50 protein-coding genes, 1 tRNA gene, 1 pseudogene and 1 CRISPR repeat array are annotated in these 57671 nt (G+C 29.4%); of the genes and pseudogenes, 38 read left to right on the top strand and 14 right to left on the bottom strand.

Annotated features, from left to right (window positions below; genetic code table 11):
• The first annotated feature begins 133 nt into the window (after window positions 1-133).
• The 9 genes from HMPREF9131_RS01090 (at window position 134) to HMPREF9131_RS01120 (ending at window position 13438) form a co-directional block, all read left to right on the top strand.
• Window positions 134-1879 (top strand): ABC transporter ATP-binding protein, encoded by a 1746-nt coding sequence (locus HMPREF9131_RS01090; protein WP_006701969.1) that lies wholly within the window; start codon window positions 134-136, stop codon window positions 1877-1879.
• Between the two features lie 21 nt (window positions 1880-1900).
• Window positions 1901-3253 (top strand): MATE family efflux transporter, encoded by a 1353-nt coding sequence (locus tag HMPREF9131_RS01095; protein WP_009344929.1) that lies wholly within the window; start codon window positions 1901-1903, stop codon window positions 3251-3253.
• A gap of 303 nt (window positions 3254-3556) precedes the next feature.
• Window positions 3557-3694, top strand: coding sequence for a hypothetical protein (locus tag HMPREF9131_RS08445; protein ID WP_009344898.1), 138 nt, complete (start codon window positions 3557-3559; stop codon window positions 3692-3694).
• Window positions 3695-3749: 55 nt separating this feature from the next.
• The gene (locus tag HMPREF9131_RS01100) at window positions 3750-5534 is read left to right on the top strand and encodes a recombinase family protein (RefSeq protein WP_009344908.1); all 1785 of its coding nucleotides are present in this window, start codon (window positions 3750-3752) and stop codon (window positions 5532-5534) included.
• Window positions 5535-5808: 274 nt separating this feature from the next.
• On the top strand, window positions 5809-6345 hold the full coding sequence (locus HMPREF9131_RS01105; protein ID WP_009344917.1) for a TIGR00730 family Rossman fold protein: 537 nt from the start codon (window positions 5809-5811) through the stop codon (window positions 6343-6345).
• Window positions 6346-6964: 619 nt separating this feature from the next.
• The gene (locus HMPREF9131_RS08835) at window positions 6965-7087 is read left to right on the top strand and encodes a hypothetical protein (protein WP_019034938.1); all 123 of its coding nucleotides are present in this window, start codon (window positions 6965-6967) and stop codon (window positions 7085-7087) included.
• A 279-nt stretch (window positions 7088-7366) separates the two neighbouring features.
• A complete protein-coding gene (locus tag HMPREF9131_RS08180; RefSeq protein WP_232202567.1) occupies window positions 7367-7552 on the top strand; it encodes a DNA/RNA helicase domain-containing protein in 186 nt (61 codons plus the stop codon).
• Between the two features lie 103 nt (window positions 7553-7655).
• On the top strand, window positions 7656-8060 hold the full coding sequence (locus HMPREF9131_RS01115) for a GIY-YIG nuclease family protein (RefSeq protein WP_009344912.1): 405 nt from the start codon (window positions 7656-7658) through the stop codon (window positions 8058-8060).
• Window positions 8061-8245: 185 nt separating this feature from the next.
• Window positions 8246-13438 (top strand): S-layer homology domain-containing protein, encoded by a 5193-nt coding sequence (locus tag HMPREF9131_RS01120; RefSeq protein WP_009344919.1) that lies wholly within the window; start codon window positions 8246-8248, stop codon window positions 13436-13438.
• A gap of 454 nt (window positions 13439-13892) precedes the next feature.
• Here the strand turns inward: HMPREF9131_RS01120 and HMPREF9131_RS01125 are convergent, their stop codons facing one another.
• Window positions 13893-14702 (bottom strand): DMT family transporter, encoded by an 810-nt coding sequence (locus HMPREF9131_RS01125; RefSeq protein WP_232202566.1) that lies wholly within the window; start codon window positions 14700-14702, stop codon window positions 13893-13895.
• A 389-nt stretch (window positions 14703-15091) separates the two neighbouring features.
• Between HMPREF9131_RS01125 and HMPREF9131_RS01130 the strand changes: the two genes are divergently transcribed.
• The 5 genes from HMPREF9131_RS01130 to HMPREF9131_RS01150 all read left to right on the top strand — a co-directional run bounded on the left by HMPREF9131_RS01130 (window position 15092) and on the right by HMPREF9131_RS01150 (window position 20554).
• Window positions 15092-15319, top strand: a complete 228-nt coding sequence (locus HMPREF9131_RS01130; protein WP_009344911.1) for a hypothetical protein — start codon at window positions 15092-15094, stop codon at window positions 15317-15319.
• Between the two features lie 436 nt (window positions 15320-15755).
• Window positions 15756-17459: a stalk domain-containing protein gene (locus tag HMPREF9131_RS01135; protein WP_009344940.1), complete on the top strand. Its 1704-nt coding sequence runs from the start codon at window positions 15756-15758 to the stop codon at window positions 17457-17459.
• An 832-nt stretch (window positions 17460-18291) separates the two neighbouring features.
• Window positions 18292-18930, top strand: a complete 639-nt coding sequence (locus HMPREF9131_RS01140) for a DUF6796 family protein (RefSeq protein WP_009344922.1) — start codon at window positions 18292-18294, stop codon at window positions 18928-18930.
• Between the two features lie 84 nt (window positions 18931-19014).
• Window positions 19015-19842 carry a class I SAM-dependent methyltransferase gene (locus HMPREF9131_RS01145; RefSeq protein ID WP_009344896.1) on the top strand — a complete coding sequence of 276 codons (828 nt, stop codon included), beginning with the start codon at window positions 19015-19017 and terminating at the stop codon, window positions 19840-19842.
• Between the two features lie 55 nt (window positions 19843-19897).
• A complete protein-coding gene (locus HMPREF9131_RS01150; protein WP_009344916.1) occupies window positions 19898-20554 on the top strand; it encodes an L-2-amino-thiazoline-4-carboxylic acid hydrolase in 657 nt (218 codons plus the stop codon).
• A 153-nt stretch (window positions 20555-20707) separates the two neighbouring features.
• On the opposite strand, the gene HMPREF9131_RS01155 is transcribed toward HMPREF9131_RS01150, so the two are convergent.
• Genes HMPREF9131_RS01155 through nadA form a run of 4 tightly spaced genes read right to left on the bottom strand, consistent with a single transcriptional unit; the run spans window position 20708 to window position 24226 of the window.
• A complete protein-coding gene (locus HMPREF9131_RS01155) occupies window positions 20708-21220 on the bottom strand; it encodes a transcription repressor NadR (RefSeq protein ID WP_009344933.1) in 513 nt (170 codons plus the stop codon).
• 7 nt (window positions 21221-21227) lie between these two features.
• Entirely contained in the window at window positions 21228-22073 is an 846-nt protein-coding gene (gene nadC / locus HMPREF9131_RS01160) for a carboxylating nicotinate-nucleotide diphosphorylase (protein ID WP_009344918.1), read from the bottom strand.
• Window positions 22045-23307, bottom strand: coding sequence for an L-aspartate oxidase (locus HMPREF9131_RS01165; protein ID WP_009344909.1), 1263 nt, complete (start codon window positions 23305-23307; stop codon window positions 22045-22047). The genes nadC and HMPREF9131_RS01165 overlap by 29 nt, the downstream gene beginning before the upstream one ends.
• 1 nt (window position 23308) lies before the next feature.
• The gene (nadA, locus tag HMPREF9131_RS01170) at window positions 23309-24226 is read right to left on the bottom strand and encodes a quinolinate synthase NadA (RefSeq protein WP_009344889.1); all 918 of its coding nucleotides are present in this window, start codon (window positions 24224-24226) and stop codon (window positions 23309-23311) included.
• Window positions 24227-24760: 534 nt separating this feature from the next.
• Between nadA and ahpC the strand changes: the two genes are divergently transcribed.
• The 3 genes from ahpC to HMPREF9131_RS01185 all read left to right on the top strand — a co-directional run bounded on the left by ahpC (window position 24761) and on the right by HMPREF9131_RS01185 (window position 28058).
• Window positions 24761-25330 carry an alkyl hydroperoxide reductase subunit C gene (gene ahpC / locus HMPREF9131_RS01175; protein WP_009344942.1) on the top strand — a complete coding sequence of 190 codons (570 nt, stop codon included), beginning with the start codon at window positions 24761-24763 and terminating at the stop codon, window positions 25328-25330.
• Window positions 25330-26847, top strand: coding sequence for an alkyl hydroperoxide reductase subunit F (ahpF, locus tag HMPREF9131_RS01180; protein WP_009344931.1), 1518 nt, complete (start codon window positions 25330-25332; stop codon window positions 26845-26847). Before ahpC ends, ahpF begins: the two co-directional genes overlap by 1 nt.
• Window positions 26848-27119: 272 nt before the next feature.
• Complete coding sequence (locus HMPREF9131_RS01185; protein ID WP_009344895.1) at window positions 27120-28058, top strand: alpha/beta hydrolase; 939 nt, start codon at window positions 27120-27122, stop codon at window positions 28056-28058.
• Window positions 28059-28190: 132 nt separating this feature from the next.
• On the opposite strand, the gene HMPREF9131_RS01190 is transcribed toward HMPREF9131_RS01185, so the two are convergent.
• Genes HMPREF9131_RS01190 through HMPREF9131_RS01200 form a run of 3 tightly spaced genes read right to left on the bottom strand, consistent with a single transcriptional unit; the run spans window position 28191 to window position 30551 of the window.
• The gene (locus HMPREF9131_RS01190) at window positions 28191-28895 is read right to left on the bottom strand and encodes an ABC transporter permease (RefSeq protein WP_009344888.1); all 705 of its coding nucleotides are present in this window, start codon (window positions 28893-28895) and stop codon (window positions 28191-28193) included.
• Between the two features lie 8 nt (window positions 28896-28903).
• Entirely contained in the window at window positions 28904-29656 is a 753-nt protein-coding gene (locus tag HMPREF9131_RS01195) for a membrane protein (RefSeq protein WP_009344894.1), read from the bottom strand.
• Between the two features lies 1 nt (window position 29657).
• On the bottom strand, window positions 29658-30551 hold the full coding sequence (locus tag HMPREF9131_RS01200) for an ABC transporter ATP-binding protein (protein ID WP_009344891.1): 894 nt from the start codon (window positions 30549-30551) through the stop codon (window positions 29658-29660).
• 127 nt (window positions 30552-30678) lie between these two features.
• On the opposite strand from HMPREF9131_RS01200, the gene HMPREF9131_RS01205 reads away from it, so the two are divergent.
• The gene (locus tag HMPREF9131_RS01205; protein WP_009344928.1) at window positions 30679-31377 is read left to right on the top strand and encodes a response regulator transcription factor; all 699 of its coding nucleotides are present in this window, start codon (window positions 30679-30681) and stop codon (window positions 31375-31377) included.
• Entirely contained in the window at window positions 31377-32672 is a 1296-nt protein-coding gene (locus HMPREF9131_RS01210; RefSeq protein WP_009344926.1) for a sensor histidine kinase KdpD, read from the top strand. Before HMPREF9131_RS01205 ends, HMPREF9131_RS01210 begins: the two co-directional genes overlap by 1 nt.
• A gap of 139 nt (window positions 32673-32811) precedes the next feature.
• Here the strand turns inward: HMPREF9131_RS01210 and HMPREF9131_RS01215 are convergent, their stop codons facing one another.
• Window positions 32812-33570, bottom strand: coding sequence for a hypothetical protein (locus tag HMPREF9131_RS01215; protein WP_009344914.1), 759 nt, complete (start codon window positions 33568-33570; stop codon window positions 32812-32814).
• Between the two features lie 233 nt (window positions 33571-33803).
• Between HMPREF9131_RS01215 and HMPREF9131_RS01220 the strand changes: the two genes are divergently transcribed.
• Window positions 33804-34061 (top strand): DUF4177 domain-containing protein, encoded by a 258-nt coding sequence (locus tag HMPREF9131_RS01220; RefSeq protein WP_009344899.1) that lies wholly within the window; start codon window positions 33804-33806, stop codon window positions 34059-34061.
• Between the two features lie 83 nt (window positions 34062-34144).
• Here HMPREF9131_RS01220 and HMPREF9131_RS01225 read toward each other — a convergent pair whose 3' ends face one another.
• Entirely contained in the window at window positions 34145-35539 is a 1395-nt protein-coding gene (locus HMPREF9131_RS01225) for a sodium-dependent transporter (RefSeq protein ID WP_009344935.1), read from the bottom strand.
• A 246-nt stretch (window positions 35540-35785) separates the two neighbouring features.
• On the opposite strand from HMPREF9131_RS01225, the gene HMPREF9131_RS01230 reads away from it, so the two are divergent.
• A complete protein-coding gene (locus tag HMPREF9131_RS01230) occupies window positions 35786-36355 on the top strand; it encodes a TetR/AcrR family transcriptional regulator (protein ID WP_009344943.1) in 570 nt (189 codons plus the stop codon).
• 682 nt (window positions 36356-37037) lie between these two features.
• Window positions 37038-37414, top strand: a pseudogene (locus HMPREF9131_RS08540) (DUF2871 family protein).
• Window positions 37415-37567: 153 nt separating this feature from the next.
• Here HMPREF9131_RS08540 and HMPREF9131_RS01240 read toward each other — a convergent pair.
• Both HMPREF9131_RS01240 and HMPREF9131_RS01245 read right to left on the bottom strand, forming a co-directional pair.
• Window positions 37568-38125, bottom strand: a complete 558-nt coding sequence (locus tag HMPREF9131_RS01240) for a DNA-3-methyladenine glycosylase I (protein WP_009344906.1) — start codon at window positions 38123-38125, stop codon at window positions 37568-37570.
• The gene (locus HMPREF9131_RS01245) at window positions 38122-38661 is read right to left on the bottom strand and encodes a methylated-DNA--[protein]-cysteine S-methyltransferase (RefSeq protein ID WP_009344902.1); all 540 of its coding nucleotides are present in this window, start codon (window positions 38659-38661) and stop codon (window positions 38122-38124) included. Before HMPREF9131_RS01245 ends, HMPREF9131_RS01240 begins: the two co-directional genes overlap by 4 nt.
• Before the next feature lie 269 nt (window positions 38662-38930).
• Here HMPREF9131_RS01245 and HMPREF9131_RS01250 point away from each other — a divergent pair, with 269 nt between their 5' ends.
• From HMPREF9131_RS01250 to HMPREF9131_RS01300, 11 genes are all read left to right on the top strand, one after another.
• Window positions 38931-39434 (top strand): isoprenylcysteine carboxylmethyltransferase family protein, encoded by a 504-nt coding sequence (locus tag HMPREF9131_RS01250; RefSeq protein ID WP_009344925.1) that lies wholly within the window; start codon window positions 38931-38933, stop codon window positions 39432-39434.
• A 118-nt stretch (window positions 39435-39552) separates the two neighbouring features.
• Window positions 39553-40038, top strand: coding sequence for a PaaI family thioesterase (locus tag HMPREF9131_RS01255; RefSeq protein WP_004824519.1), 486 nt, complete (start codon window positions 39553-39555; stop codon window positions 40036-40038).
• Between the two features lie 325 nt (window positions 40039-40363).
• Window positions 40364-43132, top strand: a complete 2769-nt coding sequence (locus HMPREF9131_RS01260) for a CRISPR-associated helicase/endonuclease Cas3 (RefSeq protein ID WP_009344901.1) — start codon at window positions 40364-40366, stop codon at window positions 43130-43132.
• Between the two features lies 1 nt (window position 43133).
• Window positions 43134-44852, top strand: coding sequence for a type I-E CRISPR-associated protein Cse1/CasA (locus HMPREF9131_RS01265; protein ID WP_009344934.1), 1719 nt, complete (start codon window positions 43134-43136; stop codon window positions 44850-44852).
• Between the two features lie 90 nt (window positions 44853-44942).
• The gene (gene casB / locus HMPREF9131_RS01270; protein WP_009344944.1) at window positions 44943-45482 is read left to right on the top strand and encodes a type I-E CRISPR-associated protein Cse2/CasB; all 540 of its coding nucleotides are present in this window, start codon (window positions 44943-44945) and stop codon (window positions 45480-45482) included.
• Window positions 45472-46560, top strand: a complete 1089-nt coding sequence (cas7e, locus tag HMPREF9131_RS01275; protein WP_009344897.1) for a type I-E CRISPR-associated protein Cas7/Cse4/CasC — start codon at window positions 45472-45474, stop codon at window positions 46558-46560. Before casB ends, cas7e begins: the two co-directional genes overlap by 11 nt.
• A 1-nt stretch (window position 46561) precedes the next feature.
• A complete protein-coding gene (cas5e, locus tag HMPREF9131_RS01280; RefSeq protein WP_009344900.1) occupies window positions 46562-47269 on the top strand; it encodes a type I-E CRISPR-associated protein Cas5/CasD in 708 nt (235 codons plus the stop codon).
• Window position 47270: 1 nt separating this feature from the next.
• Window positions 47271-47906, top strand: coding sequence for a type I-E CRISPR-associated protein Cas6/Cse3/CasE (gene cas6e, locus HMPREF9131_RS01285; RefSeq protein WP_009344936.1), 636 nt, complete (start codon window positions 47271-47273; stop codon window positions 47904-47906).
• Between the two features lie 2 nt (window positions 47907-47908).
• Window positions 47909-48853, top strand: a complete 945-nt coding sequence (gene cas1e / locus HMPREF9131_RS01290) for a type I-E CRISPR-associated endonuclease Cas1e (RefSeq protein ID WP_009344892.1) — start codon at window positions 47909-47911, stop codon at window positions 48851-48853.
• Window positions 48853-49746, top strand: a complete 894-nt coding sequence (gene cas2e / locus HMPREF9131_RS01295; RefSeq protein WP_009344913.1) for a type I-E CRISPR-associated endoribonuclease Cas2e — start codon at window positions 48853-48855, stop codon at window positions 49744-49746. The genes cas1e and cas2e overlap by 1 nt, the downstream gene beginning before the upstream one ends.
• 29 nt (window positions 49747-49775) lie before the next feature.
• A CRISPR array of direct repeats spans window positions 49776-51023; the repeat unit is 28 nt; unit sequence GTACTACCCGCACGAGCGGGGGTGATCC.
• 335 nt (window positions 51024-51358) lie between these two features.
• On the top strand, window positions 51359-51628 hold the full coding sequence (locus HMPREF9131_RS01300; RefSeq protein WP_009344904.1) for a hypothetical protein: 270 nt from the start codon (window positions 51359-51361) through the stop codon (window positions 51626-51628).
• Window positions 51629-51663: 35 nt separating this feature from the next.
• Here HMPREF9131_RS01300 and HMPREF9131_RS01305 read toward each other — a convergent pair whose 3' ends face one another.
• On the bottom strand, window positions 51664-52332 hold the full coding sequence (locus HMPREF9131_RS01305; protein ID WP_036744083.1) for a Crp/Fnr family transcriptional regulator: 669 nt from the start codon (window positions 52330-52332) through the stop codon (window positions 51664-51666).
• A gap of 134 nt (window positions 52333-52466) precedes the next feature.
• Here HMPREF9131_RS01305 and HMPREF9131_RS01310 point away from each other — a divergent pair, with 134 nt between their 5' ends.
• The gene (locus HMPREF9131_RS01310) at window positions 52467-52814 is read left to right on the top strand and encodes a Spx/MgsR family RNA polymerase-binding regulatory protein (protein ID WP_009344920.1); all 348 of its coding nucleotides are present in this window, start codon (window positions 52467-52469) and stop codon (window positions 52812-52814) included.
• An 89-nt stretch (window positions 52815-52903) separates the two neighbouring features.
• On the opposite strand, the gene HMPREF9131_RS01315 is transcribed toward HMPREF9131_RS01310, so the two are convergent.
• A tRNA-Trp gene (locus HMPREF9131_RS01315) sits at window positions 52904-52979 on the bottom strand.
• Between the two features lie 149 nt (window positions 52980-53128).
• Between HMPREF9131_RS01315 and HMPREF9131_RS01320 the strand changes: the two genes are divergently transcribed.
• The 4 genes from HMPREF9131_RS01320 to HMPREF9131_RS01335 all read left to right on the top strand — a co-directional run bounded on the left by HMPREF9131_RS01320 (window position 53129) and on the right by HMPREF9131_RS01335 (window position 57668).
• Window positions 53129-53830, top strand: coding sequence for a response regulator transcription factor (locus HMPREF9131_RS01320; protein ID WP_009344890.1), 702 nt, complete (start codon window positions 53129-53131; stop codon window positions 53828-53830).
• Window positions 53830-55941: a HAMP domain-containing sensor histidine kinase gene (locus HMPREF9131_RS01325; protein WP_009344893.1), complete on the top strand. Its 2112-nt coding sequence runs from the start codon at window positions 53830-53832 to the stop codon at window positions 55939-55941. Before HMPREF9131_RS01320 ends, HMPREF9131_RS01325 begins: the two co-directional genes overlap by 1 nt.
• Before the next feature lie 94 nt (window positions 55942-56035).
• Complete coding sequence (locus tag HMPREF9131_RS01330; RefSeq protein ID WP_009344938.1) at window positions 56036-56719, top strand: response regulator transcription factor; 684 nt, start codon at window positions 56036-56038, stop codon at window positions 56717-56719.
• Window positions 56720-56792: 73 nt separating this feature from the next.
• Complete coding sequence (locus tag HMPREF9131_RS01335; protein WP_009344927.1) at window positions 56793-57668, top strand: ABC transporter ATP-binding protein; 876 nt, start codon at window positions 56793-56795, stop codon at window positions 57666-57668.
• Window positions 57669-57671: the final 3 nt, after the last annotated feature.

Consider the following 57671-nt stretch of genomic DNA (forward strand, 5'->3'; position numbering starts at 1 on the left):
CGATAAGATCATAGTATTAAACAATGGGGAAATTGAAGCAGAAGGAACTCATAAAGAACTTCTTGGAAAAAGTGAAACATATGCAAAAATGTGGAAATCACACATAAGTTTATCAAACGATAGGGGTGAGTAAATGAAAGAATTAATTCACAAGTTATATTGGGTCGCTGGAAAAGAATCTTCCAAAATTAGCAAGATGTTTTTCTTTGAAGTATTAAAAAGTATATTTGAAGGAATATCCCTTGGAGCTACAATGTTACTTCTACTTAAAATATTTCAAAATATATTTGAAGGAAGAAATATTACACAAGAAGACATCTATGTCGTATTTGCAATAGCTCTACTAAGTGTAGTAGGGAAAATATTATCTAGTTATATGGCTGATAGAAATAAATACATCGCAACTTACAATATGGGAGCAGAAAATAGGCTATATATAGGTGATCAGCTAAAAAAAGTGAATATGGGATATTTTAGCAGTAATCGCCTTGGAAACATTTCAGGCGGATTAACCACAGTTATAGGTGAACTTGAAACCGTAGGAGTTAATATAATAGAAACTTTATTTGTGGGAGTAATTCAAACTATAATAATGGCGATATTTATGATTCCGTTTGATATAGTTACAGGTTCTATAATTTTAGGAACTTTATTCTTAGGAATGTTATGCAATGTTATCTTTCAAAAGAAATCAGATGAGTTGACTAAAAAATTACAAGCGTTAAAAATAAATCTAAACGCATCTACTTTAGAGTATGTTAAAGGTATTAGCGTCATTAAGTCGTTTGGAAAAAGTGGTGAAATGACTAAAGAGTTGGACAGAGAGATTTATAAAAATAGAAGAGGCTTTATAAATGTTGAAAAAACTGTAGCACCTGCTGCTTTGATATTTCTAATTATATTTAAATTAGGGATTTGTCTTATTATATTTTCAGCTATTTATAGATTTTGTATAGGAGAAATTGATCACTATAAAGCTGTAATGCTTGTAGTGTCTAGTTTTATTGTTTTTTCTGGTTTTGAAATGGCTGGAAGTATGCAAAACGTTAGAGGAATAGCTATACAAAACTTGGATTCAATTGCTAAACTTAGGAATTTACCAACAATTTCAGAAGGCACAAGAACAAGCTTTGAAAAAGGAGATATAAATCTAAAGGACGTTGACTTCTCATATGACGAACAGAACTTATTTAACCGTTTAAATTTAGATATTCCAAAAGGTAAGACTACAGCAATTGTAGGTGGTTCTGGAAGTGGAAAAACAACACTTTGTAATTTGATAGCTAGATTTTGGGATGTAGATTCTGGAGAAATATTGATTGATGATAATAACATAAAAGATTTTAGGTATGACAATCTGTTATCTAATTTCACTTTTGTTTTTCAAGACGTCTATTTATTTGATGACACTATAAAAAACAACATTAAGTTCGGAAATCCAGAAGCTAGTGATGAGGAAGTTATTAATGTTGCTAAGCAAGCACAGTGTCATGAATTTATTATGAAGTTGTCAGATGGTTATGACACAGTTTTACAAGAGGGTGGTTCAAATTTATCTGGAGGAGAGCGTCAGAGAATATCTATAGCAAGAGCTATGCTAAAACCAAGCAGAATTGTTATTCTTGACGAAGCTACTTCAAGTGTAGATCCAGAAAATGAACAACAACTTATAACTGCTTTAAACAATTTGTTAAAAGATAAAACTGTAATTGTGATTGCACATAAACTTGAAACTATTAAAAATGCTGATCAAATTGTTGTTATGGATAAAGGAAATATTGAAAGTATTGGTAAACATAAAGAGCTTATGGAAAAATCACACATATACAAGAGTTTTATTGAGAAAAGAGAAAAAGCTACTGGTTGGAAAATTGAATAAAATTTAATAGAGGATGATTTTATGAAACAAGATATGAAAGAACAATTATTAACAAAAAGACCCATAGATTTACTTTTTCAATTATCTGTCCCTGCTGTAATAGGAATGATAGTAATAGGTCTTTATCCACTAATGGATGGAATTTTTGCAGGAAATATTATAGGACAAACTGCAATGACAGCTTGTGGTGTAGCTATGCCACTTACCTTTTTTAATAGTGGAGTATCTACACTCATAGGTGTAGGTTCAGCATCAGTTTTATCAAGAGCTATAGGAAAGGGTGACCAAAAAACAGTTGATAAAATTATGGGGAATTTAATCTTTTGGGTTATCCTATTCTCATCAATTATTACAATAGGCGGAATTTTACTTGCACCACATTTTTTAGATATGGTTGGAGCAAGTGGAGAAATTAAAGAATATGGTATCAGATATTTACGAGTGATTTTCATTGGCTCTTTATTTGTAAACTTTACTCAATCAGCAAACATGGTTATGCGTGGAGAAGGATTAATGAAAAAAGCAATGCTCATTATGGGGCTAGGGGCTTTTTTAAACATAATTCTTGATCCCATTCTAATGAAATTAATGGGTAAATATGCAATTGAAGGGGCTGCACTTGCAACTATTACAGCACAATTTGTTCAAGCAATAATAACACTATATTACTTCAAATACAAAAGTAAAGCAGTAAAAATAAATGAGATCAAACCTCATCAGGAAATAAAAAAAGAAATGTTTGGCGTAGGGTCATCTGCTATGATGATGCAAATTTTATTTATGATTCAACAAACAATGCTATATAAAATGTCATTTAAATATGGCGGAGATACAAATGCTATCTTGATGGCAGCAACACTTAGAATATATGCCTTTTCATTCATTCCACTTTGGGGAATGAGTCAAGGTTTACAACCTGTAGTTGGTACAAATTTTGGAGCGAAAAAATACGACAGAGTAAAAGAAGCTATGAAAGTATTTTCTATCGGAGGATTAGTTCTTGCATCAATATTTTGGATACCAGCATTAGCATTTTCAAAGAATATTCTGTCTTTATTTGGAGTAGAAGAAAGTATTATAACTCAGGGAATAGGAAACTTTAGACTATTTTATTCTATCTTTATCCTATATGGAGTAATGGTAATGACTATAACATTCTTCCAATCAATAGGAAACGCTAAAAAAGCCGGCATAATAGTAATGCTAAGACAGTTATTTTTATTCGTACCTGCCATGATTATTTTACCAATGATATTTGGAGTTAAAGCAGTATGGTTTGCAGAACCCTTTGTAGATTTAATTATGATAATAGCTGGTGTAGTAATGATGTTTGGGGAATTAAATAGGATGGATAAAATTGGTTTGAAAAACTAAATACAAATAACAATCGAAAGAGTTTCTTTCATTTTAGAGGATTTATGCCTAGTAGCATAAGTCCTCATTTTTTTATGCTCAAATTAATCATTAAAACTCAAAAATACTATAAAAAATAAAAATTCAGGTTACCAAAGAGGGCAAATTTCACTTTATAAAGTGAGGGGTATTTTGTCATCTTGCTATAAAAACAAAAATACTTTGAAGTGCCAATATTCTTGAAGTTGCTTATGTGGAATTAGCACATTTCAGATTTAATCCACTTATCAAGGTAAAAAAAATCAACTTATATAGGAGGTTAAAATGCAATCAATAAAGATTTATAGTATGAGAGTTGCTATGTTATGTAGACTTTATGATCTTAAATTAATTAATGATAAGGAATATACAAAAATTAAGAACAGGTTAGAAAATGATTATAAGAAGATGGATAGAAAGTAATTGTTCTTGTGATATAATAACACTGTAGAAAGATACAAAATGGGAAGGAGGTAAAATGAATACTAAAGTAAAAGTAATAAAAGCTTCAAATACAGGAGCAAGAAATAGAAATGCACTACATTTAGATTTAAAACGTGTTGCAGCATATTGTCGAGTAAGCACAGATAGTAAAGACCAACTTGAATCATATAAATCGCAAGTTGATTATTATACAAATCTAATAAAAAATAATAAAAACTGGACTTTGGCTGGCATATACGCAGATGAAGCAACCACAGGAACAACTGCTACCAAAAGAGCTGATTTCATGAGACTAATTAGCGATTGTCAAAATGGAGATATAGACATGATAATTACTAAATCTATATCAAGATTCGCTAGAAATACATTAGATACCTTAAAGTATGTAAGACTATTAAAGGAAAACAATGTTGGTGTAGTATTTGAAGAAGAAAATATAGATACTTTGACAATGGATGGAGAGCTATTACTAACAATATTAAGTTCAGTAGCTCAACAAGAAGTAGAAAATACCTCAGCCCATGTAAAAAAAGGACTGAAAATGAAAATGGAAAAAGGGGAACTTATTGGTTTTCAAGGTTGCCTCGGATATGATTATGATCCCACAACAAAAAGTATATCTATAAATGAAGAAGAAGCCAAGATTGTCAGATATATTTTTAAAAGATATTTAGAGGGTAATGGTGGTTCAGTCATTGGTAGGGAACTAGAAGAACAAGGATATCTCACTCCTAGAGGTAAAACAAAATGGTCTGATACTACAGTGTTAGGAATAATTAAAAATGAAAAGTATATTGGCGATATACTAATGGGAAAGACCTTTACAGTTGATCCCATAACAAAAAGAAGACTAGCAAATTTTGGAGAATCTGATAAATATCACATTGAAAATCATCACGAGCCAATTATATCAAAAGAAGACTTTGAAAAGGCACAAGAGATTAGACTCAGGAGAGCACAAAACAGAAACACTATAGCTAACAAGGATAGAAAAAGAGAAAAACTATCAAGACAATATGCTTTTTCAAGTATGCTGGAATGTGGATTTTGTGGTGAGATACTTTCAAGAAGAACTTGGCACACAAGTTCAATTTATAAAAAAATTAACTGGCAATGTGTAAGATCAACAAAAAAAGGTAAAAAATATTGTCCTCATTCAAAAGGAATACAAGAAGCAGCGATAGAAAAAGCTTTTGTTGAAAGCTATAGGCAATTATGCCATGCAGATTCAACAGTAATAGATGACTTTTTAAAAATTGTAGAAGAAGAAATAAATGATAATACTTTGATCAAAGATTTGAAAAAGATAGAAAACCAATTAAATAGAATCATTGGTCAAGAAAGAAAGTTAGTTAATCTTCATTTAGAAGATAGTATAGATGAAGAAGTTTATGCTAAAAAGTATAAAAAACTTACAAAACAAAAAGAAGAATTACTTGATGAAAAGAAAACACTAGAACTAACGATAAAAGATGAAAACTCTATTAAAGAAAGACTAAAGCAATTTAAAAAAGTCTTAGAAAATAAAGAAATTATAGAGGAATTTAACAGAACAGTATTTGAAAGTATAGTGGATAAAGTCGTGGTTGGAAGAATTGACAAAGACGGAACAGTCCACCCATATGACCTGACATTCTACTTCAAAACAGGAGTTAAAGATAGTCAAAATTCTAATAAATTCAAAGATAAAAGAAAAAATGCTAAAGATAATGATATTAATAAATTGTGCTCCTACAAGGATGACGAGGATAAAAAATTATGTTCCCTAGCAAAATATAATGCATGTGGAGAGTGTAGTATTGATGTCAATAAAAAATGAGTAAGCACTTGAAAACAAGTATTTTGGAGTTTTTGGGAGCATATTTGTAGCCAAAATATTGAAAAGATTGGTTTTTTTATATAAAAACATATCTACGGCAAAGTATGTGTCAGCTATTAACCTAAGATTAGATGTAATTTATGGGGAGTGAGTTTTGAAAAAAGGAAAAGACTTACAATCAATCCAATAACTCGACAGTTTTAGGTTCTTGTAGGCAGTGAAATTGAAGCTAGTAGATATTAGATAATTCGGAATTTGAAGGAGAGAATTTTTAATGAATATTACAGTTTATCTTGGAGCAAACGAAGGAAGTGACCCATGTTTACGAAAAGCAGTTGAAGAATTAGGGGCATGGATTGGAAACAGTGGAAATGCACTAGTCTATGGCGGTTCAAAATCTGGTCTGATGGGTGCAATTGCTGATAGTGTTTTGAAAGTAGGAGGAGAAGTAACTGGTGTAGAGCCGGAATTTTTTATAGAAAACGAATTTGAGCATGACGGATTAACTAAGTTAATCGTGACTAAGGATATGGCGGAGCGTAAAAATAAAATGATTGAGTTGGGAGAAGTTTTTATTGCTTTTCCAGGGGGTACGGGAACACTAGAAGAAATTACAGAAGTAATATCAAAGGTGTCATTGAAACAGCTTGATGCACCGTGTATTATCTACAACCTGAACGGGTACTACAATGATTTGAAAGCACTTTTGAATCATATGATTGAAAAAGGATTATCTTCCAATGAGCGACAAGAGGGAATTTATTTTGCTGAAAATCTCAACAATATAAAACAAATTTTGGAATCGGTTTAAATTACCCCCAATAGAACGTTAAATCACAATTTGAAATAAAACTTGGTGGTGATAAATCATCGTTTGTGATGGTATTATGCAACAAAAAACCTTCTTCCTATAAAAGAAATGATGGCATTCGTAATACTTATTACTGCTTTAAGAGTATAATAATTTTAGAATTTATAAGTCTACTCCCACATACAAAGCTTTTGAGAAATATAAATATGATATTTATTTATATAAAAATTTTAATAACCTTCTTTTAAAAAACATGTGATGTTTTATGTAGGATAGTAGTAAATTTTTTATTAAAAAAGACCAAGGGGAAAATCATAGTACTTATAAAAAATCCGTAGAAAAGATAGATGGAGAGCTTGCTACAATTATGACTCTTGATAGACCTATAATGTGTGCTAATGATACAAGTGAACATGGTTATGAAGATAGAGGATTGATTGTTTTCTAACTTGGATACTTTTTATTAAAAGGAGAATATAATATGGAGATATTAAGAATAATATTACCTGTATTTTTAATATGCGTTCTTGCTGTTTATGCGGTTTTTAGTGCTAAGAAAAAAACGGGATAAAAATCTAATGAAGACAAACAAAAAAGTGAAAATAATATTTCTGAAGGTATGGCAATTGGTATGTGTCTAGGAACTGCTGTGGGAATAGCATTAGGTAAAGAAAATTTAGCCGTTGGGATGTCTATGGGGATGTTATTAGGTATGATAATAGGAATGAATAGCAAAAAATAGAAATAAATAATTATAATATTAATCGGTCTATTCTCAATCACTAGGCTTTTGACAAATATGAATTTTTATTCATACTATATCTTTAAGTCAAAGAAAAGCATTTTATTGATTTTAAGATTATTAAACAAAAGTAGCACACAAGTTTAGATTAAACTCATATTATGAAGATAATATTAATAAATTTGTAAACAGAGATATTGATAATATCCTTGGGATAATTAGTAGTAATAATTCATCTGCGAGACTAAGCTTCAACAAAAAAACACATGGATACAGTAGATTAATTTTTTAAAAAATGAAGATAAATTATTTCTTAAAAATACGTACAGAGTACTTCTCACAAGAGCAAGGCAAGGAATGATAATATTTATACCGAAAGGTTTTCGTGAAGATATTACTAGACAGCCTAAGTTTTATGATGGTACATATAATTATTTGAAACAAATAGGATTAGAGGAAATATAAAAATTTATTTATAGATATTTAAAACATGAAAGCTGGAATTTATACAGCTTAAGGTAAAAGATTGCTTTTATTGATGACAATAAAATATACAAGGAGCTAAATAATGAAAAATAGTAAAAATTTTAATCTTTTTTTAATGGATGGGGAAGTTACTGGAAGAATAAAGTGTACTTTATCAAATTGGACAGGTATTGCTTATAAAATTCCAAGAACCTATCTTGATAAATGTAAGGATAGACTAGATTTAAAGCAAAGTGGAGTATATTTTTTATTTGGCAAGAATGATGATGGGGATGACGAAGTATATATAGGTCAAGCTGGTATAAGAAAAAATGGTGAAGGTGTTTTATTTAGAGTAGCAGAACACTTAAAAGATGAAATTTATTTTTCTGATGCAGTTATGTTAACAACACAAAACAACTCATTTGGGCCTACAGAAATTTCTTATTTAGAGAATAAATTCACTAACATGGCTATCGATGTAGATAGATACAAAGTAAGAAACTAAAAAACTACTAAAAAGCATAGCAAACAAAATCTCTAGGGGTTTTGTGAAATTTTCTACTGTGAAATAATTAGTGCATAAAAATTTATTTTACAGTCTTTTATATGAACACTAAAAAAATATGTATATATAATTTTTTGTGTTATAATCAAATAACAAATACAATTAAGAAAGGGGTGTCCGTTTGTATGAGAAATAAAATTATTTCTTTATTTCTATCAATATTAATGCTTATAGGTATCATAGGACCATCTATAGAGGTGGTTTATGCTGAGGGTAATAATTTACCGATTAATAATGAAAATATAAGCACTAAATCGTTTGATGATTTTAATACTAAGGAAAGTAGTGCAAAGTTAGAAGAAGATAATATTATTAAACCTACTGATGAACTAAGTGAGAATAAAGATAAAGTTAATAAGAAAGATATTTTTTTAACTGAAAATCTAGAAAAAATGAGTGGTGCAGAAAAAGCACCTGGAGGAAATAATCTAACAGAAGTTTATTTAGATTCTGCAAAAGGCGATGATAATAATGACGGTTCAGTAGAACATCCGGTTAAAACTTTTGCTAAGGCAATGGAAGTAATCAATGATGGGGGAACTCTCAATGTTCTTAGCTTAGCTGAAAAAAATATAACAGTTAATAAAAAAATAACATTAAAATTTCTTGAAGATGTAACTATGCAAGGTAATGGAACTGGAATTGAATTAGTAGAAGGAAGTCATTTAACTGTTGCTGATGGAACAACATTAACAATGTCAGGCTATAAAACAGCAATTAATGTTAAAAAAGGAGCAGAGATAAACGACGGAAATTATGTTTTAGATAAAAATGAAATAGCTTTTAGTTTGGCTGACGGAGCTAAAATTAATGGTAAATCTAAAGATAAGTTACAAATTTCTGCTAAAGAACAAACTGGTAGAGGATTTTCTTATTCTTCTGATTCTTGGTTTATTGGTTGTACAGTTTATGTTGAAGGTAAGCTTAGATCAAGTGAGCAATATTCAGGACTTTATATGAAAGATGCTTCTCTTACAACTAAAGATGTGTGGTATTATTTTGATCCATGTAAACAAAAGGATGGAACATTAAAAGGAGGATTACATTTAGATAATTCTGAATTTTATGTGTATAAAGCGAAAGGAGTTTCAGGATATAAAAATTCATTTGCACTTCTAGGACCATCAGAAATAAAAAACAACTCGATAGTAACAGCAGATGGCTCAAGAGTTACGGTTTCAGAAAAATTAGTCGTTAAAGATTCAAAATTCATAATAAAAAACAGCACTGACGGTGGACTTAATATTAATTATAAGCCGGGAGAAGTTATTTTTGAAGATTCAACTTTTGAAACTACAAATATGCAATGGACACCATCTTATGGAACAGGCAGAACAAGTGGACCTTGTCATTTAACTTTTAAGGGAAATTCTGTTGTAAATACAGATGCAATAGATAAAAATGCTGATTGTGGTGGAGCAAATCGCGGAACTGGAAGTACCTATGTAGTAACAGGTGGATCATATTTAATAGCCTATGATTCTACTTACAACTATAATATTACAACTCCAACAAATGGTAAAGAAAATGGAGATGAATATTTATCTTATTTTACTCTTAAAGACAGTAATATAAATGAATTAAAACCAATAAATAAAAATGGTCAAGAATATATTTATCCAGTAGTTAATCCATCAAAGGATAATAAAAAACACGTTTTTGTACCAGGAGCTAAAGTAACTTTTAAATTAAATAATGCTGATGCAAGTTTTTCTGATAATACTAATGCAGACAAAGAATTTAAAACAATAAGAGGCTATAAACTTGATGATGTAGTAGGAAATGTTAAACCTGAAAATCCAACAGATAAAAATGGTGTTAAATTTTTAGGCTGGTTCTACAAGACAGCTAATGGTGAAGAAAAAGCATATAATTGGGACGAAAAACTAACTACTGACACAGAAGTTTATGCAAAATGGCAAAGAAAAACAGTTATTTACCATAATGGATCCGGAAAAGACTATATTTCTTCTGCAGGTGAAGATGCACAAAATATAGAAGTTTTATCTTTTGAAGATATAGTAAAAGAAAAAGCCGACTTCAATGTAGAAGGTAAAAAATTTGCAGGCTGGACAACAGCTCCTGACGGAAGCGGAAAAGTTTATAATGCAAAAGAAAAAATAAACTTTACTGAAGGCCAAAGTCAAATAGATTTATACGCAAAATACACTGATAATGAATATAAAGTTTCTTTTTCAGCAAATGGGGGAACTTTTAGCGAAGGGTCAATCTTTAAAACTAAAACAGATGTCTTTACAATTGAAAAAGATGCAAATGGTGGCGAAGTTGCAGTATTAAATAAAAAGGCTAAATATAATGATAAGTTATTTGATTTATTAAACGGACTTGACCATAACGAATTAAAACCGGATAAAGATGCAACAAAAACAGGTTTTGTGATTTCAAATCTGGATTATTTTTCAGATAGAGCAGAAGCTGGCGGAAAAGCAATAAGATTTGATGATTATAAATTCTTTAGCTTTATTATGAAGGGTGAAAACCCACAAATAACTGCTGATACAACTTACTATTTGTCTTGGAAAGATGATCCGAATATTCCTAATGAAAATAAAATTTCTTCACAAGAAACAATTGACTCTGATATTTGGTCAGACAGCAAAGAAACAAGTAAAGATATAAAAATCATTTCTGAAAATGAAGAATTTGCTTTGACAGGTGGAGTGAATGTATCTTCTATTAAAAATAAAATGAATTTAATTGAAGGAATATTTAATAAAGAAGAAAAAGACTTTGATAAAATTTCTTTAACAGGAACAAAATCAACATTTACTGCCACTTTAACTTTGCCTAAAGAAGTAGAAGCTCCTAAAAATTTACAAGTAGAAGCTAAGGGACTTGGCAATTGTTTTGAAATTAGTGAAACAAAAGTAAAAGGACAAAAAATAACTGTAACATTTAAGCTTAAAGACGGAATGACTGATTATAAAAAATTAAAAGATGCAGTTTTTTCAACAGGTGATAAAGATAATACCCTTTCAGTAACAGTTAATGGACTAAAATTAAAAGATTTTGATAAAATAAAAGACGGTGAAAAATTCACGATTAAAGGAGAAGTTAAAGGGAATTTTTCTGCAGTAGCTAAAGATGGCAATACAATTAAAAAATTCGACTTTAAGTGGATTGGAAACCAATCAATAGAGGGAAAAGATTCAGAAGCAAAAGATGGTTCTTCTATCCAATATACAATAATGGTTTCAAAACCCGTTCAATTAACTCTTGGTGGAGATTTACTTGTTAAAAAGGCTAATGAAGACTATGACACAGAACATGATAGCATTTATCCAGTAGATAAAGAGGACCTTTTAACATTTGATGGAAGACTTGATGTTTCTTCAATTAAAAATCAAATACAATCTTTAAAAGATGACTTTGATAAAAACAATAATAATTCTTCAAATGAAATAACAACAAAAGATATAAAAAGTGAATTTATAGCAGAGCTTACAATTCCTGAAGGTTTAGAAATACCAAAAGACTTAAAAGCTACTTTAACAGAAAATAATCTTTTTAAAGTCGAAAGTACAGAGGTTAATGGAAATAAAATCATTGTTAAAATGACACTTAAAAAAGACTATACTAAATTTACTGACTTATATACAGATGTAACAAGTGTAAATGACAAATTAGACTTAGAAATTTCAAATATTAAAGTAAAAGACACAGCCCAAGGTAATTTAACAGTAAAAGGAGAAGTATCAGGGACATTTATAGGTGTTGCAACAAAAGATTTAAAAACAAAAGTATTTAATTATCAATGGACTGGAAAACAAACAGCAGACGGAAAAGACTTCACTCAGAGTGAAGATGATAATGACTCAATTAATCTTACAGTTAATCTTACAGTTAATCTTCCACAAGAACTTACTTTAGGTGGAGATATTTTAATCGGTGATGATACTGAACATAATGCCTTACATGAAGTTAAGGCTGGCGATGTTCTTGAATACACTGGCAGACTTGATGTAAGTAGTATTAAAAAGCAAATAAAACTTTTAAAAGATAATTATGCAGGAGATTCTGACAATATAACAACAAAAGATATAAAAAGTGAATTTATAGCAGAGCTTACAATTCCAGAAGGATTAGAAATACCTGCTGATTTAAAAGCAACATTAACAGAAAATAAACTTTTTGAAGTTAAAGCTGGAGATCTTAAGCGTGATGGAAATAAAATCATTGTAAAAATGACTTTAAAAAACGGCAATTACACTAAATTTACTGATTTATATAAGGATGTAACAAGTGTTTCAGATACCTTAGATTTAAAAGTTCCTGGAATTAAAGTGAATGATAATGTATCCGATGGAAGTAAGTTAACAGTTGTAGGTAATGTCTATGGTAATTTTAAAGGAAAGGCAACTTCACAATCTGGTAAAAAAGAAGTTTATAATTTTAAATGGAAAGCAGAACAAACTGAAGATGGTAAGGATTTTATTATCAAAGATCAAAAGGATAATAAAACAATCCAATATACAATACTTGTAAAAAATCAAGTTAAACCTTTACCAAATCCGGAACCAAAGCCGGAACCAAAGCCGGAACCAAAGCCAGAACCAAAACCTGAGCATAAATATTATTATTATGAAAAAATAGGAGAACCAATCCTAAATATTGATGACCATTACGCTTATATGAAGGGTTATCCCGATAAAACTTTTGGACCTGATAAACCAATGACTAGGGCAGAAGTAACTATGATGTTTGCGAGATTGTTAAAGGAAAGACCAGAAAAGGGCAGAAAATATATTATGCCTTATAAAGATATTAAAGAAAATGACTGGTATGCTTATGCAGTGACATTTATGAGTGAAAAGAAATTAGTTTCTGGTTATCCAGATGGAACATTTAAACCAAATGCTCCAATAACAAGAGCAGAGTTTGCTTCAATAGCATCAAGGTTTGATAGCTTAGCTGATAAAGCTGACCTTAAGTTTAGTGATGTAAGTAAGAATCATTGGGCATATAAGGTAATATGTTCAGCAGAAGCAAAAGGATGGATAAGCGGATATCCAGACGGTACTTTTAAACCTGAAAAAAATATAACAAGAGCAGAAGTCGTAAGTTCAACAAACAGGATTTTGAATAGATATGCGGATTTAGATTTTGCGAAGGCTCATGTACAAGAACTTGCACCTATGATTGATATGAATGATAGTCATTGGGCATATGGTCCAATAGTTGAAGCCATGAATGGTCATGACTATAAAAGACTTTCTGACGGCAAGAGTGAAAGATGGATTAGGTTAAATGGAAAGAGATTTACTTTTCCAATACCACCTTATGGTGAAGAAAAATAATTTAATATGATCTAACAACACTTATTGAGGTATATCTTAAAATTTTAGCGGTTAAAAGTGTTGTTAAGGAAGAAGTTATAATATATGGTCTAAGGGATAAAACTTGGACCATATATTTTTTTATGATGAAAGCAAAAAAAGGTAGGTGTAAAAAGTATTTTCAACTCTTTTAGGTGTACCAGGTCATTTACCCTATCTATATAACTGTTCACATTCTTTTTTGAATTCATAGATATATTTCATAAAAATACCCTCCTTATTGGTCCTTCCACTAAAGATGATAGATATCATTTGCTACAGGTTTTTTATTGAAACATTTTAACGGGTTTTAATTATAGGTATTTAAACCGATGCTTTATGCGTTAAAAAATTAAGAATTAAATTGTATCCAAATAGAGAGAGTTTGAGAAATGTCTAATAAAAATTTTTATTAGATATTTTTTATAATACTTTACTAATTTTCTCTATCCTTGTCCTTGGCAGATAAAAAGACTGTCAACAAAATGCAAAAAAATCCTCCTAACTCTACTAATGAAAATCTCATTCCCAAAAATATAGCTGCAAGTAGGGTTGCCGAAGCAGGTTCTATACATCCTATTAAAGTTGCCTTGACAGGTCCAATATGTTTTACACCTTCAAGGAAAATTGAGAATCCTCCAGCAGTACCAATTACAATTATTATTGCAATCATGAGCCATCCCATAAAATCCATTTCTTTTGGAATAATCCAAGCCTTTGTAATGATTGATATAACAATGCCTCCTATAAGCATACCCCATCCAGTTACTATTATATTTCCCCAACTAACAATAATAGGTCGAGAAAAAAGCGTGTAAGTTATAACACCAACTGCAGAAAGTAATCCAAAAATTAACCCATATGTAGATATATTCATGGTGCTTGGATTTCCTCCAGTAGAAATTAGATAGGTTCCAAAAACAGCTAAAAAGACTGCTATTATTTGAGAAAATTTCATCATAGTTTTTGTTACAATGGACATAAAAACAATCATTATAACAACGTTAAGACTTTGTAAGACTGTTGCAGTAGCAGTGTCTGAGTATTTTATTGCACTGATAAAGGCGTACTGAACCATCAAAAGTCCTAGAATAGCAAAGGCAAAAAGCCAGAACACATCTTTTGGAACAGTCCAAATTTTTATAAGCTTATCCTTATCTTTAATACCCCCAAAACCTAAAAGTAAAATACCAGACAAGACCATTCTAACTGCTGTTACCCAAGAGGAATCAACATCATAATTCATAAAAAGATACTGACTGCATATTCCAGAAATACCCCCAGCCCAAAGCACCAAGTGTTGCATAAAATAAACCCTTCGTATAATTCTTATTCTTCAATCAATCTTACTCCTATATTGACTAAATAAAGATATTGAATTTTATTTAATAAGTTAATTTCAACTCATCTCATCTAAGAAATTTCCAAGTTATTAACTTGATATTATCTTTTAAGTATGAATGCGAAGACTAAAACCCTAAATGTAAAAATCGACTATAATTGAGATTATATTATAATCTTATTAAAAAGACTAGGAGTTTAAATTTATAGAATAGACCAAGCTAAATAATGTATATGTTTGGGTTTACGATTATTTACAGATGTTTTAGACGACTACATCTAAAATAAAAGGAATTGGAAATTTCTAAGGACGGTCAAATAGAGGAAGTGGAAAATATATATTTGGACAATATCTCAACCACTGGGACCACTTTTATTTGTCAAAATATATCGGATATTGCACCGAATGCAATTATTACCATCCGTTATAGGGACGATGCTTTTAATTTTTCGCCATTTATTAGTATGAAGGATGGGAGCATGGTTTTGCCAACTGGAGTGACAGACGGAGAAGCAATATAGGATTGGAAGAGCTTGGTTTAAAAAGAAGCTTATTCACGAGATATGTTTGACCGTATCAAATCTATCATGGGAGTGGGTTAACATGTTAATCGTGGATTTTATGATGAAAAAGACGAAGGATTTTTATTTTCCCTTGTCTTTTTCTTTTGAGACTTTTTCAACAAATATATTTTTTATAAAATTATGAAAAATTAAACAAGTTCTAAGAAATATATATTATTTATGAGAAATATTTTTATTTACATTAATGTAAATATATGCTAATATTTTTCTTGGTGTCTTTACATTAAGTTAATAATATTTTCTTATTTGTTATTTAGGTAATTTAAGATAAAGTGGTAGACAATTTATTTTAATTTTTTTTTACAAATTTTACCTTAATTTAATGTGTTTAAAAAATTATAAGAGATACTAAAGATTTAATATGGAGGAAAATATGAAAAAAGTTGTAGCAACTACTATGGCTACTTTGTTATTTGGGCTTTCATTTCCGGTTAATACCTTTGCTTTGCCTGATAATGAGGTTAGTGTAAATTCTCAAATAATACAGAGGCTAAGTCTTTCTAAGAGTGTAGATGGTTCTCAGAGCGTAGGTGAAGGTCTTCTTCAAGCTAATGAGGATACAATTGCCAAAAAGATTGGAGATAATTTAGAGGCTAAGGATATCACTGTATGGGAAGAAGATGAAGTTAATTGGAAAGATGGCGTTAAGTTAAAAGTTCAAAATGAAGAATTCGAAAAATATTTAAAAGATGCTGTTGTCACTGATCTTGATAAGCGTAATACTTCTGCAGGTTCAGAGACGAATAGGGAGGGAAGACTTAAGGTCAAATTTTCAGATAAATCAGAAGTGATATTAAATGCCCAAAACTTACTCGTTATAAACAAGGTTACATCTTCCAATAATATTAATGCACCTAAGGATGCAATTAAGACTAATTTCTTTTTAGGTGAAGGAGTTAAGGTTTATATAGGTGAGGAAGAAACAATTGGCGACAAAGAAAAACCAGTGCCTTTTAAAACTTATAAGGTTAAGCCAGGGACTGATGTTTCTAAATATAAGTTATTAGCGACAAAGCAAAATATTTTTGATACTATAAGTGCTAAACCCATTAATGATAATTACACTGATGTGAAATGGCAACCTGAAGATGGCAAGGTTAGTGAAAATAATAAGACTTTTACAGCTACTGCAAGCAAGTTATTTACCATGACTTTTAAATTTGTTGGCTTTGATAAAGATTCAAAAAGCGAAATTAGTTATGATAAAATGCCTGAATCTATAAAGGATAAACTACCTCAAGTGAAAAAAATTAAAGAGGGACAAGCTTTTGCGCCTGAAAAGTTTGGAAAAATAATAGAAAAAAGTGGAAAAAATAAGTATGAGTGGAATTTTTCTAGTTGGAATCCTACAAGCTCTCTTTCTGTAAGTGAAAATATAAATTTTGTAGGAACATGGACTAGGAGTAAGGTAGTAGAAAATTCTAATTCTGAAGTAAAGCCCAGCCCAGGTAAAAAAGAGGACAAGAAGGAAAGACCACAAGAAGGAAACAAGCCAAAGGATAATTCTAAGGAACAGGACAATAAAAATAAAAATAATGGCAAGTCTTATAATTATTTCCCAAGAATAAAATCAAGTGAAAATAAAAATAATTCTAACAAGAATTACACTAGAACTTCTAAGGAAGAACCTAAGAAGGAAACTACTTCTAAGGCTAAAAAATATACCTTGAATTTAAATAGCGGAGAATATGAAATCCTTATAAATGGCAAAGTTATTAAAAGACAAATGGATGTTAAGCCTCTTATAAAAAACGATAGGCTTATGCTTCCAATGAGAAATCTTGCCGAAATGATCGGTGCCAAAGTGGAGTGGGATTCAAAGACTAGAACTGCAAGTTTTACAAATAATGGACTTGTTGCAAAAATTCAAATTGATGGAAATGAAATTGTCCTTTCCAATGGAAAAGTGATAAAGATGGACTCTAAACCACTAAACATCAATGGAAGAATTTTACTTTCTGTTTCTTATGTTGGCAATGTTTTTGGGCTTACAAATGGAAATACTAAAGATGGTATTGACCAAAACATAGAGTGGAATAGCGACAACAAAACTGTAGAGATAAACTTAAATAAGTAAAATGACGAATTTTAAAATAACTCGCTTTAATTAAGTCGAAGTCAGTATAGTATTTTATATAACTTGTTCGGAATATCGAGGTGTCCAATATCTATAAGAAATATCAACTTATTATTTTGTAGAGGAAAATAATTAAGATATCCCTATTAACAGATTATTTCTATATTTCTTATGAATCTTTTTGGTTCAAAAAATTGATAACTAAGATTTTATAAGAAATTTAAGCTTTATTTAGTTATTTAGTATAAGAAATTTTTTTCTAATGTATCTTTAAAACTTTGGAATGAGTATTTTTAAGGACATGGTTTTTATATATTGCAAGTGGAACAAGTTTAATTTCACATCATCTTATTACTTCAACTTGTAGCCTTGGGTTTAATTCCAAAGACTTTGTTTTCTTTTTAGAAAAAAAGCTAAGCTGTGAGTAAAGTTATATAATGAAAGTAAGTATAACTATTATATTTAAAATAGGAATAGATAATCAATCAAGCCTTGGAGATTTAATCTTCAGGGCTTTTATGATCTAAACAAAAATTTATAATTTTGGTGGAGATAAGATTCATTTTTTCAAATTTTATATTTATCAAAAAGCGAATATCTATACTTTTAAAGAAGGATAGGACAGGGGAAAAATCTACAGAAAAAAATTTGTTGTGTAATTTTTACAAGCCCACATAAAAAACTAAGAGATAATAAATTAATATAAATAAAAAATGTGAGTTTAAATTCGAGCGACCAGCTGGTAAACATAATTTTTATAGATTTTATCAACTTCTGGTGGTATAATTAAAGCGATAATTAATATCATCTAAGTTAAGGAAGGTGTGTAATTGTGACTTTATATAGGAGTATATTGATAGGTATTTTGGCTTCATTTTTGATGTTTTTGGGAGATATGACCCTATATTATGATTCAAATGATTACGATGGCAAGGATACTATAAATAATATTATTGGCATAATGAAAAATGTCAGCATAAAAAGATTATACATTGGTGGTCTTTTAGGTCCCATTTGTGCTTTTATATATTGTATTGGTTTTTATCATATTGTTTTGAGCATAGACGAAAAGTTTTTAAACTTTGGTTGGTTTGTATTTTTATTAAATGTTTTGGGAATGATACTAGGGGGAACTTATCATATTCAGTGTGCCTACTTAGGTCTTTTGTCAAGATACGAAAACAAGGAAGCTTTTGATGAATTTTTAAAATTTTTAAAGTTTCAAGCAAAAATAGTTTTCACAACTATGGCACTGGCAAATATATTAACGGCATTGATAATTTTATTTGGATTAACAATATTTCCAAGATGGCAAGCCTTATTTACACCCATATTTCTTTTGATTTTTACACCAATTGCTGAGAGATTGCCAAAGGGACTGCATATGATTATTCGTGGAGGCTGGTTAAACATAATCTATTTTATTTACTACCTATCTTTATTGATAAACTATACTAATATTAATTTATAAGATTATATAGTAAGTGATTAAAATTATTGTTTTAATTTTTAAAGGGAAATTTTATATAATTTATTATTTACAGGAGGAAATATTATGAAACAAGTAAATTTTATGGATGACGATAAAACAAATGCTGACTACAAAAATTGGGTTCCCAAAAGCTTGTTAAGGAATTTAATATTTGCTAGTCTTATAGCTTTCATTCTATTTATAGTCTTTGGTGTCAGTGATTTTGTATTTAGTGGAAGAATTCGTCTGATATGTGCCATTATTCTAGGATTTGCAACGTTGATACTTATCTTCTTTGCAAGCTGGATGAGATTTTTATATAGGGCTTTTGATTACAATGGAAAAAGAAAGCTTGCCAAAATAATTATTGAAAAGACTGCCGATTATTTAAAAATTCCAGATGGCGGTGTGGGACTTGATGTTGGCTGTGGTAGCGGCGCACTTTCCATAGCTTGTGCTAAGAAAAATCCAAAGGCGACTATGGTAGGTTGTGACATATGGAGCGGTTCATATAAAAGTGAATTTTCTAAAAAAGTCTGTGAAAATAATGCAAAATTAGAGGGACTAGAAAATGTGAGATTTGAAGAAGGAAATGCAGTGATTCTTCCTTTTGAAGACCAAAGTTTTGATGCAGTGACAAGCAACTATGTTTATCATAATATTGCAGGGAAAAATAAACAGAAACTTTTACTGGAAACATTTCGTGTACTTAAAAAAGGTGGAGTTTTTGTTATCCATGACTTGATGAGTAAGTCAAGATATGGAGATATGAATAAATTTATAGAAAAGTTGAAAAAAGATGGCTACCAAGATGTGCAATTAATTGATACAACAAGGGGTCTTTTTATGGGTCACAAAGAAGCCGTATTGTTAGGGCTTCATGGCTCAACTTTACTTATTGGGAGAAAATAAGATTTTATATAAATTACTATAAAATATTTTAGAAAATTGATGGGGGGTGTTCTAGATGAAATATAAGTGTTTTTATTTCTTGTTTTTTAAAAGACCTATGAAAAAAGTTCTTATGGAGAAGTATGATAAAGCATACGCTTCAGAAATTATTAGAAAGAGCAAAAAAGTTTATCGAGGACTTGTAGAAAATATGGACGATATCGGTGAGGATAACCCTATGCTTTTTAACGAACTATTTGCCCTTGCTTTTATTTCTCCATATCTTGCAAGCGATAAGAAAATTCCACCAAAAACTATTCAAGAGATGATGGAAAGATCTCTTTATTATATAAAGTGGTATTTTGCGAGAACAGATCTTAACACTGATAAGGGAAAAGCTAGTAATAAAAAGAGCATAGTAAAATATTCAAAGTGGTATACAGAAGAAAGGGAAAAGAAATATCCAAGTTCATTTAAAGTGGACTTTGTTGGCAAGCCCTATGAAGGAGCTTGTTATTATAGGATTACTCGTTGTCCTATTTGCTCTTACACAAAGAAGCTTGGAGTTGGGGAATTAATGCCACTATTGTGCGAGCTTGATGATGTTATGATAAAACTTCAGCATGGAGTTTTGTATAGAGAGGGAACAATTGCAGATGGAGCAGATTACTGCGACTATTTTATTTTAGGAGATAAAGAAAAACTAAGTGATTTTCAAGATAAAAAATTTTAAGAATTGGAATAAAAATGAACTTTAGCAAAGTTATTCTTGTTACAATAATAAAGAATTTAAAAATAGGGGGGGTTCAAATTTTAATTTATAGTACATATATTAGGAAAATTAATCTTTAATTTCAATAGAAAAACCACCGGATGGGCCGGTGGATTATTCTTCTTCTATCAAAAATCCAAGTTCCTTTAAAACGACCTCTATTTCCTCGATGACTTCTCTATTCTCTGCAACAACTGTGTGATAATGGATACCACCAGTTAGTACATCTAAAGGTTTGGATTTTTCTTTACTCATTTTATCTAAGAAAATTTTTACATCTCGTCTAGATGAGCAATTTAGATCTTTTTTTATCTCTCCGTAGACTTTATGGTGGACAATTACATCTTTAATTGTTCCGCCTAAATCTACAATTGAATTTAACTCTTTTCTTATATCGCGGTCGCTGTGTTTAACTTTAAAAACTTTTTGAGTTCTTTCCTCGTTTAGGTAGTAGCCTCTGTTAGTTGAAATAATATTTTTTCCACCAGCCCTAAGAATAGCTATATCTTGAACTATTACTTGCCTGGTAACATCAAAGTTTTTTGCTAAATTTTCACCTGATATTGGTCTATGGTTTTCATATAAAAATTTAAGTAAATTTTCTCTTCTAGATTTTGAATTATTCATATCTTCCTCAATAAATTTTTAAATTTTTCATTGACAAGTCTAAGACACCTGCATTATAAGTTATAGAACCAGAAGAAATATAGTCAATGTCTAAATCCCTATAATTTTTAATATTTTGAAGGCTAATATTTCCTGAACACTCAATAATAGCCCTCTTATTAATAATCTTGCAAGCTTTTTTTATATCTTCTATGTCCATGTTGTCTAGCATTATTATATCAGCTTTTGCATCAAGTGCCTCTTTTATTTGATCAAAATTTTCTACTTCAACTTCAATCTTTTTTACAAAAGGATTTGCACTTCTGACTCTTTCAACTGCATTTCTTATTCCACCGGCAGCATCTATGTGATTGTCTTTTATCATAATTCCATCAGACAAGTTATATCTGTGATTATAGGCTCCACCCAAAGTTATGGCATATTTTTCAAAAATTCTCATGTTGGGTGTTGTTTTTCTAGTATCTAAAATTTTCACATGACAACTACCAAGGGCATGAACCATTTTTTTAGTATATGTGGCAATTCCACTCATTCTTTGTAAAAAATTTAAGGCAGTCCTTTCAGCCTTTAGTATTGCACTCGCTTTTGCATCTATTGTTCCTATTAAGTCAGATTTATTGACTTCATCTCCATCTGAAAAATTAAATTCAAAATATGAATTTGAATCTATTATTTCAAATACCCGTTCAAATACATCAAGACCAGCTATAATACCCTTATCTTTTGCGATTAGATTTATTTGAGCATTTTCATTTTTTAAAATCGAATCAGTTGTAATATCTCCACTGTTCATATCTTCCTTTAAGGCACATATGATATACTTGTCAATTAGAAATGGATTTAGCTTTTTCATCCTCTCTTATCCTTTCAAAAATAATTTCACTTGTCTTTTCTTTATCAATCTTTTCATCAGTAATTTTAAAATCTATTTCTTTATCTTCAAATTTATTTTCATTTAAATAATCTGCTAAGATTCTACCAAAAACCACACACTCAAGAAGTGAATTGCAAGCAAGCCTATTTGAACCATGAATGCCAACATTTCCAGCTTCACCAACTGCAAATAGTCCTTGTAAATTAGTTTTGCCATTTATGTCGCACTCAATACCGCCCATAGTGTAATGTTGACAAGGCACTATAGGAATATTATCATATCTTGAATCTATACCCCTATTTTTTAATTCCTTAAAAATCATAGGAAATCTATTAGGAATCCTATCTTCTCCAAGTGGCTTCATTGATAAATATTCAAAGTCCACTCCTTCTTTTTCCATTTCTTTTAGTATAGCCTTTGCCACAATATCTCTAGGCTTCATTTCATCAGTAAATCTCTCAGATTTATGATTTAAGAGTTGGGCTCCTTCGCCCCTTGCAGACTCAGAAATTAAAAATTGCCTTTCAACATTTTCCTCATAAAGAGAAGTAGGGTGGAACTGAATATAAGAAATATCTTTTAACTTGACACCATTTTTTATTGCCATAGCATAACCATCGCCACATATATGAGGGAAATTTGTGCTTTTCTTAAAAATTCCTCCAAGACCACCTGTTGCAAGAACAACATTTGTTGAAACAAAAACATCATCCAAAGATCTTGCTCCATAACACTTACCATTATTTACAATAATATCAACAATCGGAGTATCTTCAAATATATCTATATTAGATCTTGATTTTACTTTTTCATATAGGACATCTAAAATTCCTTTTCCGATTTCATCATCAATATGAAGTCCCCTGGCGATAGAATGACCACCTTCTTGTGCATATTCAAGTTTCCCGTCCTTCTTTGTAAATTCAACACCGAGATCAATTAAAAATTTTATTGCATCTTGTGACTTATCAACCATCATCTCAACAGCTTGCAGGCTATTTTTATAATGACCTGCCTTTAAGGTATCTTCAATAAAAGTTTTTCTATCAGACTCATCCTTTAAAACATTTATGCCCCCTTGGGCAAGATAGGAATTAGAATCTGCTAATTTTTTCTTTGTAACAAGTCCAATTTTATAATTCTTACTTAATTCCAAGGCAGTGCTAACTCCAGCAAGTCCTGAACCGATAATTAAAACATCATATTTTTTCATTTTATGCTCCTAATTTCAACATTCTTTTTAGAGGTATTAAAGCTTTACTACTGATTTCTTCACTAACATTCACCTGATTTTTATTATTTTCTATTACGTCTATAACCTTATCCAAAGTTAATTTTTTCATATCATTACAAATTGGTCTGTTTATTAACCTTCTATAATTTGTGTTTGGAAATCTTTTCTTTAATTCTGTGAAAATTCCTTCCTCTGTGACAACTAAAACATCATCATATTTGCCACTTTCATTAATAATAGCTTTAGTAGAGCCAATAAAATCAGCTAAGTCCAAAACTTCCTTTCTACATTCAGGATGGGCAAAAATTTTCACCTTACCCTTATAAGCCTTAATATCACTAGCATCAATTTCATCATGAACGGGGCAATAGCCATCATTTAAAATGATGTTTTTATCTGGCAAAGATTTTTTTACATAATCACCAAGATTTTTATCCGGAATAAAAAATATATTTTTTTCCTTTAACTTATTTACAATTTTTGCAGCATTCGAAGATGTAACACAAATATCTGAATAAGCCTTAATTTCAGCAGTAGAATTTATGTAAGTTACAACTGCCAAATCATCATATTTTTCTCTAACTTCTTTAATTTTTTGAACACTAACCATGTGCGCCATAGGGCAATCAGCATCAATATCAGGCATCAATACATTTTTACTTGGATTTAGAATTTTCACACTTTCTCCCATAAAGTAAACACCAGCCATAACTATTGTCTTTTCTTTAAGCTCAGTTGCTTTTTGAGCAAGAAAAAAAGAATCCCCAATATAATCAGCTACAGCTTGTATATCCTCATTGACATAATAGTGGGCAAGAATGACAGCGTCTTTTTCAGCCTTTAACCTATTTAGTAATTGCACCTTATCATTAAACTTTAAATCTTTTAAATTTTCCAATTTCAGTCTATCTCCTAATAAAATTTAATTAGAATTATATTACACAAAAGAATATAAGACAAGTCAAGTGTATATACAGATAGTGCTTATATTAAATTTATCCAATGAAAAAATTTGAAAAATATATAAAAATCTCGATATTAAATTAAATATGGGAAATTTAAACCCCTCACAAGATTAGCCATAACTTTATGTAATAGATATATTGAGGTTCAATAAAAATTATAATTATGCTTTAATTATTCGGATTTTAAATTTTATTATGTTTAGAATTATTTTATAAGGATATATAATAATAGGTAAAAAATAAGATTAATATCTTAATATAGAAATAAATTGATGTAAGGGATTCATTTATATATTTATGGCATCTTAATATATTTCTAATATTAAAATATATAGTCTTATAAGTATTCATTTAAAAAAGTTTATATAAATTTTTTAAGTGGGTAAAAAAGTTTATCTTGGGTATAAATACAAAGATAAAAAGTATCAAAAAACTTTATATAAATTAAAATTAAAAGGAGGACATAAATGTCACAAGTAGGAAAGAAAATGCCAGAGTTTGTTACTAATGGCTATAACCCAAAAAAAGAAGAATTTGTAACAGTATCTAATAAGGATTTTGAAGGTAAGTGGAATGTTCTTATGTTCTACCCAGCAGACTTCACATTTGTTTGCCCAACAGAACTTGAAGATATGCAAGATCAATATGCAAAATTACAATCTCTTGGAGTAGAAGTTTATTCTATGTCTTGCGATACACATTTCGTGCATAAAGCATGGCATGACCATTCAGAAGCTATCAGCAAATTGGAATTTACAATGTTAGCTGATCCTCACAAATCAATTGCTAGAGATTTTTATGTTTTAGATGAAGAAGCAGGACTTGCTCAACGTGCAACTTTTATTATAGATCCAGACGGAGTTATTCAAACTGTAGAAGTTAATGCAGACGGAATCGGAAGAGATGCAAGCCAAGTTTATGATAAATTTCGTGCTGCTCAATTCGTTCGTGAAAATCCTGGACAAGTTTGCCCTGCAAAATGGAAAGAATCAGGCAAAACTTTGACTCCAGGTCTTGACTTAGTTGGTAAGATCTAATGTTAGACCAAAATTTAAAAAATCAGCTAAAAGAGTATTTGAAACTTCTTGAAGGAGAAGTTGTATTTACTCTAAGCTTAGATGATTCTGAAAAGTCAAAAGAAGTTAAAACTTTTGTAGAAGAAATTGTTTCACTATCAGATCTTTTAAAAATTGAAGAAAAAAAATTAAACCTAAGCCCATGTTTTAGTCTTTCATCAAATGGAAGATCTGGAATAAGCTTTGCCGGAGTTCCACTTGGTCATGAATTTGAATCTTTTGTGTTGGCACTTTTACAAATAAGCGGCCGCCCACCTAAGATTGATGATAATCAAGTTAGAAGGATTAAATCAATAGATAAAGAACTATCTTTTGAAACAGTAGTCAGCTTAAGTTGTCACAACTGTCCGGAAGTAGTTCAAGCTTTAAATATTATGGCTGTTTTAAATCCAAAAATCAGCCACCGTATGGTAGATGGAGCAAGCTTCCAAGAATATGTTGATGGACTTGGAGTTATGGCAGTTCCAGCAAGTTTTTTGAATGGTAAAAGTTTTTACAATGGAAAAATTAACCTAAACAAAATTCTTGATTTGGTAACTGGACAAAAGGAAGGACCTTCACTAAAAGATAAACCAGTTTATGACCTTCTTGTAATTGGCGGTGGTCCAGCTGGTGCTACTGCAGCAATTTATGGAGCAAGAAAGGGAATCAAAACTGGACTTATAGCAAAAGATTTTGGAGGTCAAGTAAAGGAAACTTTAGCCATTGAAAATATTACAGGTTTTGCCTATACAGAAGGTCCAAAATTTATGGAAGCTGTAAAAGAACATGTTTTAAAATATAAGGTTGATATAATAGATGAAGTTGAAGTTGAATCTATCCAAGAAGCTGATCCTATAAAAATTAAAACAGATTCAGGTGAGCTTCAAGCTAAATCTATAGTTATAGCTACAGGCGCTAAGTGGCGTTTGATAGGAATTCCTGGAGAAATTGAATTTAGAAATAAGGGAGTTGCCTACTGTACTCACTGCGATGGTCCACTTTTTAAAAACAAAAAAGTTACCGTCATTGGTGGAGGTAATTCAGGAATAGAGGCTGCAATTGATCTTGCAGGACTAGCAAAAGAAGTTTTAGTTTTGGAATTTTTACCAGAATTAAAAGCGGATTCAGTCCTTCAAGAAAAATTAAAAACTTTGAAAAATGTTCGTGTAGTTACTAATGCACAAACAAAAGCCCTAGAAGGTAAAGAAAAACTTGAAAGCATTGTTTATGAAGACCGAATAGGTGGACAAACTCATAAAGAAGCGACTGATGGTTGCTTTATTCAAGTTGGATTGGTACCTGTTACTGAATGGATTGACGGAATAGAAAAGAATAAAAGAGGCGAGATACTTGTAGATCAAGTTGGAGCAACAAGTATGCCTGGAGTTTTTGCTGCAGGAGATTGCACTAACAGCGCTTTTAAACAAATAGTAATTGCACAAGGAAGCGGAGCAACAGCAGCCCTTGGCAGTTATCAATATTTGATGAGAAAATAAAATAAAAATCAAGAATGGACTCATGATGAGTCCATTTTTTTAATTCCTTTTTATGTGTATATGTCAATTTTTTTGCAAGAGAAGGTAATTATATTTATGTTTTTGGTAAAGCTTTTAATTACATTTATTTTTTTAATAAATCATTAATTTAATTGTAAGTAAAGATGGTATAATATAGATGATAAATAATATCAATGTCATGGACAAATGTTTAAGAGTTTTTTTGAAAATTAATTTAAAGCTAAGTATTTTATGATAAGCGGAGGTGTAATATGAGTTTAATTTATAAAATTTCAGCGGGAATAGTAAGACTTCTTGGGGTTAAAAAAATTTTTCTGATGAATAAAGATGAAATTCTTGAATATGCAAGAGGGGAAAATGCAAAATTAGTTTTTGATTTTGATAAGGCTATGAAGAGGGCTAAAAGGAAAAATTATTATATTTTTGATAGAGATGTTATGGGATATAGAATAATATCTTATCAAAAAAATGAAAAACCATCCAATGGGGCAATTCTTTATCTTTTTGGTGGAGGAATGATTACACAACCAGATAAACTGGATTTTTCTTTGGCTGAAAGAATAATGAAAAAAACAGGTAAGGATGTTTGGTTCTTATTTTATCCTCTGTGTTCAGAAGATGTAAAGGTGGATACTACATATGAAGTTTCTTTTGAAGCTTATAGATTAATGACAGAAACTTATAGGGCAGAAAACATTAGTGTCCTTGGTTTTTCATCGGGAGCTTGTATTTCTATTGGAATTTTTTTACATAATAACGCACTTGGAAGACCTTTACCAATGGCTGGTAAAATAATTTCAGTATCTCCCGGTGGGGTTTTAGATTTAAGTCTTGAGGAAAATAAAGAAGTATGGGAAAAAGTAAATGCCCTTGACCATAAAGACATCATAATTGATCCTACCTATTTTAAAACTGCAAGAGAAATCGCAAAGGGAGATAAAGACTTACCTGAGTATATGTTAGACGGAACAAAGGGAGATTTTACTGATTTTCCAAAAATTTATTTTTATTTTGGGGAAAATGAATGTCTTTATGCCTTTGCCGGAGAATTTCAAAAAGCTATGGAAAAATACCATGTTCCCTATGAAATTATTGTGGGCAAGGGAATGTGCCACTGTTATCCCTTGGTGAGATTTTTTAGAGAAGGTAGAGAGGCACAAGATGAAATTATTGAATTGTTGAAGGCTTAATGAGGTTAAGTTAATTTTTAAAAATTTAATTAAAATATAAGATGGATTTTTTATATAAGCTAAAGTTATTATATAAAAAAATTAAGGGACTTTTTGAACTATTAATAATTCAATATAAGTCCCTATTTAAAATTATTTATTCTCATACCTTAAAAATTTGTTTGAAAGATATATAAATATTATAAATTCTCCTATTGCAAAAAGACCTAATAATATAAAATCATATGAATTTATAAATCTAAAGTTATTGGCTTCAATTGCCAAAAAACTCAAGCCTATTATTTTTAGAGATTTATAAGCAAAAGCAAATCCCACCATGGTAAAGATTACAGATAAAAGAACGATTATCCCAAATGACTTTATTCTTATTGCAAGGGATGAAAAAATCGCAATAATCGGTAGTGCCAAAAATATGCTAAGGATTATATAGTAAAAATATATACCAAAGTCTGCCCTAGAGAAATTTCCTATAAATTTTCCTCCCATATAAAATAAGATCAAAAAATATATTTGACAAAGGCTTATTATTATAAGGGCTAAAATAATCTTTGCTGTTATAAATGCCATATTTTTCTTTGGACTCATTCTAATAAATTTAAGTCCAGCCTTGTGTTCTGATGACCATAAACTGGCAATTACAATTGCAATTAGGGGTATATAGAAAAATGAAAAGTAAAATAAACTTACCTGTGTCCACAGACTTTGCCACTGATGAGTTAAGCTTTCTCTATTTGCCATGTAGTTTATAAGTCCAAAAGCATTGGCTAGTAAGGGTATTATAAGGCTTGCCAGCAAAATATTTATAAATTTTATTTTTTTTAATTCTATTCTTAACATTTTTCCTCCTAGTCCTTGTATAGAATGTAAGATTTCATTTTTTTTAGATAAATAATGCCGAAGATTAAAAATATAAGGGCAATTATTAAGGTATAGAAATTTATTGGATTTAAGACCTGAACAAATTTACTCCCTTCTTTTACATAAGAAATATTTAAAAGACTTGCCATCCAAGCAAAGGGATTAAAAAATGTTAGGAAGTTTGATGTTAGCATGGTAATAATCCCTGTAAGTCCTCCTACTATAGAAATAAAGGACAGGGTGTAGACTTTTTTTGTTTTCATTTCTATTATTATAAATAAAACTAATAAAAATAAATTTATGAGTAGAGCCGTTAGGTTTACTAGACTAAATCTTAAAATTATTTCTCTATTGACAATGAAATTGACAGATTTTTTTGCAAGTAATATAAATACAATAGATTCTGATATTTGTAATAAAACTAAGGAAAAAGATAAATTTTTAAATTTATCAATAAGTATAGAATTAACTTTTTCTCCAAGCATTATTTGCATCTGCCACATATTATTTTTTTCTTCAATTTCCATGACTTTTTTTACCAGCGACGATATCAATATGGGATTTATGAGTAAAGATATAAATAAATAAGTATCAATGATATAAAAAAGCGGATATTTTCCTTGTGCAAAAGTATTTGAATGACTAATTCCGCCTACTATTAACATCTGAGCAAAAAATACTATTATTATTAAGAAAAATATTCCAAGTCTTTTATTTTTTTTTCTTTCTAAATTTTTCATCTTATGACCTGCTTTCTTGAATAAATAATTGTTCAAGGCTTTCTTTTTCTTCCTCAATCCTATATATATCTACTTTTCCATTCAAAAATTTTACTATATCTGCAATTTCTTGGTTTGATTTTTTACCTAAAATTATCTTTTTACCATCCATTCTATTTTCATCAAGATCTAATAGAAGTAGAGTTTTTTTGTTATCTGATGTAATAATAGAAATATATGGAGGGTGGAGTTTTCTATATTCTTCCAAGCTTCCCTTGTAGGTTAATTTTCCTTCTTTAAGTATTCCTATGTGAGTAGATATTTTTTCTATTTCATCAAGAATATGTGAAGATATTAGGATGCTTGTGGACGTATTTTTTACAATATTTTTAAAAAGATTTCTCATTTCTTCGATTCCCTGAGGATCTAGTCCGTTTATAGGCTCATCTAAAATCAAAAGTTTGGGACTACCAATTAGTGCAATGGCTATACCAAGTCTTTGCTTCATACCCAGTGAATACTCTCTTAATCTCTTCTTGCCGATATTTTTAAGGCCAACAAGGTCTAAAGTTTTTGAAATATCATCATTTTTTATTCCCTTTAGCTGACAAATTATTTCTAAGTTTTCGTAGGCACTTAGATGGTCATAAAATGAAGGATTTTCAATTAAAGCACCGAGATTTTTGTTTATATCTTTTTGATTTTTTGAATTTAATTGACATCCAAATACTTTAATTGTGCCTTGGTCTTTTTTTACAAGTCCAAGTATAAGTTTCATGAGAGTTGACTTGCCAGCTCCATTTTTTCCTATCAGACCAAAAATAGATTTTTCTTCTATCACTAAGGAATCTAAATCTAAGACAAGTCTATTTTTATAGGATTTTTTTAAATTTTTTATTTCCAATATTTTTTCCATTAATATTCCTCCTAAAAAAATAATAGCAATCGTGGATAAAAATAAGGTTTAACCAATCTCACTTTTACATCACAAAGTAAAAGAAATCTAATAAATGTTGTATAATAATCATAATGAGGGTGATTTAATGGATTTTAGAAACAATTTTTCCATATTAATAGTCGATGATGAAAAAAGTTTATTGGAAAATTTATATAATTTTTTGAAAAATAAGGGTTTTAAAAAAATCTATACTGCTAAAAATTTAAAGGAGTCAAAATTTAAATTAGAAAACAATGAAATTGATTTAATAGTTTTGGATTTGATGCTTTCTGATGGAAGTGGTTTTGATTTATTAAAAGAAGTTAGAAAGAGCTCTGATGTGGCTGTTATAATTTTATCTGCCCTTGATGGAATTGATGATAGGAGGGAAGGTTTTGAAAATAAGGCAGATGACTATATAGTAAAGCCCTTCTTTCCAGATGAACTGCTTTGGAGAATTGATGCAGTGTTGAGGAGGAGTAAAAAAATAAAAAAAGAAGATAAGATATATTTTTCTAATGTGATTTTTGATAAATCTAAGGGAGTTATTGAAAAAAATGGAGAAGAGATTGCACTAACGGCTACGCAATTTAAAATTTTAGATTACCTATGTGAAAATATGAATATGATAGTGTCAATTGATAAAATTTTAGAATATATATGGAAAGACTCTTACGGATACGAGAATACATTAATAACCCATATATATAGGCTTCGTGAAAAGCTAGAGGATAATCCAAGAGAGCCAAAAATTTTAATTACTATAAAGGGACTTGGCTATAAGCTAGTTAAAGAGGATGAATAATGTTTAATTATATAATAAAAAGATTTAAAAAAATTGTTATCAGAATACTTTTTTTGATGTTTTTGCTAATATTTTTACTTATGACTTTTCTATATCTAAACTACAGATTATATAATAAATATCCAAAACCTGATGATGTTTATTCCTATGTAGAAAATAATAAAAGTGATCTTTACCTAAGCGAAAAAAATAAAGAATTTTTAAAAAGAGAAAATATTTGGGCAATAAGGCTTGATAGGGAAGGCAAAATAATTGAAAGTTTTAATAAACCAAAAGTAGTTAAAAATAAGTTTGAACTTAGAGATGTTGCAGGATTCACAAGGTATTATTTGAATGACTATCCTGTATTCACCTACATTGTTGGAGATGGATTGCTTGTATTTGCCTATCCTAAAAACTCTTTAGATAAGTTTCCTTTTAATTATTATAATTACGAGAACTTTATTTTTAATATAAAGCTGATTGCATTCTCTTTACTTTTATTTTTAGTCTTTGTCTATGTCATTTATAAGATTGACATTAAAGAAATTTTTAAAAACATCTTACCCTTTCAAAGAGCAATAGATACTCTTTACGAAGATGACTATCAGAAGTTAGATGAATATGGAGAATTGAAAGAACTGGCTTTTAGCATAAATCAAGCAAATGAAAAATACAATAATTTAAAAGAATCTCAAAGCAAGTGGATTCGAGGGCTTAGTCATGATGTGAGAACGCCACTTGCAAAAATTTCATGGGAATTAAGTAAAGAAAATAAGGAAGATATTGATACACAAAATATAAAAGACCAAGTTTTAAAAATTTCAAATATCTTAGAGGGATTAAATATCACCTTGTCCCTTTCAAACATAGATAAGGAAAACTTTAAGCTAGAAAGTCCCTTAAAAGTTATACGAAAACTTATAGTGGATAAACTAAATGAAAACCCTGGCAGAGAAATAATTTTTGAAAGCAAGGTAAAAGACCAAAATATTAAGATTAATATGGATGCAAATTTATTTTATAGGATGCTTGAAAATATTTTAAAAAATGCCCTTATTTATACAGAGGGTAAAATTCAAGTAAGAATTTCAGATGATAATAATAACTTATTGATCAGCATATTAGATGAGGGTGGAGGAATATCTGAAAATAGTATAGAAAAAATAAAAAAAGATGACCTAACCAACATTACAAGACATGGATTGGGTATTTTTATATCTAAACAGATTGCCGAGTTGCATGATGGAACTTTTTCCATAAAAAATAAAGATAAAGGACTTGAAGTATCTTTTATCTTTAAGTTTACGAATTGATTTTTTAAAATTACAAAATAAATTCATATTATTTATTTACAAATTACACTTTAGATTAAGAAAAGATTAAGTAATTGAATTAAAAATTATATCCTAAAAAATTAAAAATTATGTTAATTGAAATTAATTTTAACTTCATTTATTTTTTTACGGTTTCAGACTGAATTTTATATAATTTTTCAAGTTCACTTATTTTATTATCTCTTATTATATAATCAGGTATATCAAAAATACTAAGGGAATTTTTCCAACTTCCTGCTTGTCCATCTTTTTTCTTATTTTCTTGTGGAATCATAATTATGCTGTATTTTGTAACTTTTAAGTCAGTAGTATCCATAATTTTTTGAGTGTTTTGCAATATCTTAATCGCTTCTTCTATATTAGGTTTTTTTGAATAGGTTATTGAATTTACTTCTACATCAGCAGGAAAATTCTCTATAAGAAATTTTTGGTCTAAAGAAAGTTTGCTTTCCAAATCGCTTTCTTCAGTCGGGTATAAAGAAATCTCATAGGATAAATTATTTTCTTTTTCAAGTTTTTTGCCATAGTTATTAAGACTATACAAAAATCTTCTATAAGTATTAAAAATTCTATCACCGTATGTATCAAATTTTAATCTTCCAAAACTGTCAAAGGAAAGGGTGAAGTTGGAATCAATGCTATTTTTATCCTGTAAATTAATATCATAATAGCCATCCTTAAAATTATAAATAACTTTATTTGTTTTTAGGTCTAGACCCTTGTAATTTTTTGCAATGTATTTATTGGCATTAATATTTACTATGGTTTTTGAGATGGGATTTCCAAAAAATAAATTTGTTATAATTAGTACAATTACGATAAGAAATACTGAGAAAAATTTTAATATTTTATTTGTTTTTAAATTGTTTTTATTCATAATAAACCTCCCTAATGATTATAGCATAGTAAATTAAATAAGACTTTTGTTGAGAAATTAATTTATAATGATTTCATAAAAAACTATTCATTGTCATTATATTTTTGTTATAAATTTTTAATTAGTTTTAATTAGAAAAATAATAAATTAACTTGTCAAGAATATGTTTTATGTTTAAAATCAGAATATATTAACTTATTAGTAATGAAAATTTTTAAAAGAGAGGTAATATTATGGCATGGGATGAGAAAACAGGAAAAGCAGTTGGTGGAAATGATGACAAATATGTGGTTTTACAAGTTGTTCTAACAGAAAAATTTTTAGGTACTGGTTCAGGAACATCAAGTTTAACAAATCTTCAAGCAGCTATAAATAAACAAGCAGCTTTAGGTTATAGATTGCATACTATCACAACATCATCTTCAGGTTCAAAAGGTTTTCTTGGTGGAGATAAGATTCAAGCTACAATGGTATTTGAAAGAATTGATTAAAACTAATATATAAAAAAGGGATGAAGACAAAAGAATTGACTGTTTTGTTTCATCACTTTTATTTTTGTATAAAAAATCCTTAATTAGCCTTTAAAATAATTAAAAAGACCAGTAGATTGAAGAAATAGAATAAACATAATTATAGGTAGACAATATTTTACGACAAAGGTATAAAGCACCTTGCGATTAAAGGCTTTGTTATTTCTTTCCACTTCTTCAATAATCCACTTTGGACCTATAACCCAACCGATAAATATAGAAGATAAGAAGGATATAAATGGCATCATAAAACTATTGGAAATATAATCCATAATATCAAGCAGTTGACCTGTAGAACCGTTTGGCAGGATAACTTCAACATAAAATACACTATACCCAAGGGCAATAATAGCAGTTGCGATCAAATAAATAATAGAAACTACTACAGTTGCTCTTTGTCTTTGTGCATTAAGTATTTCAATATAATTTGCAACAAGACTTTCTAAAACTGAGATGCAGGAAGTAAGAGCTGCAAAGGCTGCAAGAACAAAGAAAACAAATCCAATAAATCTTCCTGCCAACATTTGAGAAAAAACTTTAGGCAAAGAAATAAACATAAGTCCTGGACCGGCTGACATACCATCGACGCCGGAGAAAACATAGATAGCTGGAATAATCATAACACCTGCAATAATTGCAACACCTGTGTCCATAAGCTCAATCAGCGAAACAGATTTTTGAAGATCAACATCTTTATTAACATAAGATCCATAAGTAATCATAATTCCCATAGAAACACTAAGTGAAAAGAAAAGTTGACTCATGGCATCAAGGCTAATTTGTAAAAATCTACTGATATTCATTCCAGTAAGGTCGGGTTTTAAATAAATTGCAAGCCCTTGAAGTCCAGTTCTAACTTGTCCGTTATCAGTAGTTGTTTTAAGAGTTAAAGAATAAATTGCAATTCCAATAATCATAACAAGAAGTATTGGCATTATTATTTTTGAAACTCGTTCAATACCTTTGTCAACACCACTATAAACAATAATTGCAGTAAGAGCCATAAAAACTAAACTATAATATACAGAATTTTTAGATGAAATAAAATTTGAAAAACAGTTATTTTGAGCAGCAACATCAACATTTCCATTCAAAAACAAAGCAATATATTTTAAAATCCATCCACCAATAACTGCATAGTAGGTCATTATAATAACAGGAACCAAAAAAGTAATTATACCTAAAAATTTCCATTTTTTTCTTATGCTTTCATAAGCATAAATGGCACTTCTGCCAGTTCTTCGCCCAATAGCAAGGTCATTTGTCAAAAGTACAAAGCCTACAGTGAAAACCAAAAGGAGATAAATGAGAAGAAAAACCCCACCACCATCTTTTGCTGCTAGATATGGAAATCTCCATAGGTTACCGACACCTACAGCAGAACCGGCTGCAGCAAAAATAAAGCCGAGTTGACCAGTAAATCCTGTCTTTTTTTTCATCTTATTTTCCTCCCTTGTAAAATTTGAAATATGAATAGTATTTTACCATGATTAGAAAAATAAGCAAATAAAATTTACTAATATTTCAAGTAATTATTATAGGTCAAAGTAAGAGTTATAAAATTAAAAATAAACAATTCCGTGTATAAGAATTTTTTATTTCTTGACTAAGGTTAAAAAAAATTGTATATTATTTATGACACAGTGTCATAAAACTTATGCAATTCTTGTAGGAAGGAATAAAATATGCCGAAGGAAACATTTTTCAGGTTAAAAGAAAATAAACAAAATTTAATTACTGAAGGTCTTATAGAAGAATTTAAAGATAAAAATTTATATCAGGCAACAGTCAAAGATATTGTTCAAAAGCTTCAAATTCCTAGGGGGAGTTTTTATCAGTATTTTGAAAGTTTAGAAGATGCGTATTTTTATGTATTGGATAAAAAAATTAATTATATACATTTAGCATTTTTAAAACTATATTTAAAAAATAAGGACAACTTGAAAGATGTTCTTCTAACTTACAGAGATTTTTTATATGAAGAAATTTATAAGGACGAAAATTACAAGTTGCTTCACAATAGGTATCTGAGCTGGAATTCCCAGCTTGAACGTAATTGGCGTAAATATCAAGGTTCTAAAAAAGATTCTTTAGATATTAAATTGATGTATGAGAATAAAAGGCTAAATATAATTGGCTGGCTTATTCATATGCTTATGCAAAAGTTATTTGAAGATAGTTGGGATAAGGATAGGTTTATTTGTGAATATGAAGAATTAGTAAAATTTATTATGGGAGGGATAAATTATGTATAAAATTATAGAAGTATATTTTGACCTGTTTTATTTGTTATTGGTCATGGGTTTTTCAATTCGTTTGCTCTTGGAGAGGGGTAAAAGACCAAGAGTTTTAGCTATTATGTCCTTTCTATTAGTTATTGGTGATGCTTTTCATCTATTACCAAGAATTTATGGTCACCTCTCAGCAGGGGGGCTTGAAGCTAATAGAGTCTATTTATCCTATGGAATGATGGTTACTAGCTTTACTATGACTATATTCTATATGATTTTTTATTATTACTATAAGTTATCAGGTGGTAAGACTAATAGATTTAGAAATTTAACTTTATTTATTTTCTTTATTTTAAGAATAATATTTTTACTTTTACCAGCAAACAATTGGGGCGGTGTAAGCCCATATTATATGTCAATATTAAGAAATGTTCCTTTTTTAATAATTGGTATTTTATTAATAACTTGGATATATAAGGATAAAAATTTGTCATACATGAAAAATATATCCTATTTAATTGCGGGAAGTTTCTTTTTTTATTCCTTAGTTATAGTATTTTCAGAGGCTTTACCTATTTTTGGAGCCTTTATGTTGCCAAAGACAGTATGCTATATTTTAATTGTTTACCACTTATATAAAATAGAAGTTCCTGAGTTTGAAAATCAAGAACTTTTTAAATCTGCAATCAGTGCCTTGATATTAAGCATGATTTTAGGCGTTTTTTATAGAGAATTTACAAAATTATTTTCTTATCAAGCCTTTACAAGTCTTTCTTTAGCCCATGGGCACACTTTAATCTTAGGATTTTTATTTTCCTTTATTTTATATATTTTATATAGAATTGAGGACTTAAATATAGAAAAATTAAAAAAATATATGGGATTTATATTATAAGTCTAGTTTATTTTATATCGTCATTTATAGTAAGAGGAATATATCAAATAACAGCTTCATCTGTAAAAATATATTCAGAAGAGCTACTTGCAGGTTTTGCTGGCATAGGTCATATAATTTTGGCTGTAAGTTTAATATCAATCCTCATAAAGTCTTGTAATAATTTGCAAAAAAATGTTGCAAAATAATAAATTTATACTCAATACTATATTAAATTTACTGAAAAGATGTAAATTCAATAGCATGAAAAATAATTTATAAAAAATTCAACTAAAAATTAATTTGTGGTTTGGATATTCGTTCAAACCACATTTCATTTTATATTTTTCTTATTGTTAATATTATAAATTTTTTTCATTACTTTTCCTATATAAGAAACAATCTTTTTCATGGGAGTATATAAAACCTGTCCCTTGAAGGTAAGAATAAATAATAGTGGGTCCGACAAATTTCATTGATTTTTTTCTTAGGTCTTTGGATATGTTTTGCGAAATTATATTGGAAGTTTGTCCTGTTTCATAAATTATCTTTTCACCAGTAAAACTTTTTAGGTAATTATAAAAACTTCCATATTCTTTTTGAATATCTTTAAAAATTTTTGCGTTAGAAATGCTTGATTTTATCTTAAGTTTATTTCTGATTATTTTATTATTTTCTAATAATTCCTTTATTTTATCTTCATCATAATATATTATTTTTTCAATATCAAAATTATCATAGGCTTCTCTAAAATATTCCCTTTTGTTTAACACAGTTTCCCAGGATAAACCAGCCTGAAATGACTCTAAAATTAGCATCTCAAATAAATAAGAATCATCATGATTTTGCACGCACCATTCATTATCATGATAGTCTACATATAATTTATTATTTAAATTGCACCACTTGCATCTTTTCATAGACAAGTCCTCATTTTTGGAATAAAAAATTTACTCATATCATTGTTCTCATGTTTTAATAAATAATACTTATTTTTAATACCGCCACCATAACCTGTTAAACTTCCATTTTTTCCAACAACTCTGTGGCAGGGAATTATCAGGCATATTGGGTTAAAACCAACAGCTCCACCAACAGCTTGGGAAGACATTTTATTGATCTTTCTTTCTATTGCTATTTTACAAGCAATATCTGAATAAGTAATTGTTTTGCCATAGGGAATTTGTGCCATTATATCCGATACTTTTTTCCTGAATTTAGTTAAATTATTAATTTTAATCTTAGGTGTAAAATTAGGAAGAGAGCCGGAAAAATATTCTTCAAGCCATTTGCAAGTATTATCAAATATTGGTAAGTTTTTAATTTGCAAATCTTCTTTTACTTTATAAGGATAGCAAGAGTTAATAAAAAATAAAGCAGTTAAATTTTCGCCATCACTAATCATCATCAGGTCATCAAACTGTTCAGGGGTTTTGTATTTCCACTTAAAAGACATAATACCACCATTTTCTAAATTTTTCTAAGATTAGTATATCATATAAAAAATTTTTATTTGTAAATTTGATTTTGAAAATGGAAAACTATTTTCTATGGGGAAAGCTTTATAATTACTTATAAATACTTGATTAATGAAATTCTTTATTTTATATATTTCTATAAAGGAGTCCTAGAAAAATTTTTAAAATAATTACGATATGCTTTTGTAATAATTTGAAATTTATTAATTTTATAATAAAATTAACTTAAATATAGGGGTGATAAATAATGAAAAATAAAAATAATTTGCCGATTTTTGGGGTTGGACCTTTTTATGTGATCACTTGTTTGATTATTACTTTATTATCATTATTACTTATTAAAAATGGTCACTTCAAATTCGCTACAATAAAAAAAGAAATGATGTTACATAGTATTTTTAACTTATTGGCATATGTTTTTATAATATTTGGTATTTACTTGTGGGTTAGAGCTGTCATAATACAAAAAGTAAATAAGAAAGTTCAGCAAGGAATACTTTTAAAAGATGGAATTTATAGTATAGTTAGAAATCCAATATATTCAGCTTTTTTATTTATTTTTACTGGAGTTTTATTTTTATCTATGAATTATATTTTATTAGTTTTACCTTTTTTCTTTTGGATATTTTTAACAGTTTTGATGAAAAATACTGAAGAAAAATGGTTAAGGGAAAAATTTGGCAAGGAGTATATAGATTATTGTAAGGACGTCAATCGTGTTATACCTTGGTTTGCAAAAAATAAATATTAAAATTTATTAGAAATAATTATATAATGATGTCTTCTGGATTCAATTTATTTAAAATCAATTATAAATATGGTAATATATTCATTGTGAGACTATGTAGATTTTTATAAAGGAGTAAATTATGTCACAAGAAAATAAAAAAATTGCTATTCAAGAAACTTACGGACCTAGATTTCAATATTGCTGGGGTTGCGGTCCTAAAAATGAAGATGGTTTACATATGAAGTCTTATCCTAGCGAAAGTGGGGATGAATGTATCTGCACAGTAAGACCTGATAAGATGTACACAGGCGGGGTTCCAAAAAATCTTTTTGGTGGAATGATTGCTATGATTTTCGACTGTCATGGAACCGCTTCAGCCGCTTGGTTTAACCACAGAAATAAGAATCTTGAACTTACAGAAGAAACTGTAATCGGTCGTTATATTACAGCAAGATTAGAAATCAATTTCAAAAAACCTGTACCAATGGAAGAAGACATTACTGTAATTGCTAAAGCTGAGGAAATTGGGGAAAGAAAAATAATAGTTAGCATGGAAATGCACGCTGGTGGAGAAATTAGAGCTGAGGCAAAAATGGTTGCTGTCGGCGTAAAAGATAATATGTAATTTTTATATAAAAATAAAAAAAGACTTAGTAGGGGATTATTCTTTTTGAATTATCCCCTATTTTTTATCTGATTTTATGATTAATTACATAAAAATATACTGATAAAATATTTTTTAATGCTTTAAGTAACGATTTTGAGAAAGTTATATAATTAGCAATAACATTTTCATCAAAAAATTTCTAACCACCATAAGAAAAAAGATTTAGAATAGGCTAATATATATTAATTTGATAAATATATACTTTGGTGTTGCAATGATAAAAATTTATGATAAAATAAAAATAGAATGTATGTTTATTAATATTAATTTATAGGAGTTTATTTTGAATACAGAATTTAATAAAATCAATAAATTTTTATGGGCTAAGAAAAATGACAAGAATGGTGTTTATAAGTGGCTTCCTTTGCGAGTCCATCTTGAGGACACAAGACAAGTAATTGGTCTTTTATGGGAACACTGGCTCTCAGAAGGTCAGAAAAATTATATAAATGAATCTATAAAAGATAATGGTGAAAATTATGGGAAAAAGATTTCAACGTTTTTAGGTGCATGTCATGATATAGGTAAGTCCAGCCCTGTTTTTCAAACATCAATTTCTTATATAGGGAAAAATGATTTTGATAATTTGTTGGTTGAAAGACTTGAAAATGATGGATTTGCAAATTTAAGTAATTTTACTGACGCTTTTAGAAATAAATCCCATCACACAATAATTGGTCAAACTTTATTAGATTTTTACGGAGTCAGTGAAGATATAAGTGCAATAATAGGCGCCCATCACGGTAAACCTATTAACTACTTAAAAGAGGTAAGAGATCAGGTTGATTCGTATTTATATAATTATTTTCAATCATCTGATAAAAAAAATTCAACATACATAAAATGGGAAAGGGAGCAGAAAATTATTTTTGATTGGGCTTTAAATAGTTCGGGATTTAATTCGGTTGCGGATTTGCCAAAAATTCCTAAGCCTACATCTGTTATTTTATCCGGACTACTGATAATGGCTGATTGGATATCAAGTAACGAAGATTATTTTCCTTTATTTGATATTGATACTTATGAAGTTTGTGATAGTAACAGTAGAATAGAAAATGCTTGGTCCAAATGGTGGACAAGCGATAAATTGCAGATAAACAATATAAGCAATTATTTAGATATTTATAAAAAAAGATTCAATTTTGCAAGTGCTAATGAAGTTCAAAAAGTTTTTTCAGAAACTATTTTAGATTGTAAAAATCCAGGTATTTTTATTTTGGAAGCACCTATGGGAATAGGAAAAACTGAGGCGGCACTTTCTGGAGTTGAAGAACTTATCTACAAAAAAGAATTGAGTGGTTTATTTTTTGGACTTCCTACGCAAGCAACATCTAACGGAATGTTTAAAAGGGTTGAGGATTGGCTAAATTCTTTGGCAGAGGAAAATAATGAAAGATTATCTATTCATTTGGTTCATGGAAAAGCTGCTCTTAATGAAGATTTTGCGAAACTTTCACAAAATATAGACCAAGATAGTCCTGAAAGTGGAGGTGCTTTAACTGTAAATCAATGGTTTTCAGGTCGAAAAAAGACATCTCTTGATGATTTTGTAATTGGAACTTGTGACCAATTTCTTTTAGTGTCCCTAAAACAAAAGCACTTAGCTCTTAGACATCTTGGATTTTCAGGAAAAGTTGTAGTACTAGACGAAGTACATGCATATGATTCCTATATGTCAAATTATTTATACATGTCATTGGAATGGATGGGAGCTTACAATATACCAGTAATCATATTATCTGCTACTCTTCCTATTGAAAGAAGAATTGAAATGTTAAGAGCTTATATGAGAGGAAGAGGACTTAAATGGAGAAAAGTTAACAAGACAAATGATTTAGAATCTTTTGCATATCCTTCAATTATATATAGCGATGGAGATACTATAAAAGTAAAAAACAGATTTAAAAAATTATCGGACAAAAAAGTAAAGATAATTAGGGAAAATAAGGATAATTTAGTTAATTTATTAATAGATTTATATAAGAATAAAGGAGTAATAGGCGTAATATTAAATACGGTAAGGCAAGCACAAGAATTAGCCAAAATTTGTAAAGAGAAATTCGGAGATGATTCCTGCTATTTACTACATTCAAATTTTATCGCTACAGATAGAGCTCAAAAAGAAAGGGAGCTTTTAAATTTAGTAGGTAAAAATGCAAAAAGACCGTATAGAAAAATTATTATAGGTACTCAGGTAATTGAACAGAGCTTAGATTTAGACTTTGATGTCCTTATAAGCGATATTTGTCCGATGGACTTATTGATTCAAAGAATAGGAAGGCTGCACAGACATGATATAGAAAGGGATTCATATTATAAGGTTCCTAAAGCTTATGTTTTAGGATGCAATAAAGATTATGATTTTGATGATGCTACAAAGGCTGTTTATTCTCCTTATATATTAATGAGAAGTCAGTATTTTTTGCCAAAAGAAATACTGATACCAACAGATATATCACCACTTGTTCAAAAAGTTTACGCAGATGAAAAAATTTCTCTTGATGAAACTTTGATGAGTTTTTATGAAAAATATAAAATAGAATTTGAAGTGAAAGTAGGAAGAACCAATAATAAGGCATCAGTATATAAACTTGAAGATCCAGGATATAGTGAAGATGAAAAATACACTGAAAGTCTTGTTGGTTGGCTTAAGGATATTGATATAAGTTTAACAGAGGAAAAAGCCTATGCTAGGGTTAGAGATATAAATGATACTATTGAAGTTATAGCACTAAAAAAAATTGGCGAAGGCTACGGAAGTTTTATAGATAATATTGATATTTCTAGGGAAATTGAAAGTCCCAAGATTGGCAAGGAAATTGCTAAGCAGACTTTGAGATTACCATTAGTTTTAAGTATGTATGGAAATTTTGATAAAACTATTAAAGAACTAGAAGATTATAATAGAAAATTTTTGAAATGTTGGCAGGACCAAAGATGGCTAAAGGGTTCTTTAGGTTTAATTTTTGACGAGAATAATACAGCTCTTTTAAATAATTATAGATTGACATATAAGAGAGATGTAGGATTAATTTACCAAAAGGAGGGATAATTTGGGAAAATATAATTTGTTAGAGGAAAAGTGGATTCCAGTAATTGAAAGCAAAAGTCTAAAAAATATAAAAGTATCACTAATTGATATTTTTGAAAATGCTCAATCTTATAAGGATTTGGCATGCGAAATGAAGGCTCAGGATTTTGTCTTGTTGAGGTTTTTGTTGGCAGTTCTTATGACTGTCTTTACAAGGTTTGACGAAAGTGGAGAAATTTATGAGCAGATAAGTCTTGATGAGAATTTCATACCAAAAGAAGAAGTAGATAGAGATGACATTAAAGACTATAAGAAGAAATTAATTAATACATGGTCAATCTTATGGGAAAATAAAAAATTTCCGCCTATAGTTAAAACCTACTTGGAAAAATGGAAGGATCATTTTTATCTATTTGATGATAAATATCCTTTCTTCCAGGTAAATGAATCGGATATTAAAAATAATATTAGGAAAAAATCAGCTTTTACATTAGTGAGTGGGAAAAATATTAACAGACTAATATCAGAAAGCGACAATAAAATCTCTTTATTTTCTCCAAAATATCAAAAAAATTCTAATAAAGAAATATTAAAAGCAGATGAACTTGTCAGATGGCTTTTGACTTTTCAAGCTTACACAGGTCTTGCTGATAAGGCTATCTTTGGAGATGATAAATATGAGGTTTCAAATTCTAAAGGATGGCCCTATGATTTAGGAGGAATATATTTTAAGGCCTCAAATTTATTTGAAACTTTAATGTTAAATTTAACAATTTTGCACCCTCAAGAAGTTTATAATGGGAAAATACAAAGACCTTGTTGGGAATATGCAAGTGATGATTTGATAAAATCTTATCTATCATATAGAGATGTGGATAACTTATCTGAGCTCTTCACTAACTGGTCAAGGGCAATATATATTGATCCAAAAATTGACATTACAAAGTCATTTTCTATGAAAATTATTAAATTGCCAGAGATAAGACATATTAATAATTTTTTAGAACCTATGACTCTTTGGAGATTTAACAATAATGGTCCAAACAAGGATAAATATACACCAAAAAAACATATGGCTGATGAATCCTTGTGGAGAAATTTTGCCATGCTAATAAGCCCACAAAATTCGAGTGAAAAAATTCATATACCTGGTCTTATGGAATGGAAAAATAGTTGGGAAGAATATAAAAATGAAAAAAAGAGTAGACTTATAGATATAATTGGAGATATTAATTTAAGAATAGAAGCTATATCAATGAAGGATGACGGAAATGCTACTTCATGGGTACCTATAGATGAACTTACAGATTATCTTAATATAAATAATTTTGTCTTAACAGATGTAAATCAAAATGATTGGGAAAATCATATAATTGATATGGTTAATATAACAAAAATTTCTGTAGGTAAAACTTATGGAATTTTCATTGAAAATATTATAAAAATAAGAAATATTAAATCAAAAACTTATAAAACTCAAAAGTTAGAGGAGCTCTATTCTACAATTGATGGTCCATTTAAGGATTGGATATGCTCAATAAAATCTCAAGATCTAGTAGAAAAGAAAATTTTGCAATGGAAAACAACTTTAAAAAATTTAGTTTTAAGACAAGCTGATAAAGATTTTGAAGAAGCTTCAACAAGGGATTTTAAAGGAATAGTTGAGGGAGATAAGATAATAAACATAGCAACAAGTTATAACTCATTCAAACATTTTTTAAAAGAATCATTAAAGATATAGGAGGGATAAAAATAACATGGAAAAAGAAAAAATAGGTTTTACTTAGTTGAAAATATTACAAATAAAATCCTATTTAAACTAAATAAGGATTTGTCGTCATCACAGACTAGGGCTAATCTTGCCGGAATTAGAAATTCAATCAATAAGCCCCTTAGTAATGCTGAAGAAGTTTGGCCTATATTATTTGAAAGTTTACCTGAAGAATTTTTAAGTAAAGATGGTTCTCTGACAGCAGAGGAAAATGCAATTTTATTGACTTTACAGCTTTACGCAATTCATCAACAAGGTTCAAGTATAAGTGTACTTATGGATGAAAATGAAGATAATTGGAAAAATCTTGGTTATTCATTAAATAGCCTTAGAAAAGGTGATGATTCCTTGGCTATTGATAGAAGGTTCAATACTATGATAACATCTTCAACTTTTGATGAATTATCTCATCATTTAAGACAACTGATAAAGCTTTTAAAAGCAAAATCAGATGTTAAGATTAATTATGGCAAACTAGCAAAAGATTTATACGGATTTATTAGAGGTAATAAGGAAAATGTGAGAATATCTTGGGCACAAAGATACTACTCATATAATAAAAAAGAAAATAAAGAAGGAGAAAATACAAATGAAAAATAGATTATTTTTAGATATCAATGTAATTCAAATTTTACCACCATCAAATATTAATAGAGATGACACAGGAAGTCCAAAGACAGCTCAATATGGTGGAGTAAGACGAGCAAGGGTAAGTTCACAAAGTTGGAAAAAAGCTATGAGAGATTATTTTAAAGAAAATTCACAAAAGTCTAACATAGGTGTTAGAACTCTTAAGATTGTTGATTTTGTAGCTGAAAAAATAGTAAAACTTGATCCTGGAAAATCTTATGATGAAGCAATGAAATTAGCAGAAAAAGTTATCAATGATGCAGGAGTTAAAACTGCAAAAAGTCAAGCTAAAGCCTTATTTTTTATGGGCAATTCTCAAGCAGAAAAGCTTGCAAAGGCAGCTCTTAATGATATTAGCGATAAGAAAGAATTAACTGGTATTTTAAAATCAAATCCAGCAATAGATATAGCCTTATTTGGCAGAATGGTTGCAGATGACCCATCACTAAATGAAGATGCTTCATGTCAAGTTGCCCATGCAATTTCTACTCATGCCGTAGAAACAGAATTTGATTTCTTTACAGCAGTAGACGATTTGTCAAAAGAAGATAGCCAAGGTGCTGGCATGTTAGGTACAGTTGAATATAATTCATCCACCATATATCGCTATGCAAATGTGGCAATCCATGAATTTTTAAAACAAATAGGAGATAAGGAACAAACAGTTCAAAGTTTGAAATTATTAATAGAAGCCTTTGTAAATTCATTACCAACAGGTAAAGTAAATACATTTGCAAATACAACTTTACCAGAATTTGTAATGATTTCTATAAGAGATGATAGACCTGTTAACCTTGTCAGTGCTTTTGAAAATCCTGTTAAAGCTTATAAAGACGAAGGCTATGCTAAGCAATCAATTGTAAAATTATTAAAAGAATATGAAAAAGCAGAAAAATTTGTTGATAAGGCAAAATACACATCAGTTCTTTCATTGAATGCAATTAGTAATCTTGATACAGATATAGTTAATGAAGAAAATCTAAAGAAACTATTGGACGATTTTGCAAATAAATTAAAAGGGCTACTTGATGATAATCAAGGTGAGTAAAGTGAGGACAATTTTACTAAAACTTGCTGGACCACTACAGTCATGGGGAACAAATTCACATTTTGAAACAAGACACACTGACTTATATCCTTCAAAAAGTGGAATTTTAGGAATCGTTGCAGGGAGTTTAGGATTAAAGCGTGATGACAACACAAATATCAAAAAATTAAATGAACTTTTATTTGCAACAAGAATTGACCAAGAAGGAATGATTTTAAGGGATTTTCAAATCTCTGCAAAATATAAAGCAAATGGAACTTTTGAAAGAAATTATGTATCAAATAGATATTATTTAAGCGATGCAATATTTATTGTTAGTCTAAGCCATGAAGATAAGGAATATATACAAAAAATATATCAAGCTTTAAAAAAACCTTATTTTCAACAATTTATGGGCAGAAGGTCCTTGCCTGTAAATTATGATTTCATAATTTCTGTAGAAGATGATGAACCAATAAAACTTTTAAAAGAAATTCCTTGGCAGGCAAATAAATATTATCAATCTAGACACTCAAATGAGCTAACCATATATGCAGATAAAAAATTAATTGATAATAAAACTGAAATACTTAGGAAAGACAATGTATTATCATTTTCTCAAAAAAACAGGGAATTTGAATACAGAACGGAAGGACTATTAAAAGTTAAAGTTGAAAGAAATGATATAAGAAAAACTGCTCATGATGCATGGGATGCTATAGGAGATTAATATGTATATTTCTAGAGTTGAAATTGATCTTAATAATAGACAAAAAATTCGAGATTTAACACATCTTGGAGCTTATCATAATTGGGTAGAACAAAGCTTTCCAGATGAGAACTCAAAAAAAATAAGAAGTCGAAAATTATGGAGAATAGATTATTTATTTGGAAAATCATATCTATTAATAGTTTCAAATTCTAAACCTGATTTGAAAGCCTTAGAAAAATATGGTGTAGAGAAAACTGGTCAAACCAAAGATTATGATAAATTTTTAGATTCTTTACAAGAAGGTCAAACTATGAGATTTAGAGTTTGTTTAAATCCTGTAGTAGCAAAATCTGAAGATAAAAATTCTAAAAGAGGTAGATTATATCCTTGTTACAAAATTGAAGATCAAACAAGTTTCTTAAAAAGTCGTAGTTTGAAAAATGGTTTTGAAATCAATAATGAAGACTTTTCTATTACAGAAAGGTCTCATAAATTGTTAAAGAAAAAAGGAATGAAGAATATAAGACTTAACCAAGTAACTTATGAAGGCAAACTAAAAATTATTGATATAGATAAATTTAAAAAAATATTAACACAAGGCATGGGCAGAGAAAAAGCCTACGGATTTGGTATGATGACTGTAATTGAGGAATAGTTATGCCAGATCCAATTGGAGCAAAAAAGACAGAATTAACAGAACTACCAAGGGTAGAGGATAGAGTTAGTTTTATTTATGTAGAACATTCAAAAATAAATAGAATTGATAGTGCAATTACAATAACAGATAAAAGAGGAATTGTTAGAATACCAGCAGCAATGGTAGGAGCATTATTATTAGGTCCAGGAACAGACATAAGTCATCGGGCAGCTCAACTTTTAGGAGATATTGGAACAAGTATTGTTTGGGTTGGAGAAAGAGGAGTTAGACAATATGCACATGGTAGACCTTTAGCCCATTCAACAAAATTATTAGAAAAGCAGGCAAAGTTAGTTACAAATACAAAAACTAGGCTTGAGGTCGCAAGAAAAATGTATGCTATGAGATTTCCAAATGAAGATGTTAGCAAAATGACAATGCAGCAATTAAGAGGAAGAGAAGGAGCAAGAATAAGAAATCTTTATAGAAAAGAAGCAAAAGAACACGATGTTATATGGACCCATAGAGATTATGATCCAGATAATTTTGAAAATGGAAGTATTATAAATCAAGCTCTTTCAGCTGCTAACGTAGCCCTTTATGGAATATGTTTAAGTGTAATAGTAGCATTAGGAATGACACCAGGTTTAGGATTTGTGCATACGGGACATGACCAGTCTTTTGTATACGATATAGCAGATTTATATAAAGCACAATATACAATACCAGTAGCCTTTGAAATTGCACAAAGTGCAAAAGAAGGAGATGATATAGGTAAAATTGCTAGGATTAGACTTAGAGATGAATTTGTTGATGGGAAAATAATGGAATTAATAGTTCGTGATATTCACTATCTTATGGAAGTTGAAACAGATGAGTCAATAGAAATTGATAATCTAAGTTTGTGGGATGATAAAGAAAAACTAGTAAAAAATGGCGTTAATTATTTTCAAGGTGATGAATAATGGCTTTATTAGTTATTACCTTGAAAAAAGTTCCACAATCATTGAGAGGCGATTTAACAAAATGGCTTCAGGAAATTGATGTGGGAGTTTTTGTTGGAAATGTTAACACAAAAGTTAGAGAAAAACTTTGGCAGAGAGTAGCTGATAATGTAAGAGAAGGCCAGGCAACTATGACCTATTATAAAAGAAATGAAATCGGCTATTCTTTTAAAACAATTAACTCACAAAGAGAAGTTTTAGACTATGAAGGGATACCATTAATTTTAATACCAACAAAAGAAAAAGAAAAGGACGATACATTAAGGGAAGGATTTTCAAACGCTTATAAATTTAAAAAATTAAGAAATATTCAGTCAGCAAGAGTCAAAAAAAACAATCTAAAACCATATGTTGTCATAGATATAGAAACAGATGGACTAGATTTTGATAAAAATTTAATAATAGAAATTGGAGCTGTAAAAGTAGAAAATGAAAAATTTGAGGAATTCACAAGATTAATAAAATATAATAAAAAATTAAATTCTACCATAAAGGACTTGACAGGAATAGATGAAAAGTTATTAAATGAAGAGGGGATAGAATTAAAAGAGGCACTTAGTTTATTTAAGACTTTTATCAAAGACTATCCAATTTTAGGTTATAATACAAGTTATGATATTAAATTTTTAAATAAGTCTTTTCTTGATTTAGGCATGGAGCCAATAGCAAATAAGGTGTATGACTTAATGACTTTTGTAAAAAAGGAAAAAATATTATTACCGAATTACAAACTTCAAACAGCTCTACAAGCATATGGAATAAATAAACAAGTGCCACATAGGGCATTAGAGGATTCAAGATTAACAGCAGAGTTATCAACTAAAGTGAATAAATTTAGGGATATGTTAAAATAAAAATGAGTATTTTATGGGATTTTTTTACTGTACTACCCGCACGAGCGGGGGTGATCCCTCCAGTTGTTCGTCTGGTATTTTTACTTTGAAGTACTACCCGCACGAGCGGGGGTGATCCTCCAGTATTGAATATTTAATTAAGTTAGGTTTAGTACTACCCGCACGAGCGGGGGTGATCCTACTTATGAAGATGCTAAAAAGCTATTTGGAGAGTACTACCCGCACGAGCGGGGGTGATCCTAAGGTTTATGCTGCAACAGTCAATACTTATGAGTACTACCCGCACGAGCGGGGGTGATCCTAAAGTTGTAGAACAAAAAGCAGAGCTTAAAAAGTACTACCCGCACGAGCGGGGGTGATCCTTATCCCTTAGGTTATGGAGAGGGAGTTAATCAGTACTACCCGCACGAGCGGGGGTGATCCTCAGATAATCAACAATAAAAGAAGTATGTACTTGTACTACCCGCACGAGCGGGGGTGATCCCAGCAATAGCAGTAGCAATTAAATTAGTAATGGGTACTACCCGCACGAGCGGGGGTGATCCCTGGTTTGAGTGGAGGAGAGATAACCGGAAAGAGTACTACCCGCACGAGCGGGGGTGATCCTATTCGATTGATGCTCTAAGCATTTGTAAATCAGTACTACCCGCACGAGCGGGGGGTGATCCTATAATTTGTTGCTTCTTTTTCCGCTTCTTCTAGTACTACCCGCACGAGCGGGGGTGATCCCAATGATAGGCTTGTTTATGATATTGATAGGCAGTACTACCCGCACGAGCGGGGGTGATCCCAAATATCATTTCCACCAGTTTAGGCATTATTTGTACTACCCGCACGAGCGGGGGTGATCCCTACTAGGCCCGAAAGCTTTAATTACTCGTTTTGTACTACCCGCACGAGCGGGGGTGATCCTACAGCTCCTCCAAGGAAGAAGAAAAACTACCAGTACTACCCGCACGAGCGGGGGTGATCCTGCCAGCTTTTAACTACAAGATAGGAACTAATTGTACTACCCGCACGAGCGGGGGTGATCCTATCCCTTGCTTCGATATACCTGACTTTGGTCTGTACTACCCGCACGAGCGGGGGTGATCCCTTTGTACGCTCTACTTTAGGGTAAAAGATTTTGTACTACCCGCACGAGCGTGGGTGATCCTGCAGAGTATTAAAAAATAAAGTTGCTAGTATGGTACTACCCGCACGAGCGGGGGTGATCCTACAAGCTAATGAAATACAAAAAAACTTTAAAGTACTACCCGTATTATTTAGGTTGTTACTAAAAATATATTTTTAAATATAATTCATTTTTTGCAGTACTCTTTTGGGTTGATAGTGGATATTATTTAATTGTTATATGTGTATGGGGGTTACTTTGAGAAATGTATTCTTATGATAGTGGTTTTTTTATTGTTACCTATGATTGGATAATTAAATTATTTCAATTGAATTTATAATATTTATCGAAATAATTTGCAAAAGCTATATGTATCAAAATCAAATTATTTGCTTTTAGATATTACTTTATAAATAACTCTTTTTTCCAGGGATTTTTAATTTCTTTTTCAACAGGATTCTATTTTTGATATAATTATTTATATTTAAAGGAGTTCTTATGAAAAATAATTTTTTTAAAAGTTTGCATATTTATAGTTTTTTGTGTGGTCTTGTGATTTTATTTGTTTCATTTTTTATTCCTATTGATAATTTTCCAACTTTAAAACCTATTGGTATGTCTACAATGATAATCTGCCCAATGTTTGGTTTTTTAGGGATAATATTTTCTATATTGAATAAAAAATATATTTATATTTTTTTAAATTTATTATTAGTTTTTTCTTTTTTTATTGTTATGAGTTTGGGCTTAATTTTTTTAGGACCATAATTTTACAACCTATCTTAGATGAAAATGCCACCATTTTATTTGGTGGCTTTTTTATGTATTATGAAATGAGATTTTTTTGTTGTTATCAGCCCTTCTTTTTGCATTTTTCCTAGTTCATTTGATAGGCAACTGCGGTCAATATTTAAGTAATCGGCAAGCTGCTTGCGGTTGAAAGGGATATTAAATTCATTGGAATTTTTCTTCAATGATATGAAATTTAAGTATACAAGGACTTTTTCTCTTATTGTTTTTGGTGAATTGGTAAAAATTTTATTTGACAGAATTAAATTTTTATTGGAAGAGATCATGAGTAAATTCATAAGTAGTTTTGTTGACCAATCTTCTTTTGTATTTATTATATGTTGAAGGTTTGTAATATTAAGCATTAAAACCTTAGAGTCTTCGTTTGCCACAACTGAAACTAGCATCGGTTCATTTTTTAATATTGCATATGTTTCTGCAAATATATGTCCTGGATTAATATTGCTTAAAATTGTTCTGTTTCCGTATATATCATAACTTTCAATGTTTACATTTCCAGATAGGACAAGTCCCATACTTTCTGTTATTTGTCCGGCACCAAGTATTATAGATGATTTTTCAAAGTTTTTTTCCCTTGCATTTAATGCTTGCAGGCATTTTTCTATTTGATTATCATCCATATTTTTAAAAATTAAGCTTTTCTTTAATATTTCTTTATCCATAACCCTATATCCTTCTTTATAAGTGAATTTTACCATATTAAATAATTTGTCTCAATAAATATACTTATATTGACTATCTTATTTATTTTTAATTTTAATATTTTGGGTATGAAATTATTGAATGGAGGTTAATTATGATTTTTATTGGTTATAAAAAATGTTCAACTTGCAAAAGAATTTCAAAACAAATAGATGAAAAAAATATTTCTTACAAATATAGGGAGATTGATAAGGAAAATCCTAGTAGGGAAGAACTTGAGTCCTGGTACCAAAAATCAGGTTTAGATATTAAAAAGTTTTTTAATACAAGTGGTAAAGTTTATAGGGAAAATAATTTGAAAGATAAGCTTAAAACTATGAGCCTTGATGAAAAGTTAGATTTGCTTTCTAAGGATGGTATTCTTGTGAAAAGACCAATTTTACTTGATGGCGATAAAATTTTTGTTGGAAATCAAGTAGAAAAATATATAGAAAGTTTCTAGGCATTAAAGTTAATATTTGCCTATTTATATTTAATAAAGACGTTTTTAGATATAAAAAAAAGGCAAGTAATTATGCCTAAAATTTAATATGGCAGGGGTAGCAGGACTCGAACCCACGACACCTAGTTTTGGAGACTAGTGTTCTACCAACTGAACTATACCCCTGTACGACAATAGATAGTTTAACAAATTTTTAGGGAATTGTAAAGAGAATTTACAATTCTTTTTTATTTATGAAATTTCTTAATAAGTTTGTAATAATTAAGAAAGAATATTGTTGAAATTATTTGTTATTATAATTGCAAGGAGGATTTATGAAGGATTTTAAAATTTTAGTTTGTGAAGATGATAAAAATATTGCAAATTCTATAGGTCTTTATTTAGAAAATGAGGGTTTTTCTGTTATTTATGCTTATGATGGTTTAGAGGCTATTGAAGTTTTCAAAAATCAAGGAGCAGACTTAATTATTATGGATTTAATGATGCCTAGGCTCTCAGGTGAAGAGGCTATAAAAAAATTGAGGGATATTTCTTTTGTTCCAATAATAATATTGTCTGCAAAAAGTGAGGACTATGATAAGGTTATAGGCTTAAATATTGGAGCTGATGATTATATTACTAAGCCATTTAATCCTTTAGAATTAATTGCAAGGGTAGGTTCTAACCTAAGAAGATATCATTCTTATGATAATTTAGCTTCTAGTGAAATTATTCAAATAGGTAACGTTAAACTCAATACTCTTGAAAAGACTTGCAGTGTTGATGACAAAATTATCAATTTAACTTCATTGGAATATAAAATTTTGGAATTTTTAATGAAAAATCCTAACAAAGTTTTTTCTATTGAAAGTATTTATGAGCATGTATGGAATGAGCCGGCTATTGAAGCTAAAACTGTTACTGTTCATATAAGAAGGATTAGAGAAAAAATTGAAGTTGACCCTAAAAGACCAATGTATATTCAAGTTGCCTGGGGTCTTGGTTATAAATTTGTTGATAATAAAAGGAGGAAATAATGGAAAATTCAGAAAATATTAAAATTGAAAAGAAATACACAATTTGGAAATTTTTTGGGATTTTATTCCTTGTGGCAGCTATTTCTGTTGGGATTGCTTTTCCTTTAAATAATTTTTTAGACCCAAATACTGCAAATATTAATTCTACAGTTGCTGACTATGTTTCAAGAACTATAATAAATTCCTTATACAGGGAAGATAGTTACTATAATTTAGATAATTTTGATTATTTTGTTAAATCTTATAAGGTAAAGTATTATGATTCTCTTGGTAATAAAATTCCTGATGATGATATAGAAAAAAGACTTGAATTTAAGGAAAAAAAGGAAAAATTAATAAGTCAAGGTTTAAATCCTTCTGATTTTATGACTTCGGAAGATTTAAAAATTGCAGATATAAATAAAAGATATGAAACATTTTACATTAATAAGGAGAATAATAGAGAAATTGATCCTGAAAGTATAAGTTCCAATGAAGACACAATTTTTGCTATATCGGGTTCTTATAGCAATGGTAATTTAAAAACAGATATAGAAACTTCTAGTGATGAATATTTATACACAAGAAAACTTAAGGATGAATTTTTAAGAAGATTATCTAATAATTTTTCGCAAGATAATGAACTGAAAAATATTATAAATTTGAGATTTTACTATAAGGTTGATTTAAATTCACCAGCCTATATGCAAATGGTTAAGGATGCAGAAAGACCTAACTATTATGCCTTTGCTTTTTCGGCTGTTATTGTCAATTTTATTCTAATGTTCTTAGTTTCTATATTTTTAAAATATAAGAAAATGATGGATTGTAAAGAAATTAAAAATTTATTCTCACTACCAATTGAGGCGGTTATAGTTCTTTTCTTTATATTTTTATTTGTATCCTTTGCATCTATAGAACCATTTGATAATAACAGTATACCTGTTGAATATTCCATTGGTATTTATTCAGTATTATCTGTTATAGCTAATGTAATTATATCTTTATGTGTAAATTATGTAGTTTTAGCTATAAAATCTTTTCATTATGATGGGGCAGATAATCTACTTTTGAAAAATTCATTAATTAGAAGATTATTTAGTGGAGTATTTTCCAATATAGGGAATGCAAAAAATCAAGCAGATTTGTCTAGGGCTAAAAAAAGATTTTTCCTTGCCTATATGTTAATTATATTTTTGGGTTTAATGTATATGCTAGTATTTATGATGCCCTATTCCCATATGAGATTTTTAACATTTTTCTTATATTTTCTAGTTTTCAGTCTTATTTATATTTTATTAAGTAAGGCATTAGATGAAATAGGAAGAATAAATATAGAGTCTACAAAAATTGTAAAAGGAGATTTTGACTATAATATACAAAAACATTATAGAGTTTTTGACAATATAATTGATAATTTCAATTCTATAGGTTTAAATCTTGATAAGGCTGTTGAGGAAGGTATCAAAAGCCAAAAGATGAAAACAGAATTAATAACTAATGTGAGTCATGATTTAAAAACTCCTCTAACATCAATTATTAATTATTCTGATCTGCTAAATAAAGATTCTTCTAACAGCCAAAAGGCTAAGGAATATTCAAAGATTATTTATGATAAATCCTTAAGACTTAAAACTTTAATTGAAGATTTGTTTGAAGTTTCAAAGGCTTCTTCTGAAAATATTCAATTAAACTTGGAAAAAATTGATTTTAAAGCTTTGATTTTACAGGCTATGGGTGAATGGGAAGATAAATTTAAGGAAAAAAACATTGAATTTGTAAGCACCCTTCCGGAAAATCCACTTATCTTAGATTTGGACGGTCAAAAGATTTCTAGAGTTCTTGATAATATATTTTCCAATATATATAAGTATGGGGCTGAGCATTCAAGGGTTTATATAGATTTAATAAGTGATAATAAAGTTAAGCTTTTTGTTAAAAATATTTCTAAATATCCTTTAAATATATCTGCTGAAGAACTTATGGAGAGGTTTACTAGGGGAGATAAGTCAAGAAATACAGAAGGTTCAGGGCTTGGTCTTTCTATTGCAGATTCCTTAATTAATGCTCATAAAGGAGAATTTCATATAGAAATAGATGGAGATCTATTTAAAACAATCATAATTTTATAAACAAAAATTTACCTCAAAGAAAAAAACTTTGAGGTTTTTTTCATTTCTTAAGACTTTATTTAGAAATATTTATTATAATATTTTTGGTGATATGATGAATAAAATACTTGTAGTTGAAGATGATAAAGATATAAATAATTTGTTAAAGATTATTTTAGAAAGTAATGGTTATGAGGTTTGTCAGGCTTATAGCGGTAAAATGGGTATTGAAATGTTAAATGATGATTTTGATCTTGTTCTTTTAGATTTAATGATGCCCCTTGTTAGTGGTGAAGAAATGGTTGTAAAGATGAGAGCGAAGAATTTTAATATGCCTGTAATTATTATTACTGCAAAAATTGACGAGAAAACTAAATTTTATACTTTTGATATTGGTGCTGATGATTTCATTACAAAACCTTTTGAAAAAGCAGATTTATTAAATAGGGTTAAGGCTAATATTAGAAGGTACAGGCACTTAAATTCAAATATGAGCAAAAATTCTATTTTAGAATTTAAAAATTTAAAGTTATATGAGGACGAGAACAGGATTTTGATAAAGGGAGAGGAACTCAAGGTGACTCCAATTGAGTTTGAGATTTTAAAGACTCTCTTAAAAAATCCAAATAAAATTTTTTCTAAGGAAAATTTGTATAGATCTGTATGGAATGATGAGTATTTTTTCGAAGATGACACTATAAATGTCCATATTTCAAACTTAAGGTCAAAAATTAAAAAGCTAGACACGGAAGAATATATTGAAACTGTGTGGGCAGTTGGCTATAGGCTAAAAAAATAGTTTTTATAATTAATTAAGTCTAGCTTAATAATTTTTTAAGTTTTCTTTATTATTATAATGACAAGGAGGAATTATGGAAAAAATTATAGAATTAACTGATGTAAATAAATCTTATGATAAAAAGCATAAAGCACTGGAAAATATGAACTTAAATATTTACGAAAATGACATTTTCGGTTTGGTAGGCTCTAATGGTGCTGGTAAATCAACAATTTTAAAACTTTTATCAGGTGCAATTTTAAAAGATTCCGGTCATATAAGTATTCTTGGCAATAGCGATGATGATTTAATTAAAACTTTTTCAAAAATGGGATTTTTAATTGAAAATCCGCTATTTTATGATGAACTAAGCGGAATGAATAACTTAATTTATCTATGTAAATTGAGGGGTATGAAAATTGATAACGCCTTGGAAATTGCTAAAGAATTTGGTATTTATAAACATTTATCTAAAAAGGTAAAAAGTTATTCTACAGGTATGCGACAAAGACTGGGACTTGTTGCTGCATTTATGGCTAAACCAAAAATAATTTTACTTGATGAACCTATTAATGGTTTAGATCCTGAAGGAATAACTTTTCTAAGAAATTATCTGTTAAAAATTAACAAGTCATGGCAATCAACAATTATTATATCTTCTCATATTTTAAATGAGCTATCTCTCATAGCAACAAGATATGCTTTTATAAAAGATGGAAAACTAATTGAAGAAATTTCTAAAGAGGAGTTTGAAGATAAGTCTAAACAATTTATTTCTATAGAATTAGAAAAAGAAGATTTAGAAAAGGCAGCAGCTCTTTTGGAGATGAAATTTAATGTAAAGGATTACAAAGTTTATCCAGATGGTGAGCTGAGAATTTATGAAAATTTTAATACAAAAGATTTGCAAAAATTTTTGGTAGAAAATGTAATATTCTTAAAGTCCATAAAGGTTAAAGAAAATCTTTAGAAG

Source organism: Peptoniphilus sp. oral taxon 836 str. F0141, assembly GCF_000179335.1.
GTDB classification, from domain to species: domain Bacteria; phylum Bacillota; class Clostridia; order Tissierellales; family Peptoniphilaceae; genus Peptoniphilus_A; species Peptoniphilus_A lacrimalis.

Bases quoted from the DNA above. Each gene is read 5' to 3' on its own strand.
- nadC (WP_009344918.1), bottom strand. From the start codon at position 22,073: ATGAAAAAGCTAAATCCATTTCTAATTGACAAGTATATCATATGTGCC.
- HMPREF9131_RS01190 (WP_009344888.1), bottom strand. From the start codon at position 28,895: ATGTTAAGAATAGAATTAAAAAAAATAAAATTTATAAATATTTTGCTG.
- HMPREF9131_RS01165 (WP_009344909.1), bottom strand. From the start codon at position 23,307: ATGAAAAAATATGATGTTTTAATTATCGGTTCAGGACTTGCTGGAGTT.
- HMPREF9131_RS01215 (WP_009344914.1), bottom strand. From the start codon at position 33,570: ATGAATAAAAACAATTTAAAAACAAATAAAATATTAAAATTTTTCTCA.
- HMPREF9131_RS01195 (WP_009344894.1), bottom strand. From the start codon at position 29,656: ATGAAAAATTTAGAAAGAAAAAAAAATAAAAGACTTGGAATATTTTTC.
- HMPREF9131_RS01205 (WP_009344928.1), top strand. From the start codon at position 30,679: ATGGATTTTAGAAACAATTTTTCCATATTAATAGTCGATGATGAAAAA.
- HMPREF9131_RS01210 (WP_009344926.1), top strand. From the start codon at position 31,377: ATGTTTAATTATATAATAAAAAGATTTAAAAAAATTGTTATCAGAATA.
- HMPREF9131_RS01155 (WP_009344933.1), bottom strand. From the start codon at position 21,220: ATGAATAATTCAAAATCTAGAAGAGAAAATTTACTTAAATTTTTATAT.
- HMPREF9131_RS01230 (WP_009344943.1), top strand. From the start codon at position 35,786: ATGCCGAAGGAAACATTTTTCAGGTTAAAAGAAAATAAACAAAATTTA.
- HMPREF9131_RS01330 (WP_009344938.1), top strand. From the start codon at position 56,036: ATGAATAAAATACTTGTAGTTGAAGATGATAAAGATATAAATAATTTG.
- HMPREF9131_RS01135 (WP_009344940.1), top strand. From the start codon at position 15,756: ATGAAAAAAGTTGTAGCAACTACTATGGCTACTTTGTTATTTGGGCTT.
- HMPREF9131_RS08835 (WP_019034938.1), top strand. From the start codon at position 6,965: ATGGCAATTGGTATGTGTCTAGGAACTGCTGTGGGAATAGCATTAGGT.
- HMPREF9131_RS01120 (WP_009344919.1), top strand. From the start codon at position 8,246: ATGAGAAATAAAATTATTTCTTTATTTCTATCAATATTAATGCTTATA.
- ahpC (WP_009344942.1), top strand. From the start codon at position 24,761: ATGTCACAAGTAGGAAAGAAAATGCCAGAGTTTGTTACTAATGGCTAT.
- HMPREF9131_RS01245 (WP_009344902.1), bottom strand. From the start codon at position 38,661: ATGTCTTTTAAGTGGAAATACAAAACCCCTGAACAGTTTGATGACCTG.
- HMPREF9131_RS01335 (WP_009344927.1), top strand. From the start codon at position 56,793: ATGGAAAAAATTATAGAATTAACTGATGTAAATAAATCTTATGATAAA.
- HMPREF9131_RS01310 (WP_009344920.1), top strand. From the start codon at position 52,467: ATGATTTTTATTGGTTATAAAAAATGTTCAACTTGCAAAAGAATTTCA.
- HMPREF9131_RS01090 (WP_006701969.1), top strand. From the start codon at position 134: ATGAAAGAATTAATTCACAAGTTATATTGGGTCGCTGGAAAAGAATCT.
- HMPREF9131_RS01220 (WP_009344899.1), top strand. From the start codon at position 33,804: ATGGCATGGGATGAGAAAACAGGAAAAGCAGTTGGTGGAAATGATGAC.
- HMPREF9131_RS01325 (WP_009344893.1), top strand. From the start codon at position 53,830: ATGGAAAATTCAGAAAATATTAAAATTGAAAAGAAATACACAATTTGG.
- HMPREF9131_RS01100 (WP_009344908.1), top strand. From the start codon at position 3,750: ATGAATACTAAAGTAAAAGTAATAAAAGCTTCAAATACAGGAGCAAGA.
- HMPREF9131_RS01255 (WP_004824519.1), top strand. From the start codon at position 39,553: ATGTCACAAGAAAATAAAAAAATTGCTATTCAAGAAACTTACGGACCT.
- HMPREF9131_RS01185 (WP_009344895.1), top strand. From the start codon at position 27,120: ATGAGTTTAATTTATAAAATTTCAGCGGGAATAGTAAGACTTCTTGGG.
- HMPREF9131_RS01240 (WP_009344906.1), bottom strand. From the start codon at position 38,125: ATGAAAAGATGCAAGTGGTGCAATTTAAATAATAAATTATATGTAGAC.
- HMPREF9131_RS01250 (WP_009344925.1), top strand. From the start codon at position 38,931: ATGAAAAATAAAAATAATTTGCCGATTTTTGGGGTTGGACCTTTTTAT.
- HMPREF9131_RS01300 (WP_009344904.1), top strand. From the start codon at position 51,359: ATGAAAAATAATTTTTTTAAAAGTTTGCATATTTATAGTTTTTTGTGT.
- HMPREF9131_RS01200 (WP_009344891.1), bottom strand. From the start codon at position 30,551: ATGGAAAAAATATTGGAAATAAAAAATTTAAAAAAATCCTATAAAAAT.
- HMPREF9131_RS08445 (WP_009344898.1), top strand. From the start codon at position 3,557: ATGCAATCAATAAAGATTTATAGTATGAGAGTTGCTATGTTATGTAGA.
- HMPREF9131_RS01125 (WP_232202566.1), bottom strand. From the start codon at position 14,702: ATGAATTATGATGTTGATTCCTCTTGGGTAACAGCAGTTAGAATGGTC.
- cas2e (WP_009344913.1), top strand. From the start codon at position 48,853: ATGGCTTTATTAGTTATTACCTTGAAAAAAGTTCCACAATCATTGAGA.
- HMPREF9131_RS01115 (WP_009344912.1), top strand. From the start codon at position 7,656: ATGAAAAATAGTAAAAATTTTAATCTTTTTTTAATGGATGGGGAAGTT.
- HMPREF9131_RS01095 (WP_009344929.1), top strand. From the start codon at position 1,901: ATGAAACAAGATATGAAAGAACAATTATTAACAAAAAGACCCATAGAT.
- cas7e (WP_009344897.1), top strand. From the start codon at position 45,472: ATGAAAAATAGATTATTTTTAGATATCAATGTAATTCAAATTTTACCA.
- cas1e (WP_009344892.1), top strand. From the start codon at position 47,909: ATGCCAGATCCAATTGGAGCAAAAAAGACAGAATTAACAGAACTACCA.
- HMPREF9131_RS01145 (WP_009344896.1), top strand. From the start codon at position 19,015: ATGAAACAAGTAAATTTTATGGATGACGATAAAACAAATGCTGACTAC.
- HMPREF9131_RS01225 (WP_009344935.1), bottom strand. From the start codon at position 35,539: ATGAAAAAAAAGACAGGATTTACTGGTCAACTCGGCTTTATTTTTGCT.
- ahpF (WP_009344931.1), top strand. From the start codon at position 25,330: ATGTTAGACCAAAATTTAAAAAATCAGCTAAAAGAGTATTTGAAACTT.
- HMPREF9131_RS01320 (WP_009344890.1), top strand. From the start codon at position 53,129: ATGAAGGATTTTAAAATTTTAGTTTGTGAAGATGATAAAAATATTGCA.
- cas6e (WP_009344936.1), top strand. From the start codon at position 47,271: ATGTATATTTCTAGAGTTGAAATTGATCTTAATAATAGACAAAAAATT.
- HMPREF9131_RS01305 (WP_036744083.1), bottom strand. From the start codon at position 52,332: ATGGATAAAGAAATATTAAAGAAAAGCTTAATTTTTAAAAATATGGAT.
- HMPREF9131_RS01105 (WP_009344917.1), top strand. From the start codon at position 5,809: ATGAATATTACAGTTTATCTTGGAGCAAACGAAGGAAGTGACCCATGT.
- HMPREF9131_RS01150 (WP_009344916.1), top strand. From the start codon at position 19,898: ATGAAATATAAGTGTTTTTATTTCTTGTTTTTTAAAAGACCTATGAAA.